Here is a 47263-nt window from a genome sequence, read left to right as displayed (position 1 = left end):
CAGGCCAGCAGCAGATGCGCCTCATAGGCCTTGGTGAAGCGACTGCGCCGGTTGTACCAACTGACCTGCTGCGTGCTGGTGGGACCGTCGTCGCAGTCACAGCGGTAACGCGGGAGGCGAAAACGCAGGTAGACGGGCTTGCCGAGCAGGTCGAGGTGACGCACCGTGAGCCATTCGCTGGAACCATTGGGCTGTGTTGCCCACTTGCCACAGCGGTGGCAGGTGGTTCCGACCTGGGTGCTGACCAGCTTCACTTGAATGTGTCCGTTGCGGTCTTCAAAGGCCTCTTCGACCCGCGTCTGGGGCAAGTCGAGCAATGACTCAAGGGCTTGCCGCAGTGGCTCGTTGTTCGCGCTAATGTTGATCTCCTCGTCGCTCTAACTGGCTGTTACTACAGGATATTGTACCCTACTGAGATCCCGAAGAGCCTTCGAGACGTCGCAGACCCCGCTCACGCTGACCAATCTCGATCAGCGTGCCCGCCAGGTGGAGCGCGAGCTGCACCACGCGCGCAGCACCGCGCAGAACGCGCGCAATGATCTCGCCACCCGGATCGAGCGCCAATTTGGCGCCTTCCGGCGCGGTTGGCCCATGGCGGCCGCCGACCTGGATGAGACCCTGGCCTCGGCGCCCGAGTATCTGCGTCTGCTGACCCGCATCGAGCAGGACGGGCTGCCGCGCTTCGAGGCGCGCTTCGCCGCGCTGCTCAAGGATCAGAGCACCGAGAATCTGGCCGCGCTCGCGCGCCACGTCGACGAGGCCCGCCGGCAGATCCGCGAGCGCATGGCCCTGGTGAACGAGGGTCTCGCCGAGGCCGAATTCAACACCGGCACCCATCTGCAGATCCAGGTCAGCGAACGTCAGCTGCCGGATGTGCTGGTGTTTCGCGAGCAGGTGCGCGAAGTGCTGGAGCACGTCTGGAGTGCCCAGCTCGACGCCGCCGACGCCGAGTCCAGGTTCAAGACGCTGGCCGCCATGGTCGACCGGCTCGCCGGCCAGGAGCCGGACGACAAGCGCTGGCGCCAGCAGGTGCTGGACGTGCGCCTGCATGTGGAGTTCATCGGCCGCGAGCTGGACGTCGACGGCCGCGAAGTGGAGGTCTACCGCTCCGGTGCCGGCAAGTCCGGCGGTCAGCGTGAGAAGCTCGCCACCACCTGCCTCGCCGCCGCCCTGCGCTACCAGCTCGGCGGGCGGGAAGGCGGCCTGCCGCGCTACGCCCCGGTGGTCCTCGACGAGGCCTTCGGCAAGGCCGACAATGAGTTCACCGAGCTGGCCATGCGCATCTTCGAGGGTTTCGGCTTCCAGATGATCGTCGCTACACCGCTGAAATCGGTGATGACCCTGGAGCCCTTCATCGGCGGCGCCTGCTTCGTCGACATCCGCGAGCGCAAGCATTCGACGACCCTGCAGATCGCCTACGACCAAACGCGCAAGCGCCTGGCGCTGCCCGAAGCCGGTGCGCAGGAGGCGGCATCAGCGACGGCGGCGTCGGCCCGGCCCGAGCCCACAGCCGCCTCGTTGCTGTCCACGCCAACCGCCGCTGACTTGCCGTCGGGCACACCGCGGTCGGTGGAGCCCGTCGATGGCCGGCGCTGGTCGCCTTGATCCGGGCGGCGTCGCCGCCCTGCTGCGCCGGCGCTGGAACGGCGGCCGCCGCACCTGGCTGGACGGCGCCGGCAGCTGGCCGCTGAGCATCCTCCTGCACCCGCCGACGGAGCGCGAGGCGGCGCAAGACCTGGCGGGGGTGCGGGATTGGATCGAGGATTGGGCTGCGGTGGGTACCGACCCGCAGCGCCCTGGTGAACTGCTCTGGACTGAGCGCCAATGGCCCGGGCTCGGCCGCCAGCGCCTGCCGGAACGGCTGGTGCTGGCCGAGCCCGCCCAGGTGGCGGCCTGGCTCGGGGAGCAGGCGCCATGGCGGGTCGCCTGGGCGCGTGCGGTGGCCCTGCGCGGGCTGTTGGCACCCGATGGTGATTCCGATCCCCGTGCAGCGGTGAACGGCGGTGCGACGGGCGGACCGGCGCTCCGGGTCGGGCGCCATTACGACTGGCTCGCGGACGCGCAACCCGCGGATTTCGAGCGGCTGCTGGCCGTGCTGGGCTGGCTCATCGCGCACCCCGACTCCGGGCTCTACAGCCGCCAGCTCCCGATTCCGGGCATCGACACCAAGTGGATCGGTGCGCAACGCGCGCGGCTGGTGGATCTGCTCGCCCAGCATCGGCAGTTGTACGGGGCCGGAGCAACGCCGGGGGATGCCGATTTGTACAGCCTCGCCGGCCTGCGCCGCGAGCCGGATCTCATGCGCGTGCGCATCCTGGACCCGGCGCTGCGAGCCATCGTCGGCGGCCTGGGCGATATCACCGCGCCGGTGGAGCAGATCGCCGCGCTGGCACTGGCGCCGGCGCGGGTCTTCATGGTCGAGAACCTGCAGACCGGCCTCGCCTTCGATGACTTGCCGGGCAGCGTCTGCTGCATGGCCCGCGGTTATGCCGTCGAGGTCTTTGCTGCCATCCCCTGGCTGCGCAACCGCCCCTGCCACTACTGGGGCGATCTCGACACCCACGGCTTCGCCATCCTGAGCCGACTGCGCAGCCATCTGCCGGGGGTACGCTCGTTATTGATGGACGCCGAGACGCTGCTGCGGCACCGCGATCTCTGGCAGCGCGAAGACAAGCCCGCCGCCGGGCCGCTGGCACGCCTCACGGCCGACGAGCGCCGGGTCTGCGAGGGGCTGCTGACTCACCGCTGGGGTGAGCGGGTGCGCCTGGAGCAGGAGCGCATCGAGTGGGGCTACGCGTGGCAAGCCATCCGCGCAGCCCGGCATGCCCCCTGAGTCCGCGCCTGGAGCGCCGGCGCCGCCGAAAGCGCCCGAACCGCATCGAGTCTTTCGATACGCCCATCAGCGGGATTTCGATGCGCGGGTGGCGGCGATTTTGTAGGCTTAGGCCCTAACCAGCCTTCTGGCTCCACGGAAGCCCACTCCGGGTGTTCCTCAGGTCAGCGGGCGCCCTGAGCCGAGTCCGATTTCAGTCACGGGGCAGCCGGCACCAGGCCATCGCCTGCGCCATGTCCGCATGCCGCAGCCTGGCAATAGCCTCGCTGAGCGCGGAGCCCGGGTCTCGCAGGTGCAGGCCAGCGATGCAGGCGGTGCCGGTAAGCGGGGATCTGCTCCAGCCCAAGCCCCGGGTGGGTTTTTGACCTGCGCCGCGCAACAGGTATGCCGCCAACGCGTGCCGGGCGCGGCCCAAGCCGACGATCGCTGCGGCGATGCAACACGAAAAGGGGACAGCCATGACCGCGAAGAACGCCTTCTACGCCCAATCCGGCGGTGTGACGGCGGTGATCAACGCCTCCGCCTGCGGCGTCATCGAGACCGCCCGCCAGCACACCGACAGGATCGCCAACGTCTACGCCGGGCGTAACGGCATCATCGGCGCGCTGACGGAGGATCTCATCGACACCGGCCGCGAGTCGGCGGAGAACATCGCCGCGTTGCGCCACACGCCCTCGGGTGCCTTCGGCTCCTGCCGCTACAAGCTGAAAAGCCTGGAAGCCAACCGGCGCGAATACGAGCGCCTGATCGAGGTCTTCAAGGCCCACGACATCGGCTACTTCTTCTACAACGGCGGCGGCGACTCCGCCGACACCTGCTACAAGGTGAGCCAGCTGTCAGAGACGATGGGCTTCCCGGTGCAGGCCATTCACGTGCCCAAGACCGTCGACAACGACCTGCCCATCACCGACAACTGCCCGGGCTTCGGCTCCGTGGCCAAGTACATCGCCACCTCCACCCTGGAGGCGAGCTTCGATGTGCGCTCCATGGCCGCCACCAGCACCAAGCTTTTCGTGCTGGAGGTCATGGGCCGCCACGCCGGCTGGATCGCCGCCGCCGGCGCGCTGGTGGCGGACCAGGGGATTCCGGTGATCACGCTGTTTCCGGAGATCGAGTTCGACCACGATAAGTTCATCGCCGCGGTGGAGGCCAAGGTGCAGACCCACGGCTACTGCACCGTCGTGGTGTCCGAGGGCTGCCATTACCCGGACGGACGCTTCCTGGCCGAGCAGGGCACCCGCGACGCCTTTGGCCATGCCCAGCTCGGCGGCGCCGCGCCGGTGGTGGCCAACATGGTCAAAGCGGCCAAGGGCTACAAGTTCCACTGGGCGGTGGCGGATTATCTCCAGCGCGCCGCCCGCCATCTGGCGTCCAAGTCCGACGTGGAGCAGGCCTATGCGCTGGGCAAGGCCGGCGTGGAATACGCGCTCCAGGGCCACAGTGCCATCATGCCGACGGTGGTGCGCAAGTCCTCGGCCCCCTACGTCTGGGAGGTGGGCGAAGCGCCCCTGTCCGAGGTGGCCAATGTGGAGAAGTTCATGCCCCGGGACTTCATCAGCGAAGACGGCTACGGCATCACCGAGCCCTGCCGCGAGTATCTCTATCCACTCATCTCAGGTGAGGACTACCCGCCCTACGAGAACGGCCTGCCCAAGTACGTGACCCTGGAGAACGTCGCCGTGGAGAAAAAGCTCGGGCCATTCGAGGTCTGACGGCCCGCGTCACGCGGCGCGGGGGCGGAGCAGCGCCGACCCCGTTACGGCGCTGGCCGGCGGGCCGGGCGCGGGACTCGCCGTCGGTGTGTCGGTCCGGGTCACGAAGGCGCAGTGGCATGGTGCAAGGGCGCCATGGGGCGCGATGGCTCAAGTACCGGCAAGGTAACGCCTCGCGGTAAACCGTTAGGCCGGGCAGCTGGGGCTACGCAGGCCAATGGGCGGTGTCAAAAAATGGTTGCTGCAAAGTACAGGGATTTCCGTTAGCGTATTTGCCAACGCCAGTCGTTGCGCTTTCCTTCCACCCAGCGCAATCCCACGGGGGTATCGATGAGCGATTATCGGCTGTATCTGTCGCTGATCCCGGAGGCGCTGATCGCCTCGCAACTGGAGCCCGCGGCTTTCGGCGCCTACTACGCCGTGGGCAGACATCTGCACGCCCATGACCAAGCCATGTTCTTCGAGGTGGATCCGTCCTTCCGCGGCGGTGACTTTCCCTTCCACCTCGCCGACGAGCGCTGCGTCACCCAGCCGAGCGGTGCGCCCAAGTCCTCGGTTTACCTCGGCATCTACACCGCCCTCGCCCGGGTGCCGGTGTCGGCCCTCGGCAACCTCTACCTGGTCACCGACGACGGCCGCACGCTGGAGCTCACCCGCGGTGACTACACCGCAGACAACGCCTATTCGCTGCACCTCTATCAGGAGTTCTGCCCCGTGCGGCCGTTGGTGGCGAGCCGGCTGGAGCCGCGGGATTTCTGCCGCTCCATCACCGATCCACAACACCCGGTCAACGTCCCGCGTATCGCCTTCGCCGAGCTGAAGCTCGGCGCACTCTGGGCCGACCCGGCCAACGGCAACGCCGATGACCTGCCATATCCCGCCATCGGCCATTTGCGGGACGTGCTCCTGGACTTTGAGCACAACACCAAAGACAGCAAGCTCGTCATGCGGCAGGTGAGGCAGGGCATCATCTACCGCATGGTGGAGCGCGGTTTTTATGTCGGCGACCATGCGGACTTTGCCTATTATCCGTTCCCAAGCCACGAGGAGCTTCAGTCCAAGCACTACGACTGGTGGCGCTCGGCACAGGTGACACGCTTCGACTGATCAAGCCGCCACCGGCCGGTATCGCCCGCGCGGGGCGGCATGCGCGCTGCACTCGCGCTGAGGTTTTTGGGCCATCCAGCATCGGGCCGGACGCCCGGTGCCGCCCGGGCGTTGCATGGCGCGCCGGGCGCGCAGGAGCCCGGGTGCCGCCAGCATCCCGGGCACGGCGCTGGTGCCGCCGCGGACGGCGTGCGACCGGCATTCGATTCAGTCCCTCGCCCATCACATCTGCGGTACCGATGACATGACTGAGCCCGTTTTCTGGATCGCCCCGCTCGCCGCCGTCGTCGCCATGATCTTCGCCTGGCGCTTCTACAAGGAAATGCAGGCCGAGGACGAAGGCAACGAGACCATGCGCACCATCGGCGGCCATGTGCGCAATGGCGCCATGGCCTATCTGCGCCAGCAGTACAAGATCATGCTGCTGGTGTTCGCGGTGGTGGCCGGCGTCTTCGCCTATCTCGCCTATGGTCTCGGCATCCAGAACCCCTGGCTGCCGGTGACCTTTGTCTTCGGCGGTTTTTTCTCTGCACTCGCCGGTTATTTCGGCATGCAGACGGCCACCCGCGCCGCCACCCGCACCACGGCCGCGGCGCAGGCCTCACTGGGCAAGGCACTGCGGATCTCGTTCCGCAGCGGCGCGGTGATGGGCTTGGTGGTGGTGGGTCTTGGCCTGGCCAACCTGGTGTTCTGGTTCATTTTGGTGGATCTTTTCACCCCCGGCGACGCCAGCGAGGGGTCGCGACTGGTGCTGGTGACCACCACGGTGCTGACCTTCAGCATGGGGGCGTCGCTGCAGGCGCTGTTCGCCCGCGTCGGTGGCGGCATCTACACCAAGGCCGCCGACGTGGGGGCGGACCTCGTGGGCAAGGTCGAGGCCGGTATCCCGGAAGATGACCCGCGCAACCCGGCGGTCATCGCCGACAACGTCGGCGACAACGTCGGCGACGTCGCCGGCATGGGCGCGGACCTGTTCGAGTCCTATTGCGGCTCCATCCTCGCCGCCTGCGCCCTGGGGGCGGCGGCCTACGTCAGCGAGCCCGCCATGCAGCTCAAAGCGGTGGTGGCGCCGCTCGCCATCGCCGGCATCGGCATCCTGCTGTCGGTGTTGGGTGTCTATCTGGTAAAGACCCGCGAGGGGGCGGACCAGCGCGAGCTGCTGCATGCGCTGTCGCGCGGCATCAATGTCAGCGCCGCTCTCATCGTGGTCGCCGCCGCCGGCGTGCTCTGGCTGCTGGGCATCGAGAACACCTGGGGCATCTGGGCCGCGGTGGTGACGGGGCTGGTGACGGGCATCGTCATCGGCCGCTCCACGGAGTATTTCACCTCGCCCTCTTACCGGCCCACACGCAGCATCGCCCGCGCCGCCGAGGGCGGGGCGGCGACCACGGTCATCGCCGGCATCGGTGTCGGCATGCTCTCCAGCATCCCGCCCGTGGTGGCCGTGGGCGCCGGCACCATGCTGTCATTCCTGTTCGCGGCCGACTTCGACGTGGCGCAGATGGGCCACGGGCTCTACGGTGTGGCCATCGCCGCCGTGGGCATGCTCTCCACCCTCGGCATTACGCTGGCCAGCGATGCCTATGGGCCCATCGCCGACAACGCCGGCGGCAATGCCGAGATGAGCGGCCTGGGACCTGAGGTGCGCGCGCGCACCGACGCCCTGGACTCGCTGGGCAACACCACCGCCGCCACCGGTAAGGGCTTCGCCATCGGCTCGGCGGCGCTGACGGCGCTGGCGCTGATCGCCTCCTACGTGGAGGTAATCCGCATCGACCTCATCGCCGCCGGCATCACCACGCTGGCGCTGCCGGATGGTGCTTCGGTGGCGACGGCAGATGCCAGCCTGCTGCAGTTCATGGCCTACTTCAACGTCACGCTGCTGAATCCAGTGGTGCTGATTGCGCTCTTCCTCGGTGCCATGGTGGCCTTTGCGTTCAGTGGCCTCACGGTGCTGGCGGTGGGCCGCGCCGCGCAGTTGATGGTGGAAGAGGTGCGCCGGCAGTTCCAAGGCAACCCAGACATCCTGCGCGGCCAGGCGGACCCGGACTACGAGCGCTGCGTGGCCATCTCCACCGTCGGCGCCCAGCGCGAGATGATCCTGCCCTCGGTGATCGCCGTTGCGGCCCCCGTGCTGGTGGGTCTGCTGTTCGGCGTCGCCGGCGTGATCGGCCTGCTGGTGGGCGGGCTGGCCACGGGCTTTGCCCTGGCGGTGTTCCTGTCCAACGCCGGCGGCGCCTGGGACAACGCCAAAAAGTACATCGAGGCTGGCCATCATGGCGGCAAGAACTCCACCGCTCACCGCGCCTCGGTCATCGGCGACACCATTGGTGATCCCTTCAAAGACACCTCGGGGCCCAGCCTCAACATCCTCATCAAGCTCATGAGCATCGTCGCCATCGTCATGACCGGCGTGACCGTTTCCTTCGCGTTGCTTTGATGGGCTGCTCTGGTGTGGCGCGTGCTGCCACCGCGCAATGCTGCTGAGGAACTGACAAGACGATGTCCGTATCCTCGGTCTTTGCCATTGTCTGCGCCCTCATCGCCCTGGGCTACGGCATGGCGTCCATCCGCTGGGTGCTGGCCCAGTCCCGAGGCGACGCGCGTATGGCAGAGGTCGCCGGCATCATTCAGCAGGGCGCCGCCACTTACCTGCGCCGACAGTCTCTGGCCATCATCGTCGTGGGCTTGGTGGTGATGGCCGCCCTCTGGCATCTGCTGGGGCCCGCAACCGCCACGGGGTTCCTGCTCGGCGCCCTGTTGTCGGGTACTGCGGGCTACATTGGTATGTCGGTGTCGGTGCGCGCAAATGCCCGTACCGCCCAGGCCGCGCACCATGGTACGAACGCGGCGCTACAGGTCGCCTTCCGCGGCGGTGCGATCACGGGCCTGCTGGTGGTGGGCTTGGCATTACTCGGCGTTGCCGGGTACTACCTCTGGCTGGCGCCGGCGGACCCGATGGATGCACAGGGGCAGCAGGAGGCGCTTTACGCACTGCTCGGGCTCGCCTTCGGCGGCTCGCTGATCTCCCTGTTCGCACGCCTGGGCGGTGGCATCTTCACCAAAGGTGCCGACGTGGGTGCCGATCTCGTCGGCAAGGTGGAGGCCGGCATTCCGGAGGACGACCCCCGGAATCCGGCGGTGATTGCGGATAACGTCGGCGATAACGTGGGCGACTGCGCCGGTATGGCCGCCGACCTGTTCGAGACCTATGCCGTCACCCTGGTGGCCACCATGCTGCTCGGCGGGCTGACTCTCGGCGATCACGGCGCCACCGCCATCGTCTATCCGCTGGCGCTCGGCGGCGCGGCCATTCTGGCCACGGTGATCGGCACTTATTTCGTCAAGGCGGAGGACGACGCCGAGCGCATCATGGCGGTGCTCTACAAGGGCCTCACCGCCGCCAGCATTATTGCCTTGCTGCTGTTCATTCCCATCACCTGGCTGCTGCTGCCGCCGACGCTGCTGCTGCCCGCCACCGGCGAGGTCATCAGCCGCTGGGGCATCCTCGGCGCCGCCGGCGTCGGGCTTGCACTCACCGGTCTCACGGTGATCATCACCGAATACTACACCGGCATGGACTACGGGCCCGTGCGGGCCATCGCCAAGGCGTCCACCATCGGGCATGCCACCAATATCATCGCCGGCCTGGGGGTCGCCATGAAAGCCACGGCGGCGCCGGCGATCGTCATCTGTTTGGCGATTTTGGGCGCCTATGCCATGGCCGGGCTGTACGGCATCGCCATCGCCGCCACGGCCATGCTCAGCATGACGGGCATGATCGTTGCGCTGGATGCCTATGGGCCCATCGCCGACAACGCCGGTGGCATCGCCGAGATGGCGGCGATGGACCAGGAAATCCGTCGCATCACCGACCGTCTGGACGCGGTCGGCAATATCACCGAGGCCGTCACCAAGGGCTACGCCATCAGCTCCGCCGCCCTCGCAGCCTTGGTGCTGTTTGCGGATTTCACGCATACCCTGGCGGCGGCGGGCAAGGCGCTGGCCTTCCGGCTGGATGACCCGGCGGTGCTGATCGGCCTCTTCGTGGGGGCCCTGGTGCCTTATCTGTTCGCGGCGCTGGCGCTGGAGGCCGTCAACCGCGCTGCGGGAGGGGTCGTCACCGAGGTGCGCCGGCAGTTCCGAGCCATGCCCGGCATCATGGATGGCACGCAGCAACCCGACTATTGTCGTGCCGTGGATCTGCTGACGCGCTCGGCCATCAAGGAGATGATCGTACCCTCGCTGCTGCCGCTGCTGGTGCCTGTGGTGGTCGCCTTCGGCATGCGGTGGCTCATGGGCGGCGATGCCGGCGCCCTGGCACTGGGGGGGATGCTGATCGGCACCATCGTCACCGGACTCTTCGTCGCCATCTCCATGACCGCCGGCGGCGGCGCCTGGGACAATGCCAAGAAATTCATCGAGCAGGGCAATTTCGGCGGATCGGGCTCGGAGGCCCACAAGGCCTCGGTCATCGGCGACACCGTCGGCGATCCCTACAAGGACACCGCCGGCCCCGCCGTGAATCCGCTGATCAAAATCATCAACATACTGGCGCTGCTGCTGGTGCCGTTGATCGTCTGACGTCATACGTCGGCGCGCCCCGGACGCAGCGGTGGATGCGTCATCGAAGGCCACCACCGGATGCCCACCATGGCGCCGCCATCGCTACCGCGGTGTTTGTGGGGGCAAGCGCCGGCAGCTTTGCTGCACCTGCGTTACACTCAGGACTTCCCCCGTCCCGACCGCGGTGTCCCCACCGCCGCCGACGGGATGCGATCAGCCAGTCAATCAATCCGGTCGATTACCCCGGTCCGCCACCCCAGCCAATCACCCCAGCCAACCACTGAGGAGCCTCCCCATGGACCTGCAACGCGTCACCCGCGGCGAAAGAGTCCCCAACGAGATCAACGTCATCATCGAGATTCCATCCCACTCCGAGCCCGTCAAGTATGAGATGGACAAAGAGACCGGGGCCATGTTCGTCGATCGCTTCATGTCCACCGCCATGCACTATCCGTGCAATTATGGCTATGTCCCACACACGCTATCCGCCGACGGCGACCCGGTGGACGTCATGGTGGTCACCCCCTACCCGCTGATTCCGGGCTCCGTCATCCAGTGCCGGCCCATCGGTGTGCTGAAGATGACCGACGAGTCCGGCGATGATGCGAAAATCCTGGCGCTGCCCATCGATAAGCTGTTCAAGGGCTATCGCAACATCACTAGCTTCCGTGACATGCCGCCACATTTGCTGGACCAGATCGCCCACTTCTTTGAGCACTACAAAGACCTCGACGAGGGCAAGTGGGTACGCGTCGGCGGCTGGGGCGGGCGCGAAGAGGCCCGGGAAGAGATCATGGCCAGCGTCAGCATGTTCGACGACGCGCCCGAGAAGCCACATTTCTGATCCACACGCCCGGCCGTTTGCATCCGGTGTGCTCGCCCCGCGATCACACGTCCCGGGGCGCGCCGGGGTTGCCGCTCAGGCGGCGTCGCGGATGGCGAGCTTGCGCCCGGCGAGCCACACCAGCAGCAGCACCGGCACGCCGATGAGGGTTGTGAAGATGAAGAAGCCGGGGTAGCCGATGCCGTCGACGATGCCGCCGGAGTAGCCGCCCAGGGTCTTCGGCAGCAGGGTCATCAGCGAACTGAAAATGGCGTACTGCACCGCCGTGAACTGGATATTGGTCAGGCTGGACAGGAAGGCGACGAAGGCGGCGCTGGCCAGCCCCGCGGCGAGGTTGTCGGCGAACACCGTCGCGTACATCAGCGGTACGTTGTGTCCGGCGTAGGCGAGGCCGACAAAGGCGAGGTTGGTGGCGGCTGACAGGATGGCGCCGAGCATCAGGATGCGCATGACGCCAAAGCGCGTGGCCAGCAGGCCGCCGAGGAAACCGCCGATGATGCTGACGATCACGCCGAAGGTGTTCACGGCCTTGGCGATCTGCGGCTTGGTAAAGCCGATGTCCTGGTAGAAGACATTGGCGATGACGCCGAGCACGATGTCTGAAATCCGGTACAGCCCCACCAGCGCCAGCAGCAGCAGCGCCGTGGCCAGCCCGTAGCGCCGGAAGAAATCCAGCACCGGCGCCACCCAGGTCTCAGCGGCCATGGCCCGGTCCACGGCGCCCAGCTTCACCAGCCCCCAGCCCACCAGTCCGGCGAGCCCGATGGCGAGCGCCAGGCGCACCGCCTCCACCAGCAGCGTCGCCAGGGCGCCGCCGCCCGCGGCGTTCTTGAGTGCCGCGAAGGTCCCGCCGCTGAGGAAAAAGGTTCCCGCGAAAGCCGTCGCCGCGCACAAAAACACCAGCACCAGCCGCGCATAGGCCGTGGCCGGATAGGGATAGCTCAGCTGGCGGTTGCGCGCCGGCTCCGCCACCAAAAGCGTTGTGACGATGCCCACCAGCATGGTGCCGGCCATGATGCTGTAGGTCAGGCTCCAGGCCGCAAAGGAATACTGCTCGGCCGAGGACATGAATGCCGCCGCCAGGAACAAGGCCCCGGCGCCGCTGGTGATCATGCCGATCCGGTAGCCGACGATATAGGCCGCCGAGAGCATGCCCTGGAGAGCAGGCGGCGCCGACTCGATGCGGAAGGCGTCGATGCAGATGTCCTGGGTGGCCGCCGAGAAGCCCAGCATCACGGCGGCGAGGGCCATGCGCACCAGGGCATCGGGGCCCCCAGCGGGGTCGATGGACGCCATCAGCGCGATGGCGGTGACGATGGCGATCTGTGCCACCAGCAGCCAGCCGCGGCGGCGCCCCAGCCGTCGGGTGAGCCAGGGCAGCGGCAAACGGTCCACCAGCGGCGCCCAGACGAACTTAAAGGAGTAGCCCAGCGCCGCCCAGCTGAAGAAGGTGACGGCATGACGCTCCACACCCGCCTCCCGCAGCCACAACGACAGCGACGAGAAAATCAGCAGTAGCGGGATGCCCGCCGCAAAGCCGAGGAACAGCATGGTCACCACGCGCCGATCGCGGAAGGCCGCCAGCGCGTCGCGCCAGCGCCGTGTCGCCGCTCCGGTGTTGGTGCTGTCTGCGGCGCCGGCGGAAGCTGGGGCAGCGGTGGCGGAGGCGACTGCCGGGTTGGCCCCCCGGCTGGCCTCCGGCGGGGCAGCCGGAAGGGCATCCGGGACATTGGCGTTCGGCTCTGCGGGCTTGCTCATGCGGCTGCGGCTCTCCTGCGATGACCTGGGCACGGCTCCCATCACCTGCCAATGCGCGCTCGAATCCGAGAACCCGCCGGAATCCGCGCATGCGCAGGGGGAGGGCCAGGGTTTTGGGTGCCAACGCCGAGTAGTCTATCCAAATCAGGCGCGGCCAACGCCAGCTGAATCATCAGGCTGAGCACAGTCCCGGCCTGCACGAGCCGGTTCGACGGGACAGACCGCATGGGGCATTGAGACCCGGCGGATGTCAACAGTCGGCGCAGGCGTCAGCGCGCAGCAACCGAAAACCGGGATGCGGCGGGTATACAAGGGCGGGCACGGCCTAAGGACGCTCGCCCTGTAGGCTCGCCCCCAGACTTTAGCCCCCGCCCTTGATCGCGGCCAGCATGGTGATGGGCATGGCCGGGCGCCAGGCGTCGAAGCGCCCCAGCGGCGCGGCGTCTGCCACCTGTATCCGCGTCAGGGCGCCGCCGATCTGCGCCCGCAGCGCCGCCAATGTCGCCTCGCTCTGTACCGTCACGGCATTGGCCACCAGGCGGCCGCCCGGGCGCAGCGCCGCCCAGCAGCGCGCTGCGACGCCTGCCGTGGTCAGCCCGCCGCCGATGAAGACGGCATCGGGGGCCGGCAGGTCCGCCAGCGCCGCCGGCGCCCGTCCCGCCACCACTAACAGCTCCGGCACGCCCAGGGCTGCGGCATTGCGCACGATGAGCGCCCGCCGCGCGGCGTCGGGCTCGATGGCGATGGCGCGGCAGCCGTCTTCCGCCCGCAGCCACTCGATACCGATACTGCCGCAGCCGGCGCCCACGTCCCACAGCAGCTCGCCGGGGCCGGGCGCAAGCCGGCTCAGGCTCAGGGCCCGCACGTCGCGCTTGGTGAGCTGGCCATCGTGGCTGAAGGCATCATCAGGCAGGGCACACCGGCGCGGGCGCGGCACCCAGTCCGCGGGCGCCCGGCAGTGCACCGCGACGAGGTTGAGCGGGTCCACGTCCGTCGTGCTCCAGTCATCCGCGGTGGCCTCGATGCGCTGCTCCGCCGGGCCGCCCAGGCGCTCGAACACGGTGAGCCGGCTCGCGCCCCAGCCGTCGGCCCGCAACAGGGCCGCCAGCAGCCCTGGGGTGTGTGCATCGGCGGAGAGGATCAACAGCCGGGCGCCGTCGGCCAGATGCAGCCGCACCCGCGTCAGGGCCACCGCCGGCGCCAGCGGTGGGTCGGCGCACACCGGCCGCAGCACGGTGGCGGCCTGCAGTGGCCAGCCGAGCCGCGCCGCCGCCAGCTGCGCCGACGACAGCGCCGGCAGCACCCGATACTCGCCGGGCGCCAGCTGCGCCGCAAGCTTGGCGCCGGCGCCGAACCACAGGGGATCACCGCTGGTGAGCACGCAAACGGGCGTGTTGCGCAACTCCAGAACACGCCCGAATGCGAGGTCAAAGGGCTGCGGCCAGGGCTCACGGCGCTGGTGCGCGCACTGGCCCGGCAACCGCGCCGGCAACAGCGCCAGGTGGCGGCGGGCGCCGAAGACCACCGCAGCCGCGGCGATGGCCCCCTCGGCGGCGGCGCCGAGGCCGCTCAGGCCGTCCTCGCCGATGCCGATAATACTGAGCCAGGGATGACTCGCTGTGGCTGGGGCAAATTGCGCGTTCGTTGACATGCGTCCCATTGTTCTGGGGTTAACCCCCTGGTGGATGGCGGCATCAGCCGGTACAGTTGGATATTTCTGCGCCTACTGGCGGTTTCGGTCTGCGGCCCGAGCCGCCGACTCGCACCGCCGTCCAAGCCCATCGCCGATGCTGCCATACAATCGCGACGCCGACGCCATCTATCGCGAATCCTTCGCCATCATCCGCGCCGAGGCGGATCTGGACCGCATACCGGCGGATCTGGAAGCGCTGGCGGTGCGTGTCGCTCACGCCTGCGGCATGCCGGACGTCGTCGACGACCTGCTGTTCTCCCCCGACGCCGGCCGCGCGGGGCAGCAAGCCCTCGCCGCCGGCGCCGCCATTCTCTGCGATGGGCGCATGTCCGCTGAGGGCATCACCCGCGCGCGGCTGCCGGTGGACAATCCCGTGGTCTGCACCCTGGCCGACCCGCGGGTGCCGGCGCTGGCCCGGGCGCTCGGCAACACCCGCACCGCCGCCGCCATGGAGCTGTGGCGCGATCAGCTCGCCGGCGCCGTGGTGGTCATCGGTAATGCGCCGACGGCGCTGTTCCGGCTGCTGGAGATGCTGGACGACGGCGCACCGCGGCCGGCGCTGATACTTGGCTTCCCGGTGGGCTTCGTCGGCGCCGCCGAGTCCAAGCAGGCACTGGCGGAGGAAAGCCGCGGCGTGCCCTATGTGACCCTGCGCGGGCGCCGCGGCGGCAGCGCTATGGCCGCCGCCGCTGTCAACGCCCTCGGCCGGGAGCCGGCAGCCGCCGGGCCGCACGCCGCATGAGCCCCTTCGATGCCCGTCCCGACGCCCCGCGCCAACACCACGCTGGCGCGCCCGCCGATGCAACCGCCGGTGGCGGCACCCCCGACCAGACCGTCGGCCGGCTGTACGGGATCGGTGTCGGCCCCGGCGACCCGGAACTACTCACGCTCAAAGCGCTGCGGCTGCTGCGCGCGGCGCCGGTGGTGGCCTACTACGCCGGACCCAGAAAACGGGGCAACGCCTACACCACGGTGGCGGAGCATCTGCGCCCGGACCAGATCCTGCTGCCGCTGGTATACCCGGTGACCGGCCGCATCCCGGCGCCGCCCTTCGACTACGAGGGCATCATGCGCCGCTTCTACGACCGCGCCGCTGACCTGGTCGCCGGTCATCTCGCCGCCGGGCGCGATGTGGCGGCGCTGTGTGAGGGTGACCCCTTCTTCTACGGCTCGTTCATGTACCTGCACGACCGCCTGGCCGGGCGCTTTCGGGCCGACGTGGTGCCGGGCGTCTGCTCGGTGGTGGCCAGCGCGGCGGCGCTTGGCACGCCGCTGGTCTATCGCGACCAGAGCATGCTGGTGCTCGCCGGCACCCTGCCGGAGGCGGAGCTGGAGCGCCGCCTGCAGGACGCCGACGCCGCCGCCATCATGAAGCTCGGCAGCAATTTCGAGAAGGTGCGGCGGGTGCTGACGCGCCTGGGTGTTGCTCACCGGGCGCTCTATGTGGAGCGCGCCACCATGGCCGGCGAGCGCATCCTGCCCCTCGCCGAGATCGACCCGGCCTCGGTGCCCTACTTCTCCATGCTGCTGCTGCCGGGCGAGCAGTGGCAGGGCGCGTGAGCGCCGTCGACGCCCACGCCGCCGGCAGTCTCACCGTCGTCGGCCTCGGGCCGGGCAGCGCCGCGCAGCGCACACCGGCGGTCAGCGCCGCGCTGGCCGCTGCTACTGATATCCTCGGCTACCAGACCTATCTGGACCTCGCCGGGCCCTTCGCCGCACACCAGCGCGTGCTCGCCTCGGACAACCGCGAGGAACTGCACCGCGCCCGCCACGCCTTCGGTCTCGCCGCCGGCGGCGCCCGGGTGGCGATGGTCTCCTCCGGCGACCCCGGGGTATTCGCCATGGCCGCCGCCGTGCTCGAGGCCCTGGACCACGCCGATGATCCCGCCTGGCGGCAGGTGCGGCTTGCCATCCTGCCCGGCGTCTCCGCCGCCCAGGCCGCCGCCGCCCTGGCGGGTGCGCCGCTGGGGCACGATTTCTGTGCCCTGTCCCTGTCCGACAATCTCAAGCCCTGGGCCGAGATCGAGCGCCGCCTGGCGCTGGTCTGCGAGGCGGACCTGGTGCTGGCCCTCTACAACCCGCGCTCCAAGGCGCGTCCGGACCAGTTCGCGCAGGCGCTGGCGCTGATCCGCGCGCGGCGCGCGGCGCACACCCCCGTGGTGCTCGGCCGCGACGTGGGCCGCCCCGCGGAGCAGCTTACGGTCACCCGCCTGGCCGCGCTGCGCCCCGAGCAGGTGGACATGCGCACCGTCGTCATCGTCGGCTCGTCGCGCACCCGCCGCATCGAGCGCCCGGACGGCGGCTGCTGGGTCTATACACCGCGCTTTTACTGAACGGCCGGGAACCGCCCGTGTGGCCCGGGTCCCGGGTGCTGCGCGGGCCCGTACGCCGTCCGCCGTGCGCGCTGGCGGACCCGCGTGCCGCGACAGTCGTCCCTTAGCGGGCGTATCCGTAATACACTAAGGCCATTCGCCAGCTGCATTCGGACCGTCATGCAAGCCCACCGCTTTTCGCCGTCCGCCACCCTCCCGCTGCTGCTGCTCATCGCCTGCAGCGGGCTTGGCTTTTGTGCCACGGCCGCCGCCCAGCCCGAGGAGGAGAGCCCCTTCCTGTCGGCGCCGGCGGTGCCCGCACCGCCCGCCCAGGGAGGGCGGGTGGAGCCGGAGGTCACCATCATCGAGACCGACGAGAAGGTCATCTATGAGTACCGGGTCAAGGGGCAGGTGTACATGGTCAAGATCGAGCCCGTCGCAGGTCCGCCCTACTACCTGCTGGACACCGACGGCGACGGCACCCTCGACGTGCAGGAAGACCGCCCGCCGAATCTCGCCCTGCCGCAGTGGCTGTTGTTCAGCTGGTGACGCTGGCATGCGGCGGGGGCAGAGGCGCCCCGGGGGCCGCCGGCCGTAAGCGTTGATGACAGATATGACCGAGGACGCGTCGTTGGCCGTGGGCGGACTCCGGGCGGCACTGCTGCGTCTGGCGACTTGGCTGGACCTGGTGAACGCCTGGATCGGTCGCGTCATCGCCTGGCTCGCGCTGGCCATGGTGCTGGTGACCTTTCTGGTGGTGGTGCTGCGCTATGGGCTCGATCAAGGCTCCATCGCCCTGCAGGAGTCCGTCACCTACATGCACGCCGTGCTGTTCATGCTCGGCGTCGCCTTCACCCTGCAGCGCAACGGCCATGTCCGTGTCGACATCTTCTACCAGCGCTTTCCACCCCGCGCGCGCGCCTGGGTCGATCTGCTGGGCACCCTGGTGCTATTGGCGCCCATCTGTCTGTTCATGCTGGCGTCGTCGTGGGACTACGTCAGCGATTCCTGGGCGGTCAAGGAGGGCTCGCGGGAGGCCGGCGGTCTTCCCTATGTGTATTGGCTCAAGAGCCTGCTGTTAGTGATGCCGGTGCTCTTGCTGCTGCAGGGCGTCGTCTGGGTGCTGCGCAGCGGACTCTTCCTGGCGGGCGTGGCGGCGGCCGCGCCGGCAGCAGCGGTCGGTGGACGTGCCGTGGGCGGCGGCGCACAGGATGCCGGTGCGGGGGCACCGACCGATGGCTGAGCTGATGCCGCTGCTGTTGTTCCTTGCCGTTGGCGCGGTGCTGCTGCTGGGTTATCCCGTGGCGCTGTCGCTGGGCGGCACCGCGCTGGTGTTCGCCTTCATCGGCGAGTGGCTCGGGCTCTTCGATCATGCCTTCATCGCGGCGCTGCCCAATCGGATCTACGGCGTCATGACCAACGAGACGCTCATCGCCGTGCCGCTGTTCGTTTTCATGGGCGTGATGCTGGAGCGCTCCAAGGTGGCCGAGCATCTGCTCGACACCATGGCAGTGCTGTTCGGGCCCATGCGCGGGGGCCTGGGTATCTCGGTCACGGTGGTGGGCATGCTGCTGGCGGCGAGCACCGGCATCGTCGGCGCCACCGTGGTCACCATGGGGCTTTTGTCCCTGCCCACCATGCTTCGGCGCAACTATGCACCCAGTGTGGCCGCCGGCACCATCTGTGCCGCCGGCACCTTGGGGCAGATCATTCCGCCGTCCATCGTGCTGGTGCTGCTGGGGGATGTGTTGTCGGCGGCCTATCAGCAAGCACAGCTCGACCTAGGCATTTTCTCGCCGGACACGGTGTCGGTGGGGGATCTGTTCATCGGCGCCATCATTCCCGGGCTGCTGCTGGTGGCGGCCTACATCGGCTACATGGTGGGCGTGGCCGTGCTCCGGCCCGCCGCGGTGCCGGCCATCCCCGCCGCCGAGCGCCCGCAGCACGACTGGCGCTTCTGGCTGCGGGTGGTCAAGGTGCTGCTGCCGCCGCTGGGGCTCATCGTGGCGGTGCTGGGCTCCATCCTCTACGGTGTGGCCACACCCACGGAGGCCGCCTCGGTGGGGGCGGTGGGTGCCTTGCTGCTGGCGGCCTTCCAGCGTCGGCTGAATCTGCGCACGCTCACGGCGGTTGTGCAACAAACCACCGTGGTCACCAGCATGGTGTTCCTCATTTTCATCGGCGCGGCGGTTTTCTCGCTGGTGTTCCGCGGCTTCGGCGGCGACGAAGTAGTAACGGACTTCCTCACCGCGCTGCCGGGCGGGGTGGTCGGTGCCGTGGCGCTGGTGATGCTGGTGATGTTCCTGCTCGGGTTCATCCTCGACTTCATCGAGATCACCTTCGTCGTCGTCCCCATCGTCGGCCCGGTGCTGCTGGCCATGGGGCTTGACCCGGTGTGGCTCGGCGTGATGATCGCCATCAATTTGCAGACGTCCTTCCTCACCCCGCCCTTCGGCTTCTCGCTGTTCTACCTGCGCGGTGTGGCGCCGGCGGCGGTCACCACGGCGCAGATTTACCGGGGCGTGCTGCCCTTCATTGTGCTGCAATTGCTGATGCTCGGGGCCCTGGCGCTGTTCCCCGGGCTCGCCACCTGGCTGCCGGACGCCGTCTATTCCTAGGGCGTTAAGGGCTCTGACCCCTTTGTCCGCCGGCGAGACAGTCCGCCGACGCTGTGGCACGATAGACGCAGGATATTCAGGGTTAGATCCTGCCCGCAACCGCACCTTTCAACGCTTCCAGAGTATGATGGTACACCTAGAAAATTGGGTCTGGGGTCTGGTCTTCGTACTGGCACTTGTCGTGTTTCTGCATGCCGCCTTCGAGCTGACGCGTCGGCTCCTGGCGCGCTTCGCGCTGCGGGTTTGCCAGATGCGCGAAGCCCGCGACGGCAGCTTCATCTGCGAGCTGAAGCGCAAGCTCGATGGGTTTTCGAGCCGATCACTACTGCCACGCGTGCTGGTGCTGCTCGGCTCCTTCGCCGTGATGACTTTCGTGCTCGTGGAGCACTCGGCAAAACTCTGACACTTCCCCCGCCGCACCGCTGGCAACCACCGGTGGACTGCGCGCTGGCGTGAGCGTGCAGCCACAACAGCACCGCCGAGAGCCCGTCCGACGGCGATAGGCGCCTTCGCGCGACAGCCGCGGGCTGTGCTGTGCCGAACGAGCGATGCCTCGTTCGCGGCACAGCCGCGACCGGCCAGGATGTCGAACAGGTATTCTTTTCATGTCCATTACGATGTCGCAATTCCTGAAGTCGCACGGGCTTCAGCGCAATCCTTTCATCGAGGAGGAGGCGCAGAACGACAAGGTGTTCGAGGATCTCGTCAATGAGTCGGGCTACGCGTTCAATCATCAGGCCTGGGACAAGTTCTTCGGCGAGCCCCCGGGGCGCGGCACCTCCATGATCTTCGGCGTCAAGGGCAGCGGTAAATCCGCCCTGCGCCTGGCGCTCGAGAAGAACATCGCGCATTTCAACCGCGAGCACGCCGAGCGCATCCTGCTCATCAGCTACGACGACTTCAACAGCTTTCTCGAGGCTTTCAAGCGCCGCGCCGAACAAGACCGCAAGCGCGAGACGGCGATCACGCTGAAGGATTTCGGTCTCGCGCAGCACCTCGACGCAATCCTTGTCTGTGGCATGGAGGCCCTGCTGGCGGAGCTCGGCGACGGTAGTATCGCGCTCGATCCGCTGGAAACCTATCAGCGCCACGATCTCATGATGCTGATGGCCTTCTACCTCAGCGGTCCGCCGGATCGGTACAACCGGATCATGCATGATTTGCGGGCGCGACTGTTGCCGCAGCGCCTGATGGGCCGCATGCGCAGGGGCATCAACGGCACCTTCGTCGGATTGTTGACGCTCGGCATCGTACCCCTGGTGCGCCAAGTCTTCTACGCCGGCGTCGCTCGGGCTGCGGCGCGCGAGATCCTGGTGCGCTCACGCAATCCCAAGGATATCAGGCGGGCACTGCGCTCGGTCCCGAGCAGCTACTTGCAGGATCAGGATGTCAAGCGCCGGGGCTGGCGCGATAACGACGACGTCCGACGTTTATTCATGACCAAGTTCATCGATGTCATGATGAGCCTCGGCTATCGGCAGATCGTGGTGGTCATGGACAAGGTCGATGAGCCCTCGCTGATCAACGGCGCCCGCGAGCGCATGGAGGACTTCGTCTGGCCGTTGTGGAACAACCGCATTCTGCAACTGCACCCCAATCTGAGCTTTAAGATGCTGCTGCCACGTCAGCTCTACGAGGCGGTTCGCAAGGCGAGCTCCGAGAAGGCGAACGAAGCGCGCTTCGACAAGCAGAAGATCATCTATCCCTTTCGCTGGGGGGATAAGCAGCTCTACGACATGATGTCCGACCGATTGCGTATCTGTCGCACCGACCCGAGTCAGCCGTATCCGCTGAGCAATCTGTTCGACGAGGAGATGCCGAGGCGGGAGATACTGGCGGCGCTGGATCGGCTTCGACAGCCGCGGTTCGTGCTGAATTATCTCTATCGGCTGATCGCCGAGACCTGCGCCCAAACCGACCAGGTGAACGATCGTCCGGTGCGCATGCCGCGGGAGGTCTTCTACCAGATCACCGCGACCATCGGTGAGGACGTCAAGCAGTACTACCAGACGCTGGGAGAGAGTCCCGAGTGAGCCGAAGCGCGGATGTGGCGCGCACGTTTGCGCTGTTTCGTACACAATATCGGGCGCCTCCCGCGGGCAACGAATCGCCATCGGCTTGATCCCGCACAAACGCGGCCACCTCCACCCGTCACAGCCTATGGTGCAGCGTCGACGGACGTTGCTATACTGTCAGCCACACTTGACATCAGGCTAGGTTGACACGTGACGACGGCCCCTCCGCGCGCTCCTTCCGATTTGCCCGCCCCGACTGTGACGGCGGGCCAGCCGCATGCGATTGTCGTCGGCAGCGGCTTCGGCGGGCTCGCGGCTGCCATCCGCCTCGCATACCGCGGCTATCGGGTCACGGTGCTCGAGAAGCTCGACAAGCCCGGCGGGCGCGCCTACGTGCACGAGCGTGACGGCTTCAGGTTCGACGCCGGTCCCACCATCATCACCGCGCCCTTCCTGCTCGAAGAACTCTGGGAGATGGCCGGTCGGCGCTTTGCCGACGACATCGATCTGCGCCCGATGGACCCCTTCTATCGGATTCGCTTCGACGACGGCACCACCTTCGACACTAACGCCGACGAGGCGGCCATGCGCGCACAGGTGGCCCGGTTTTCGCCGGACGATGTCGCGGGCTACGAGCGCTACCTGGAGGAAAGCCGCAAGATCTTCGAAGTGGGCTTCGTGGAGCTGGGCCACGTGCCCTTCACGCATTGGACGGACATGGCCCGCATCGTGCCAAAGATGCTGAAACTGCAGAGCTACCGCAGCGTCCACGGCATGGTGTCCAAATACGTCAAGGACGAGCGGTTGCGCACGGCCCTGTCCTTCCATCCGCTGCTGATCGGCGGCAATCCATTCTCCGTCAGCTCCATCTATGCGCTCATCTCGTATCTCGAGCGGCACTGGGGTGTGCACTCCGCCATCGGCGGCACCGGCGCCATCGTCGACGGGCTGGCGAGCCTGATCAAGGGGCAGGGCAGCAGCATCCGCTGCAACGCCGAGGTCGCCGAGATCACCACCAGCAACCGCAGAGCGACGGGCGTGCGACTCAAGAGCGGCGAGCAGCTCGCGGCCGACATCGTCGTCGCCAATTCGGACTTTGCCTGGACGCACAAGCACCTGCTGCCGAGCGTGAAGCGCCGTAAGTGGCCGGACTGGCGGCTTGAGGTGTCGCGCTACTCCAGCGGGCTGTTCGTCTGGTACTTCGGCACCAAGCGCCAGTATCCGGACGTGCCGCATCACTCCATCCTGCTCGGGCCCCGCTACCAGGGCCTGCTGTCCGACATCTTCCATAAAAAGACGCTGGCGGACGACTTCAGCCTGTACCTGCATCGGCCGACGGCCACCGACCCGAGCGTGGCGCCCGCCGGCTGTGATGCCTTCTATGTGCTGGCACCGGTGCCGCACCTGGACGGCGACACCGACTGGGCCGAACGCGCCGAGCCCTACCGCCAGGCCGTCGAAGACTATTTGGATCGTACCGTGCTGCCGGGGCTCAGGGATCACCTGGCCACATCGCTGGTGACGACGCCCATCGATTTCCGTGAGCGCCTGCTGTCGTATAAGGGCGCCGGATTCAGCCTCGAGCCCGTGCTCTGGCAGAGCGCCTGGCTGCGTCCGCACAACAAAAGCGAGGAAGTGGAGCACCTCTATTTCGTCGGCGCGGGCACGCATCCCGGCGCCGGCGTTCCCGGGGTCATCTCCACCGCCCGCGTACTCGACAAGGTGGTGCCCGATGCTTCTGTTTTCGCACACTGAGCGTTGTTTCGCGGACCCGGCGGACCTGGCGGCCTGCCGGGCGTTGTTGAGCAACGGCTCCAAGTCGTTCCACGCCGCGTCTTTCTTCCTGCCCAAGGCCGTGCGTCAGCCCGCATCGGCGCTGTATGCCTTCTGCCGCATCGCCGACGACGCCATCGACTGTCGTGATGACCAATGCGCGGCGCTGGCGGAGCTGCACACGCGTCTCGATCGCATTTATGCGGGCGAGCCCGAGGCGCATCCGGTGGACCGTGCCTTCGCCGGCGCCGTCAGACGGTTCCATATACCCCGCGAGCTGCCGGATGCCCTGCTGGACGGCTTTGCCTGGGATGCCGAGGGGCGTAGCTACCACACCATCTCCGGCGTGCTCGACTACTCCGCCCGGGTCGCCGCCGCCGTGGGCGCCATGATGACGGCGCTGATGGGTGTACGCGCACCGGCGGTGCTCGCCCGTGCCTGCGATCTCGGCAGCGCCATGCAGCTCACCAACATCTGTCGCGATGTGGGCGAAGACGCCCGCAATGGGCGCATCTATCTGCCGCTCGACTGGCTGTGCGAGGCGGGCATCGACCCGGAAGAGTTCCTCGCCGAGCCGCGTTTCACCCCGGCCCTGGGCGAGGTCGTCGAGCGCGTGCTGGCGCTGGCCGGGGTGCTGTACCGGCGTGCCGAGACGGGCATCGCCAGGCTGCCCGTCGGCTGCCGGCCCGGCATCTATGCCGCTCGCCTGCTGTATGCCGAAATCGGTCACGAGGTGGCCCGTAATGGCTTCGATGCCGTATCGCAGCGGGCCGTGGTGTCCAAGGCGCGAAAGATGGCGTTATTGAGCCAGGCCATTGCCGTCACGCCCTTCCCGGGCGGAGGCTGTGACGCAGCACCGCTGGAGGAGAACCGCTTCCTGATCGATGCCGTCGCGGCGGCACCCGCCCTACCGGGCCGTGATGCCACGGGCCGCCCGCGTATCGGCCAGAAGGTGGTCTGGTTGCTTGATCTGTTCGAAACCCTGGAGGAGCGTGACCGCATGGGCCAGTCCATGGAGCGGCTCGGCGGCGACATACTCCCCGTGACGCGTACTGGAGGCTGACCCATGCGCTACTACCTCGGAGCCGTCTGCCTGATCATCGGCGTCTGGCTGATCTACATGGCCATCAACCATCGCAAGAAGGTTCTGGCTGCCCGTGAGCGTGCCGCCGTATCCGGCAAAGCGCAGCAGATCGATCCGGCGCTCGCCTCCATGGGCACCGCCATGCTGCCGTTCTACGCCATGTATGGCGCCTTTGCGTCGCTGCTGCTGGTGGGCGGCTATTTCCTCTCCGATCTCAAGCTCTACCTCTCCGTGGTCGATCTCTTCGGCCTCATCGTGCTGGTGGTGGGCTACAGTGTCTTCATGGTCATGAAGACCGCCTACTCGAAGCTCGGCCTGGATCTGTCCCAGCCGGCCTGACGGCGACCTGACGGTGAGCGGGCAGACCGGCCCGCGAGCAGGACGCGGCGCACGAGCAGCGCCGGCAGCCTGAGCGGCTGCCGGCGCTCGGCGTTTTCGGCGCAATGCCGCTGCGCCGGGGCGGCGCGTCCATGGACTCGGTGGCGTCGAGCCGCACGCGGCCGGCGCCGTTCACTGCGAGCTCCTCGCGATGGCGCGACCTTCGGTATCGTGGCGGGCGGTGAGCCGGATCCGACAGGGTTATGCGGCGGGCCCCATGCACACGATCGCTGGCGCCTGACATGCCATGCGCCTGAGCGCTGATTGATCGGAACCTCAGTGATGGCGTCCGTCGGCCGGGTCATCGGTCTCCAGCCAGTCGCGGCCCACGGCGTCGCCGGCGGGCTCAACGATGCGATGGCTCTCCTCCAACCAGTCGCCGAGGTCGATGAGCCGACAGCGCTCACTGCAAAAGGGCCGATACTTCGATTCCGGCACCCAGGGAACCAGTCGCTGGCAGTTGGGACATTTGACGGTGACAGTCATGGGGATCTCTCGGCGGTCTGCTCGCGGCACCTCATCGTTGCTGGTAAGTCTCGATCCGCGGCGCCCATGAAGCAAGCGTTCCCGATAAGGTCGCACCCACACCACGCGCACCCGCCTGGGGGTTGCGGCTGGGAATGGTAGACTTGAGGGCTATCCGACCGCGGTGGGCCGCAGGGCGCCAGCCTGGCGCCGCCGCCGGGTTCCGTTTTGTGCATCCAGTAACAGAGGACACCATGGCCGGACACAGCAAATGGGCCAACATCAAGCACCGCAAGGCGGCGCAGGATAAAAAACGCGGCAAGGTCTGGACCAAGCTGATCCGTGAGGTGACGGTGGCCGCCCGCGAGGGCGGTGGCGACCCCAACGCCAATCCGCGGCTGCGGCTCGCCATGGACAAGGCCTTCGGTGCCAACATGCCCAAGGACACCGTCGACCGCGCCATCAAGCGCGGCGCCGGCGAAGACGGCCTCGAGGACTATCAGGAGATCCGCTACGAAGGCTACGGCCCGGGCGGCGTCGCCATCATGGTCGACTGCATGACCGACAACCGCAACCGCACCGCCGCCGAGGTCCGGCATGCCTTCACCAAGCACGGCGGCAACCTCGGCACCGACGGCTCTGTGGCCTATCTCTTCAGCAAGCAAGGCATCGTCAGCTTCCAGCCCGGTACCGACGAAGACAAGGTGATGGAGGCCGCACTGGAGGCCGGCGCCGAGGATGTCGTTGTCAACGACGATGAATCACTCGACGTCGTCACCTCGCCGGAGGAATTCAGCGCCGTTTGCGAGGGGCTGCAGCGGGCAGGCCTCGACACCAGCGTCTCAGAGGTCACCTATAACGCGGCGACCAACGCCGAGCTAGACCGCAACACCGCCGAAAAGCTGTTGAGGCTGGTGGATATGCTCGAAGACCTGGATGATGTGCAGGAGGTCTACCACAACGCTGATATCGCCGATGAGCTCATGGCCGAGCTCGAGTGAGTGGGCATAACCCATCGCGCGCCACGGAGGCCGGCCGTCGTTGCTGCAACGATCCATGGGACGGATCCGCCGGCAAGTTTCAGCTGGACCTGCAGCCCTGCTTGCTCAATCCAAGGCGATGCGATCGCCTAAGCGGCTGGCGTCTGTACCGAGATGCTCCGCAGGTGCCGCAGTTACGCTCAAAGCCGGCAGGTCCTGCGATCACGGGTACGATGACGCGGGTGCTGCGCTACCGAGGCCGCCGTTGCGCCAGCAAGGCCTCGAGCTCGGCAACCCGCGCCTCGGCTGCTTCGCGCTGAAGTCGCTCTCGCGCGACCTGCGCCCGGGCCTGCTCAGCCTGCGCCCGGGCCTGCTCAGCCTGCACCCGCGCCTGCTCGGCAATCGCGCGGGCCTGCTCGGCGACGGCCTCGGCCTGCTGCCACTCGGGATGAATGAAATCGGCGTAGATCGGATCGGCGCGCAAATCGGTGGTGCTGGGGCGGCGCTGGAGATCGGCGCGGCGGAAGCGAAATCCCGGGAAGACCCGCGAATGGATCACCCCGTCCTGGGGGGGGGATGGGCACATAGACGCCGCCGGCGGTGGTGGTGTAGAAGGCCAGATGCTCGGGGTCGTGATGCAGGATGTAGTACTCGCGCACCCCAACGGCCGCATATTCGCCCTTCTTGATCACCTCATCGCGACGACGGTTGGCGGCGGTGCTGTCGGATAATGCCTCGATGACCAGATCGGGGATACCGAGGTAGCGGTTGTCGGTCTCGGCGCGCTGGATCGGGTTATCCCGATGGATGAAGCCCAGATCCGGCTTGCGGATACTCACCCTGCCGTCGGGCAAGGCCAGGCGAAAGCCGGTTTCCAGGCCAAGGATCTGAGCGACCGGATGACGTCGCAGATAGTGCAGCAGCAGCTCCAACAGCCAGTAGTAGACCTGGGTCGTGAGCAGATCGGACACCGGCACCTCCTCCAGTCGCCCGTCGTTCCATTCGAGGTTGACGTCTGGGTGCTCATACCAAGTCTCCCAGTACGCCTGCTCGGAGACGACGGCTGGCAGGGGCGCCGGCGTGTCGGGCCAACGGTTTGCGAGGCTTGACATCGGCGTGGGCTGAGTGGGCGAGATCGACGGGTACACTGAAGCCTAGCATAGGTCCGCGGGGGCTGGGCACCGCACCTGCAGATGCTCGGGGATGCGCGTGTCGATGTTTCCCGTCTGTCAGTGTGTCGTAGCCCGCGGGCTTGCGCATCCGGTCGCTGAGCCAGGCGGCATTGCGATCGCGGCCGCTGCTTTGCAAGGGTGCTCGCCGTTGACGTTGGCCTCTGGGGACGCGTCGGCCGCAAATGGCTCGCCGATCGGTTGCGAACCCTGGGAAGACGTCCTACCTTTCGCCCTTCCAGCGGTGTGTGATGCCACTGCGATGGGCTTTGGAGACGGGCGGCGACGGGCTGCGCACGGGATCTTTCCCTGGCCGGCAGCGCCAGGCGGTGCATCCGAGCGTCGTGCGGCAGGAGCGCCAGCTGTGGACCCGATTTTCGCGCTGGAGACCCTCTCGATGGCACCTTCGCTCCGCCACCGCATCCTCGGCGTCGACCCCGGCTCGCGCAACACCGGCTATGGCGTCATCGACAGCGACGGTCGTCACAGCCGTGTCGTCGCCAGCGGCTGCATCCGGGTCGGGGAGCAGCCCTGGCCGGATCGGCTCGGACGCATCTTCGACCAGGTAGCAGCCCTGGCCAATGAGCACCAGCCCCATGAGATGGCCGTCGAACAGCTGATTTTCGCCCGCGACCCCACCGCCGCGCTCAAGCTTGGCCAGGCCCGTGGTGCTATTTTGTGCGCCGGGCTCAAGGCGGGCGTGACCGTGCATGAATACAGCCCGAAGTCCGTCAAGCTCGCCGTCGTCGGTAGCGGCGGCGCCGACAAGGCCCAGGTCCAGCATATGGTGCGCATCCTGTTGGGTCTGACGCAGCCCCCCGGCGAAGACGAGGCCGACGCCCTGGCGATTGCCCTGTGCCATGCCCACTCCATGGGCATTCCGCAGCGCAAGCGGGCCGCTGCCAGCTGGCGGGATTTCCGGCCCTGAGCACGGCGGCTCAACGCCGGCGCCAACCGGGTGCGTCCGCCGCAAGACGCCCATCATCCAATGGCGCAAGGCGCCCGGCGTCGAGCCATCGAGCGCCTGGTATCGACCGGATCTAAGGGGATCCAGCTATGATTGGACGGCTACGGGGCCAGATCCTCGCCAAGCATCCGCCGCAGGTGCTGGTGGACGTCGGCGGCGTCGGCTACGAGGTCGAGGCGCCCATGAGCACCTTCTACGATCTGCCGGCGGTGGGCGAGCCGGTGACGCTGATCATCCATCTGGTGGTGCGCGAGGATGCCCATGTGCTCTACGGGTTTCTGCACGAGCGCGACCGTGCGCTGTTCCGGGACCTGCTCAGGGTGACGGGCGTCGGCGCCAAGATGGCGCTGGCGATCTTATCGGGTATGGATGCCCAGCGCTTCGCCGGCTGTATCGAGCAGGAGGACATCACCGCCCTGAGCCGCCTGCCGGGCATCGGCAAGAAGACCGCGCAGCGGTTGGTGATGGAAATGAAGGACCGGGTCGCCGGGCTCGGCGGCGGTGCCACCGGCCCGATGCCGGCGCGCGAGCGCGCCGCGGGCGTGGCGGCGGACGCCCCGCTGACGGATGCGGTGAGCGCGCTGGTGGCGCTGGGCTACAAGCCCGCGGATGCCAACCGCATGGCCCGCGCCGTCGCCGAGGACGGCAAAACCTCGGAAGCGATCATCCGCGCGGCGCTCAAGTCCGCCGGCGCGGGCTGATCGTCGCCGCGCAGCCGCCCGCGCCTTGGGTACAATCGTCGGTCGCATGCCATCCCTGAGCCCGCCAGACGACACCATGAGCCCAGACGCCAACTCCCCAGCGCCGCAGCCCGTCCCGGACTGGCAGGCCCCCGAGGACGTGTGCTACGAGGACATCCTCTACCACCGCGCCGAGGGCATCGCCCGCATCACCATCAACCGTCCTCAGGTGCGCAACGCCTTCCGCCCGGAAACGGTGATGGAGTTGCTCGACGCCTTCCATCGGGCCCACCTGGACCCGGAAGTCGGCGTGGTCATCCTCACCGGCCAGGGCGAGCTGGCCTTTTGCTCCGGCGGTGATCAACGCGTGCGCGGTGACGGCGGCTACCGCGACGCCGCCGGCACCGAGCACCTGAACGTGCTGGAGCTGCAGCGGCGCATCCGCAGCCTGCCGAAGCCGGTGGTGGCCATGGTGGCGGGCTATGCCATCGGCGGTGGTCATGTGCTGCATCTGGTCTGTGATCTCAGCATCGCCGCCGACAACGCCCGCTTCGGCCAGACCGGCCCGAGGGTGGGCAGCTTCGACGCCGGCTATGGCGCCGGCCTCATGGCCCGTACCGTCGGTCTCAAGAAGGCCAAGGAGATCTGGTTCCTGTGCCGGCAATACGACGCGCAAGAGGCGCTGGTCATGGGGCTGGTGAACACCGTTGTGCCGCTGGCGGGGCTGGAAGCCACCACCGTCGACTGGTGCCGGCGCATGCTACAGCTCTCGCCGACGGCGCTGCGCTGCCTGAAGGCCGCTTTCAATGCCGATGCCGACGGTCTCGCCGGCATCCAGGAGCTCGCCGGCAACGCCACCGGGCTCTTCTACCAGACCGAGGAAGCGCAGGAGGGCCGTAATGCCTTTCTGGAAAAACGCCCGCCGGACTTCTCTGCCTACCGGCGGCGGCCCTGAGGATGGCCGGGCGTGCGCGCAACGCCGCCGCCGCGGCCAGCCAGCCTGCGACCCGGCGCCAGCAGGCCCTGCGCTGGCTGAGCGCGGCCCGTCCGCGCACGCTGCCGTTGGCGGTGACGCCCGTGCTCGGCGCGCTGCTGCTGGCGATGGCGGATAGCGGCGGCCTGGCGCCGCTGACGGCGTTGGCGACGCTGCTCGCCGCAGCCGCGATTCAGGTGGGTACCAATCTGCACAACGACGCCGCCGACTTCGAGCGCGGCACCGACACCGGCGAGCGCCTGGGACCACCGCGGGCATCGGCGCAGGGATGGTTCACCAGCGTCCAGGTCAAGCGCGCCGCGCACATGGCGTTCCTGGTCAGCTTCGTCCTCGGTCTGCTGTTGGTGGTGCGCGGCGGCTGGCCAATCCTGCTGCTCGGACTCACCGCCATCGCCGCCGGCTATGCCTACACCGGCGGCCCCAGGCCCATCGCCTATGGACCCTATGGCGAGCTCTATGTGCTCTGTTTCTTCGGCATCGCCGCGGTGGCCGGCAGCTATTATCTGCAGACCCTGAGCTTGAGCGCGGGCGCCATCAGTCTGGGCATCGCGCTCGGCCTGCCGGCGGCGGCGGTGCTGCTGCTGAACAACTACCGCGACTTCGACACCGACCGCGCCGCCGGTCGCCGGACCCTCTGTCACGTGCTGGGCCGCTCCGCCGCGCGCAAGGTCTACGCCGGGCTGCTGCTGGCACCGCTGCCGCTGCTGCTGTGGGGCGGTCTGCCGGGCTGGACCTGGCCCGTGCTTTTGGCGCTGCCGAGGGCACTGACGCTGATCCTGCAGCTCCATGGGAGCGACGGGCGGGCGCTGAACGACCTGCTCGGGCGCACGGCGCAGTACCAAATGCTGTTGGTGGGGCTCTACGGCTTCGGTCTGGTGTTGGCCGGGCTCTGGGGGTGACCCGCCCGAACCCCGCCTTGGATATGTGCCAAGTCACCGCGGCCCGCCGGGCGCCCGTCTCCGGCCAGGGCCATTGCTCGTGACGGATCTGCGCCTCGACATCCAGCCCTACACCCTGGCGCTGCGCCGGCCCTGGCGCACCGCCCGCGGCGTGCTGAGCGCCCGGTGCGGCTGGCTCGTGCGTGCGGCGAGCGATGGCGCCGTCGGTTGCGGGGACTGTGCACCGCTCCCGGTAGCGGGCACCGAGACCGCCGCACGTGCGGTGCAGCGGCTTCGGCACTGGTGCGCGCGCGCCGGCGAGGGCAGCGCTGGCTTGCTGGCGGCGCTGGAGGCCGAACTCGCCTTAGGCGCCGCCTTCGCCCCCGCCGCGGATTGCGCCCTGGAGACGGCGCTGTTGGACCTGAGGGCACGCCGCGAAGGGGTGCCGCTGCGTCGGCTCCTGGGCCCCGCGGCACTGGACCGCCCGGCGGTCAATGCCATGCTCGGCGCCGCCGCGACACTGGAGCACGCCACCCTTCAGGCGGCCCTCGCGGCGGGCTTTCGGGTGCTGAAGCTCAAGGTCGGCACCGCCCCGCCGGCGCAGGAGCTGCAGCGGCTCCAAGCCGTCGCCGCCCGGCTGCCGGCGGGCACGACCTTACGGCTCGATGCCAACGGCGCTTGGGATGCGGCCACCGCCGCCCGCGTCATCGAGCAGCTCGCCGGGCTGCCCATCGACTGTCTGGAGGAGCCATTGGCGATCGCGGACGACGATGCCCTCAGGTGCTTGCAGCGCGCGGCGCCCTTCAGTCTGGCGCTGGATGAGTCTCTGATCGGGCGCATGGACTCGCATCTGAGCCGTTTGCCCGTGCGGCGGCTGGTCTTGAAGCCGGCGGCCGTCGGCGGTCTGCGCCGCACCTGCCGCTTCGCCGAGCGCGCCGCGGCCGCCGGCCGTGAGGTGGTGGTCACCAGCCTGGTGGAATCCGCCGCCGGACTCTGGGCGACCGCGCAGCTCGCGGCGGCCATCGGCGGCGAGCTGGCCCATGGTCTGGGGACCGCCGATTGGCTGGCGGCGGACCTCGGCCCGCCGCCGCCCATCGTCCGCGGCCGAGCCCATTTGTCCGACGCCGCCGGCAGCGGCTTCGTGCCCTTCGCCGACCAGCAACCGGGGCCGGGCGCATGAGCGAGGCGGTGCGCACCGACCTGTTGCCCGGCTATGCCTGCCGGCGGTTTGGCGATCCGGCGCGGTTGCCCACCACGCTGCTCCTGCATGGTTTTACCGGCACGGGCGCCGACTGGGGGCTCTGGCCCGATACGGCGGCGGCGGCGCTGGCGCCGGATTTACCCGGGCACGGCGGCAGCCCCGACCCGAGCGGCGACTTCCCGGCCGAAATCCAGCGCCTGCTGGCCGCGCTGCCCGCGAGCGTCGATCGCCTGGTGGGCTATTCCCTGGGCGGGCGCCTTGCGCTCTGCCTGCTGGCGGCGGCCCCGGCACGCTTCACCGCGGCCAGCATCGTCTCCGCGCATCCCGGGCTCTTCAATGCCGCCCAGCGCCACGGCCGCCGGGCACTGGACCGGCGCTGGATCGAGCGCTTGCACGCGGGCGGCATCGACGCCTTCGTGGCGGCCTGGGAAAGCCAGGCGCTGTTCGCGACCCAGGCCGGGCTGTCCGCGGCTGTGCTGGCGACGCAACGCCGCCGCCGGCTCGCGCAGCGCGCCGAGGGCCTCGCCGCCAGCCTCGCCTGCTTCGGCCTCGCCGAGATGCCCGACACCTGGGATGCCCTGGCCCGCTGGCCGGGACGGCTCATTTGGCTCGCCGGGGCCGGCGACGACAAATTCGTCGCCATCGCCAGGCGCGTCGGCCGCCAGCGCCCGGCGACCGACGTGCGCCTGGTGCCGAACGCCGGCCACAATCTGCTGTTGGAGGCGCCGGAGGCGGTGCTCGCCGCCATCCCCGGCGCTTGAGCACCGCCGCCTGCGGCGTGCTGCCCGCCCTTTGCCCGGGCGCGCGACAGCGCTAAAGTCGCGGCCATGAGCAACGCCAGCTTCGAGCACCCATTCCGCGTCGCCCTGCACGACACCGACGCCGCCGGCGTGCTCTTTTTCGCCCACCTCTTCCGCCACGCCCATGACGCCTACGAGGCCTGGATGGCCCAGCTCGGCTTTCCGCTGCACGCCATGCTCCGCGACGGCGTCCTGCGGCTGCCGCTGGTGCACGCCGAGGCGGACTACCGCCGCCCGCTGCGCCACGGTGCCGTTGTCACCGTGCAGCTCACGCCCACAGCCGTCGGCGCCGGCAGCTTCACCGTCGACTACCGCTTCCACACCGCCGACGGTGACCTCGCGGCCACCGCCCGCACCGTCCATGCGGCCGTCGATGGCAGCAGCCGCGGCGGCCTCCCCCCCGCACTCCGGGAAGCCCTGCGAGCGCAGCTGCCAGCATGATCAGCGAGCTACTTCGTCAGCGACGTGCGCCCAACAACCAATAACCAACAACCAATAACCCCTAACACCCACCCCCCCGATCAGGCGCAGTCGGACGAGGCGCAAGCCGGTAGACGATGGTACCCAGCACCGCCCAGCCAATGAGGATCAAGTACTCCTGCGGCCAGGCCAGCGACAGGCCCGTGCCGGGCAGCACGATGGCGACGATGATGGCCAGCGCTGCGATGCCGCCGACGGCGGGCAGCCAGCCCGGGCGCACGCGGTAGGGCGCTGGCGCATCGGGCTGCAGCCGGCGGATGCGGTAGAGACTCGCCACGGCGATGACCCAGGCGAGGCCGATGTAGACGCCGCCGGTGTCCAGAAACCAGAGCAGGGCGCCCTTGCCGAGCCAGCCGAGACCGAGTGTCAGCGCCAGTGTGAACAGCAGCGCGTTCATGGGTCGCCCCGCCGGGTCGAGCCGGGCCAGCGCCGGCGGGAAGAGACCGATGCGGGCCAACCCCAGCAGCACCCGTGAGGCCGCCGAGAACAGGGCGAGGAAGCTGGTGAGCAGCCCGAGCACCGAGATGCCGTAGGCGCCCCAGCCGAGTGCCGGGAAGCCCGCATGGCGGAAGGCGTCGATGACGCCCTCATCCAGGGTCGCCGTGGTCTGCCAGGGAATCAGCCAGGCCGTTGCCAGCAGCACGATGCAGTAGAACGCGGTGGCGGTGAGCACCGTCGCGAGCACCGCCACGGCGATGCGCCGCGGCGGCAGGGCCGCGTCCTCCGCCAGCACGGAGACCAGGCTGAAGCCCGTGAGGAAGGTCATGGCCGGCAGCACGAAGCGCAGCGTGCTCGCCACCGGCGCCGCATCGGGTGCGAAGGCGGGCCAGAAATGCTCGATGCTGCCGGTGCCGAAGCCGGTCACCGCCAGCGCCAGGCCGATGAGCAGCATGGCACCGAAGAGCGCCAGCTGCACCCGTCCGGCGAGCCCCATGCCCCTGGCCGTGAACATCAATACGGCCAACGCCAACCCCACCCCCACCAGCAGCACCGGCAGGTGCACCGTGGTGTCGGCGATGCGGTAGAGCGGCCAGGACTCGAGCCCCGGCAGCACCACCGCCAGCAGCATGCCCGACGCCGTCACATAGAAGGCCAGCGAGCTGACATAGGCCCCCACCAGCAGCCAGCCGGCGACGAAGGCGAGCCGTCGGCCGAAGGCGGCATGGGCGAAGACCACCTCGCCGCCGGCGCGCGGGAAGCGTGCCGCCAGTTCCGCATAGGCCAGCGCCACACAGGCCGCGAGCAGTCCGGCCAGGGCGAGCCCGAAGATCTCGCCGCCGGCGCCGCGGGCGGCGAAGAAGTCGCTCGCGGTGTAGACCCAGCTGGTGCCGAGGATGCCGGCGGCGCCGAGGGCCACCAGCATCGGCAGGCTCAGGGTCTTGCGCAGATCGCGCGGGCTCGGTGGCACGCTTGGCATGTGTCACTCCGATCGCGGGTCGTGGCTCAATCGGCCCCGGGCGCCCCGGCATCGGCGGTGTCCGGCCCGGCGACGAGCCGTCGTAAGGCCGCCCGATCCGGCTTGCCCGAGGCGAGCAGGGGCAGCGCGCGGAGTTGGCGGAACAGGCGCGGGCGCTCGCGTTTGGGCAGTTCCCTGCGGCACCAGGTCTCCAGGGCCGATGGTATCGCCGGCCCGCGCCAGCAGGCCGCCAGTGTCGCCCCCCAGTGGGGATGACCCACCGCCACCACGGCCACCTCCGCCACTCCCGGCGCCGCCGCGAGCCGGGCCTCCACGGCGCCGGGCGATACCTGCTCACCGCCGATGACCACCAGATCATCGGCGCGCCCGAAGACGCGCAGCGTGCCGTCCGCTTCCAGCCGACACAGGTCGTCGGTGCTGAGCCAGCCATCGCTGAGGCCGAGGCCCGGCCCGCGGCGCTGGTCCGCATAGCCCGTCATGACCATGGGGCCGCGCAGGCGCAGCCGGGAGGGCGCCTCGCCGGGGCCCGCACACCGGGCTGCCACATCCGGGAGCAGGGGCCCGACGAGGGTGCCCGGGGCCGTGTCATCGCGCCAGCGCCCGATGGCGACCATGGAGCCGGTCTCGGACAGGCCGTAGCTCACATACAGGGGCCAGCCCGCCGCCACCGCCCGCCGCGCCAGCGCCGGGTGCAGCGCCTGGCCACCCGACAGCAGCACCCGCAGGTGCGGCGGCGGCGCCGGCATGACCGCCAGCAAACGGGCCAGCATGGCCGGTACCACAGACAAGTGGGTGACGGGGTGGTGGCGCAGCGCCGCCGCCACGGTCTCGGCGTCGAAGTCCGGGCGGACTGTGGCCGCAGCGCACGGTCGCCCCCGGGCGCGCGCGGCCTCCGGCGCCGGCAGTCTTAGCGTTGCCCCTGCCAGCGCGCAGCGCCAGCTGATGGCGAGGCCGCCGATATGATGCAGAGGCAGCACGCAGAGCCACTCATTGCGCGGCTGCAAATCCAGGGCCGCGTTTACACGCGCGGCGGACGCCATGAGCTGCGCCGCGCTCAGCATCACCACTTTCGGCGTACCGGCGCTGCCGCTGGTGCGGATCAGCAGGGTTGGGACGCCCGTGTCTTGCCGGTCCCCGGTGGGCGTGGCTCCTGTGTCCACCAGTCCATCCTGGACCCAGCGCCACTCCGCGCCGATGGCGGCGGCGAGTGCATCGACCGCCGCCGCCGGTAGCGCCGCCGGATAGGGCAGCAGCCCGGCACCGGTGCGCGCCAGCGCCTGGTGCAACAGCAGTAGGTGTCGCGGATCATCCACCGCGCGCAGCACCACCTGTGCGGCTCGCAGCCCCTGTGCCCTGAGGTCTCGTGTCAGATGCAGGATGGCTGTTTCGCAGGACGCCTGCGACCAGTGTATCTCGCCGACCGCCAGCGCAGACGCGGGCGGCAACCTCATGTCTCCCCGCGCCGGCGGCGCGGCGGTGACGGGTGGTGGTGTCGGCGTCGGTGCACCCATGGCGGAGACGATCTATGGCAACGTCGGCATGATGCCATGAGCGCTTGATCGCCGCAGTAGAGGACGGGCCTCTGCCCGGCGTGAGCCAGCGATGGCACAATCGCAGGTACTACGATTGGAGCAGCCGCATCCGCCGGAGCCCGCCTTTGTCTACCCCACCGACGACATCCGACCACCCGGCCGACAACGTCGAGCGCCTGAGCGTGCGCAACGCCACGCCCGCCGATGTGCCCGCCATCCGCGCCCTGTTCGAGCGTGCCTATGCCGGCGCCGGCATCGGCGGCTACACGGCGGCGATGATCCGCGGACAAATCAATAAGTTTCCCGAGGGACAGTTCGTCGCCGAGGCCGACGGCGAGCTGATCGGCTTCTGCTCCAGCTTCGTGATCTCGGGTCGCGTGGCGCTCGAGCCGCATGACTGGACCTGGATCACCGGCGGCGGCTATGCGAGCCGCCACGATCCCAACGGCGATTACCTCTACGGCATGGAGGTCTGCGTGGATCCGGACTACCGGGGCCTGCGCATCGGCCAACGGCTCTATGACGAGCGCAAGAAGCTGGCGCAGGCCTGGGCGCTCAAGGGCATCGTCTACGGCGGCCGACTGCCCACGCTGCGCACCGCGCTGACCCGCGACGGACATCGCTACGCCACGCCGGAGGCTTACGTCGAGGCCGTCGAGGCCGGTCGGGAGCACGACCCGGTGCTGACTTTTCAGCTACGCAACGATTTCAAGGTCATTGGCCTGATGCCCGGCTACTGGACCGAAGACAGCCAGTCCATGGGCTATGGTGTGCATCTGCTTTGGCGCAACCCGCAGGTCTCCGACGAGGCCGAAGAGGCGCGTCAGAAGGACTACGGCGGGCGCATCATGGACACGGTGCGGGTGGCCACCGTGCAATATCAGCAGCGGCGGGTGAAGTCCTTCGACGAATTCCTCAGCATGGTGCGCTACTTCGTCGACGTCACCTCCGACTATCGGGCCGACTTCTGCGTCTTCCCGGAGCTGTTCTCGTTGCAGCTCTTGTCCATGGAGGATCAGGAATTGTCACCGGCCGAGGCCATCGACGCGCTGACGCGCTGGACCGATCCCATCAAGGAAGCGCTGCGGGACATGGCCGTGCGCTACAACATCAACATCATCGGCGGCTCGCACCCGACGAAAATGCCAAACGGCCGGGTGGAGAACATCTGCTACATCTGCCTGCGCGACGGCGAGGTGCACGAGCAGCCGAAGATCCATCCAACCCCCAACGAGGTGTACTGGTGGAACATCGAGGGCGGCCATGAGCTGGCGGCCATCAACACCGACTGCGGCCCCATCGGCGTGCTCATCTGCTACGACGCCGAGTTTCCGGAACTGGCCCGCCACCTGGCCGATCAGGGCGCCAACATCATCTTTGTGCCCTTCTGCACCGACGAGCGTCAGTCTTACCTGCGGGTGCGCTACTGCGGCCAGGCCCGCGCGGTGGAGAACCAGTGCTATGTCGTCATGTCCGGCAACTGCGGCAACCTGCCGAACGTCGCCAACATGGACATCCAATACGCCCAAAGCTGCATCCTCACGCCCTGCGACTTCCCCTTCGCCCGCGACGGCATCGCCGCCGACACCACCCCCAACGTGGAGACCGTCGCGTTCGCCGACTTAGGTCTCAAGGCCCTGCGTGAGGCCCGTTACGAGGGCACGGTGCAGAACCTGAAGGATCGGCGCCATGATCTGTACACCACCGTTTGGCGTGAGCGGTGAGCGGGGCACCGCCGAGGGGGCCTGCAGCCCCGTTCGCCGGGCCGGATGCCGCGTCCCGGTGTTCAGGGCAGCTCGCGACTGTCTGCGTGATCCGTGTCACCGATCGCCCGACGCTTCAGCAATGCTCGCGAGACCTTGCCCGAGGTGGTGCGCGGCAGTCCCGTCATGAAGTGGATTTGCTTGGGGATCTTGAACTTGGGCAGAAGCAGGCGACAATGGTGGACGACATCGCGTCGGGTCAGCGCCACTGAAGGTTGGGGGACGACCAGGGCGCGGATGGCTTGTCCAAACATCTCGTCATCGACGCCGATGACGGCGACCTCCTTGACGCCGTCGATGTTTGCGATCACCTCTTCGATTTCTTCCGGACAAATGCGGTGGGCACCCGACTTGATGATTTCGCTGGCCCGTCCGCGCAGGAACAGGAAGCCGTCTTCGTCCATGTAGCCGATGTCACCCGTTCGCAGCCAGCCGTCGCGGAGCACTCCGCGGCTGAGTGTCTCGTCCTTCCAGTAACCCAGCATGACATTCGGTCCGTGCGCCCAGACCTCTCCCAGCGCTCCGCTCGGCACGCGCTGACCCGCCGTGTTGCGCACCTCGATCCGAACGCCGGGAATGGGAATGCCGACGGAGCCTTGCTTCGCCTCCCATTGAGCGGGCGGTAGATAGGTCAACCGGGCGGTCGCCTCGGTTTGTCCGTACATGACGAAAAACTCCGCGTGCGGCGCCGCTCGGCGGATACGCTCGATCATCGCCGGTTTCATCGCGCCGCCGGCTTGGGAGAAATAGCGCAGGCTGCTCAAATCGCAGCGGTCGGGGTCGACCCGATCCAGGAGCAGGGCGTAGGCTGCGGGGACGCCGGAGAAGCCCGTGACGGCGTGGCGCGCAATGGCCTCGGCCCACAGGGCTGGGTAAGCAGGTGCGTTGACGAGCACCAGACTGGCGCCGGCGACGACGTGCGTGTGCAGCAGCGAACTGCCGAAGGCGTAGTGGAATGGCAGAATGCACAGCGTGCGATCGTCGTGTGCGAGCCGCAGGTAGTCATTGATCGCCAGGGCGTTGCTGACGAGGTTTCGGTGGCTGTGCATCACGCCCTTGGGCTTTGCGGTGGTCCCCGACGTGTACATCAGCACCGCCCAGTCGGTGGCGGCGGCCCGGATGGGCGTGTGTCCGGGCGCGGCATTCGAAACGAAGCACCCGCGGGCTGGATCCGGCGACGGCCCGAGCGGCGGCACTTCATCGATTGCCAGGAAGCGCAGGCGCGGATGTGATTGACGGCGAATACTCGCGAGCGCCGGATGGTCCGGGGGCGTGATCAGCCAGTGCGCCTGCGCATGTGTCAGGCGATGCAGCAGTTCCGGGGCCTTGGCGGCGCATGCCATGGGAACCACGACGGCGCCCGCCCAGAGCGCGCCGAAATAGGCCGTCGCATAATCCGGCGAGTTGTCCAGCAGCAACGCCACCCGGCTGCCCGGCTCGAGGCCTTCGCCGATGAGGAAATTCGCCAGCGCTTCAGCGCCTGAGCACAATTCGTGATAGCAGGTCACATGATGGTCCTGCAAGAATACGGGCGCCATGGGATCAGCCAAGGCCCGCGCCCGAAGTGCGTGAGCCAGCGTCGGTGGTGGATCGGACTCGGTGTGCAGCACTTGCGCTTTCCTCGACTGGGCCGACCCGCAGACCATCAGCGGAGCAGGCAGTAAGAGCCTGGAGCCTAGGCAATGACCGTGGCACTGACGATCGGGACGATGGCCGTGATTGGGATACGGAAATGCCCGATGGCTCACCGCGATGGCCTAAGGATGTCGCCCCGGCATGAGCCTTATCGCCGTAACCGACATGCGGTGTGTGCCGATCATGCGGTTGCCGGCGTCACGCAAGTGCGCCGGCGGTTGTGGCGCTGGCGCACTGGATCAACGTGGCACAGTCGGCCTGTGGCCTGCGCACGGCCGAAACGGCGAGACTTGCATTGTGCTGCACCCACGGGACCATCGCCGAGCGGGGCGAGCCGCGGGATTCACGGTACCATTGTGGCGCATGAGCCCCGCCACCCCGCCCTCGCCGAAACGCCGCCGTGGCCTGCCAAGTGCGCAGTCGGCCATCGGCGGTGGCGTGCTCGGCTGGCTGGCGGGCATTGGGCTGGCGGCGCGCACGCTGCTGGAGTGCCTGGCGCTGTACGGCAGCATCATCCTGGGCCGGGGGCGCCTGGACCTGCCCGCTTTCACCGCCGCGTTGCGCCAGGCCGGACTCTCCATCCTGCCGGCGGTCACGCTGGTGGCGGCGGCACTCGGGGTGATCCTCGGCCGGCAGGCGGTGAGTGTGCTGCAGAATCTGAACCTTCCCGGCGTGCTGCTGTACACCATGACCTACGCGGTGGTGCTGGAGCTGGTGCCGATCCTGGTGGGCGTGCTGGTGGCCGGACGCGCCGGCGTGGCGCTGGCGGTGCGCCATGCGACGCTGGTGGTGACGGGGCAGATGGACGGTCTGCTGGTGAGCGGCATCAACCCCATTCGCTATGTGACGGGTCCCGTGCTGCTGGCGATGCTCCTGATGTCCTTTGCTTTTCTGGTGTGGGGTAGTCTGGTGACGGTGGGCACGGCGTATCTATGGCTGTTCTTGTTCTCGGATGTGCCGCCATATCAGCTGCTGGACGCGGTGCGTAACACCCTCGGCGCCAACGAGCTGCGGGAGGCCATCGCCAAGCCGCTGGTGTTCGCGGCGGTGATTGCGCTCATCGCCACGGTCAACGGCACCATCGCCGGCCGCGATCCGGAGCTCATCGGCGCAGCAGCCACCCGCACCATGATCGCGGCGGTCACCAGTATCCTGCTCATCGACCTGTTGTTCGTGCTGTGGCCGGAGGCGTGATCCATGAGCCATGTGGCAGCGGCGCCGGCCTCCGAGCCAGCACCGATGACTGGGCCCACGACTGGGCCGACGGGGGAGCCGCCGGCGTTGGATATCAGCGACGTTTTCCAGCACGTGGCCGGGCATGCGGTGCTGAACGGCGTCTCGCTGACGGTGTGCCGGGGCGAAAGCGTGCTCCTCATCGGCCGCAATGGCGCCGGCAAGAGCCTGCTCATGCGCCTGGTGCTGGGGCTGGATCTGCCCTCGGCCGGGCGGGTGCGGCTGTTCGGCCAGGAGTTGTGTCAGTTGCGCGGCGCCAGGGCTTCAGCGTTGCGTCGGCGCGTGGGGGCCGTCCTGCAGCGCGGTTCCCTGCTCGACGGGCTGACGGTGCAAGAGAACCTGCTCCTGCCCTTGCTCCCCACACGCTTGTCAGGACCCGAGATGGCGCGGGCCGCGCGCCTGGCCATCACCCAGCTCCAGCTCGACGGCATGGAGAACCACCTGCCGCGGGCGCTTTCCGTCGGCCAGCGCCGACGCGTGGAGCTGGCGCGGGCGCTCGTCCACCAGCCGGACCTGCTCATCTGGGACGGGCTCACGGACGGTCTGGACCTGCCGGCCGTGCGGGAGATCTTCGAGCTGTTGCGCAACCAGAGGTCGCTGCGCGGCCTCACGGTCATCGGCACCGACAATCTGGCGCTGGAGGCGGTGGGCCCGCAGGACCGAGTGGTGGTGCTGGAGCGCGGGCATCTCTTGTTCGACGGCAGCCGCAGCGCGCTGGAGGCCGAGACGCCAGCGCGACTGGAGCTGCGTTATCTGCTGCACGGGCGGTGGTGATGGGTGCGGTTCGAGTCTCGAGACGCGAGGTGCGCAGTGCACAACATCATGCTGCGCGCGCACATCGATCCCCCCGTGCTCTCAGCGCCTAGCTCCTCGTCGCCATGTCCTTGGAACGCCTTTACCAACCCCCGGAGATCGGCGCCCCCGGCATTCGCCGCGGTCGTCGGCAGCGGCGGGATTTGGCGTTGGCGGGGCTGTTCGTGCTCACCATGGCGGCGGTGGTGGCGGGCGTGATGCTGCTGAACCTGCCGGCGCTCCTGGGCGGCTATCCCCTCAGGGCTTACTTTCCGGAAGCGGCCGGCCTGGATCGTGGCCTGGACGTGGTGCAGGAGGGCTTCACCATCGGTCACGTGGGTGCGGTGGAACCGGTGTTCGCGGGCGCTCCGGACCGCGCCCAATGCCCTGCCACCGATGCGCCCCGCTCGGCGGAACTGCCGTGCTTTCGCGCCACCCTGCGTATTCAGCGCGACTGGCCGGTGCCGGCTGGCAGCCGGGCGCAGTTGGCGCCGGCGGGCTTCCTCGGCGGCAATCAGATCCGTATTCAGCCCGGGCTCGCGGATCGGCGGCTGGCCGCCGACGCCGTCATCCCGACGCTGCCGCGGCAGCCTGACCTGCCGACCCAGGCGGCATTGGCACTCACCCGCCTGCAATCGGCCATCGACGAGACCATTCGCCCGGCGCTGGCGGACCTGCAGGCCCGCATTCAGGGCCTCATCGGCGCCCTCGGCGCCGGCGAGGACGGCGCGGCGGGGCCGGCTGGCGCCGCCGGCGAGGGCCTGGCGGAGGTCTTCAACAATCTACGCCAGCTCTCCGCCGACATCGAGCAGACGGTGGACCCCGAGCGCATCGGCGCCATTCTGGCATCCGTTGACACGATCAGTGCCAACCTCGCCACGGCCTCGTCGGGCCTCGAGGCCCGCAGCGCGAACGTCGGTGCCGCGGTGGCGCAATACACGGCGCTCGGCGCCGACCTGCGGCGCGTCGTCAACCAAGCACAGCCGGCCGTGACGGATTCCCTGGACGACGTGCAATACCTGCTGCAGGAACTCTCCGCGGCCCTCGCCCCGATTCTCGCCAATATCGAGACCGCCTCCCGCAATCTTTCGGCACTGACCGGCGACCTGCGCGAGGACCCCAAATCGCTCTTGTTCAAGCGCACGGAGCAGGAGCCCACCCCGTGGCTGCAACGCTGAAGCGGCGCTTGGCGCCCGTGCTCGTCGGATGTCTGGCGGGCATCCTGATGGTCGGTTGCGGTGGCGGCGAGCGCGTGCGTGACCTCTTCTTCAGCCTGCGCCCGGACGTGGCCGTGACGCCGAGTCCCCGGTCGATCCCGGGCACTCTGCGGGTGACGCCGATGTCGGCCCGCGGCTTCCTCGCCGGCAGCCGCATCGTCTATCGGACCGCCGCCGAGCCGCTGCAGGTGCAGCGTTACGCGCAACTGCTCTGGGAAGAGGTGCCGGCGCGCGCCCTCGCCGACGCGCTGACGGCGACGCTGCGTGCGGCGGGTGTCTTCGAGCACGTGATCACCGCCGGCGATCCGGCGCGGGCGGATTTCCTGCTGACCGGCGAGCTGGAACACTTCGAGCACAGGCCGACGGACGCAACACCGCATGTCCTCGGCCAGCTGAGCCTGACCCTGGTGCGGGGCCAGGGCAGGCAGGTGCTGGTGGCCAGGACCTACCGCGCTGAAGTACCGGTGGCGGTGGGGCCGCAGGGCCGCACCACACCGGGGGCGATCATCGCCGCGTTCAACCAGCTCGCCGGGCGCCTGATCGAACAGGTGGTGGCGGATGCTCAGGCCATGGGCGGGCGCTTGCCGTGATGGCGACAACGCCCAGGCCGATGGTGATCGGATGTCAAGGCCAAACAAGACCGTCGGGTCACAGAGACCGGGGTGGCGCATGAGCGAAACACGCCGCAATCAGTTGGCGGAGCCCGCGCCGGCGCCGCCGCGCGGCGATCCCTTCGCGGCACTGCTCCCGGCGGCGGCGTGGCGCATGCCGGTGCTCTGGAACCGGCTGCGGGTGCCCGGACCCCCTGCGAACTTTACCCTCAGTGGCGCAGAGCTGACCGCGGCGACGCCACTCGGGCGCTTCCACCGCCGCATCGTCACACTGCTGGACTGCGCCGCGGACGGCGGCGACCGACTCGCGCTGGTGGATAAGGCAATCCCCCATGCCCACTTCGACCTGATGCTGAGCGAGGCCTCCGAGCGGGACAAGCCGAGCCCCGGGGATGTGGCCCCGCTCACCGGCCGCGTCCTCTGGCGCACCGGGCTCGAGTTCGTGCGCTTCGTGTCGGATCCGCAGATCATGGCCGCCTATGGCCTGGCGGACGGCGCGTTGCAGCTGGCGCTCAACTGCGATCCCGATACCCGGGATCGGGAGAGTGTGCAGGCGGCTAAGCAGTTCCACCTGCACCTGTTGTACTGGAGCGCCGGCGAGCTGGCGCAGCTGGCGGGCGCCGCCGAGACGCCGCTGCACTACGATGCGTACACCCGCCGGCAGCTGCTGGATCCGTTTGGCTTCGTCGGCGCCCGGCTGGTGACGGCGCTGCTGCGGACGCTGGACCTTGGGCTGGTCGGCGCCGAGGTGCTCGCTTGCGATGAGGACGCCGTCGCAGCCGGCCACCGGCCGCCGGGCGCCCTGCTGCGGCTGCCGGGCTGGGCGGTGCTGGCCGAGCCCGCGTTCGAGCAGCTGATTCGTCGGCTGCACCGGCGGCTCACCGCCCTGGCGCGCCTGTTGCTTGCGGCCTTCACCGGACGGGGTGATGTGCCGGTCCCCTGGCAGCGGCACACCCTGCGCGACCGGGACGGCATCGCGACTGCGCTGGCGGCACTGGATCTGCCGGCGGAATCGGCCGCGGCGCTGGAGGCACTCGCGGCGGCCCTGCGGGACCTGCCGCCGACGGTGCTCGCGCGTCTGCGCTGCGGCTCACCGGCGTTGCGCAAGCATCTCATGACGCTGAACCCGCCGAGCTATGCACTGAATCTGTTCGCGCCCGGGCGTAATCGCCCGTCGGCGCCGACGGCGGCGGCGAGCGCGGTCTATCTGAGCGTACAGCCCAAGCTCTTCTCCGGCACCGGCGGCGCCGGATTGCTGGCCCTCGATGGGCTGCCGAGCGTGCGGGTGTGCCGCGGCGCCGGCCATTTCAGCGTGGCCCAGTGGCATCGCCGGGCGGCGTTGCAACGGGCCTTTGCGCTCCACAATGCCGAGCGCTTGCGGGGGCTCATCGGCGGCGGTTGTGGGCGGGTGCGGCGTTTTGTGGACTGCGAGCGCGGCTGGGTCTGAGACTCACGCCGACGCTTCGCTGACGCGCTGCCGCCGCCGACTGCGACTGACGGAGTACCCACGGCCAGGTCCTGCTGCCTTATGGATGTCGCTGCCTTCGCCCCCTTCTGGATCGTCTTTTCGCTGCTGTCGGCGTTCTTTCACGCCTCGCGACTCGCGGTCACCAAGCATTTGTCCTTCAGCTTTTCGGCGCGGGCGCTGACGCTGTACGTGAATTTGGCGAGCCTGGTGGTGACCGCGCCACTGATCATCTGGCATCACGACTTTCCCTTTCACCAACCGGTCTACACCGCGGTGGTGCTGCTCGGCGGCGTCGTCTCCGGGCTCGGCGGCTGGGCGCTCAATGCGGCCATTCACCGCAGCGATGTCTCCCTGGTGGGGCCGGTGATGACGCTGACCCCGGGCTTCGTCGTGGTGATCGAGTGGATGGTGATCGGCGATCTGCCGGGACAGCTCGGCTTTGTGGGCCTGGCGCTGCTCATCGCCGGCGGCTACGTCTTGAGCGTGGAAAAAGCGCAGGCCAGCCTGCTCTCGCCGCTGCACCGGCTGGTGACGGACCCCGGCAGCGCGCTCACCCTGGCGGCGGCCTTCTGTTTCGCGGCGGCGTCGACCCTGGGACGGGTCGGCATCCAGATGAGCGACCCCCTGTCCTTCGCGGTGGTGGTGGCGGTGGTGAATCCCATCGTGCTGTTTCTGATGTTCAGCTTGCAGGATCATCGCTTCTATCGCGAGGCATTTCCCCAGCACCTGCGCCGGGAGGTGCGGCCGCTGCTGCTGCTGGGACTGCTGTTCGCGCTGATGCGCATCGCCGATCAGATCGCCCTCAGCCTGACGCTGGCCTCCTACGCCATGGCCGTCAAGCGCACAGCGGGGCTGTTTTCGGTCGCGCTCGGCCACTGGTATTACGGCGAGGGCCATGTCACCGCCCGACTCGCCGGCAGTGCGCTGATGCTGCTGGGATTGTTCGTACTGACGCAGTCCTGAGCCCGCCGCCTCGATGCCGTTGTGCCAGCGCCCCCCGAAAGCGGCTGACCCCCGAAAGCCGCTGATCCGATGCTCGAGCTGATGAAGCCAGCGCGGACCAGCGCTGCGAGCGGCCGGTCATGACCGGTGTGCTGTCACGCGCCCAAGACCCCGCGCGGAGCCGCCCCTATGCGCTGCGCTGGCGCTGCTGCAGCCAGACGTCGAGCCCCTGGGCGTTCAGCTCCAGGTCCACGGCCAGCAGCTCGCGGATGCGTGCATCCTCCAGTGTGCAGCCGTGCCTGCGGGCGTCGGCGAGCAGGTGGCTGGTCAGGGCGGCCTTGATGCGGTCTTTGCGCTCGGGCGCGGGCTGGTCGGCCTGCTGCAGCGCGATGGCGGCGAGGTCCTGAATGCTGCGTCGCAGTTGGTGCACGTGCCTTGCCGGCTCGTCGAGGCGGCAGTAGTGGGTCAGGAAGGCGGCGTTGGGCGCCAGCGCCAGCATGCGCTCCAGGCTCCGCTGCCAGGCGTCCGGGTCGAAGGCGACCGGCGTGGTGGGTGCGAAGAGCCAGGGACCGGCGGCGGTGTCCAGCTCCCGATAGGAAATGCCGAAGGTATCGCCGGTGAACAGGCCGTTGGAGCCGGCGTCATGGATGCAGCCATGGTGGTTGGCATGGCCCGGCGTGTGGATGAAGGTCAGCCCGCGGCCGGCGAGGTCGAAGCGCTGGCCGTCCGCGGCGGCGACGACGCGGGATGCGGGGATGGGCGTCAGCTCGCCGAAGTCCCGGGCGAAGGCCGCCTCGCCGTAGACCGCCGTGGCGCCGGCGGTGAGCTTGGCCGGGTCGATCAGGTGCGGGGCGCCTTTGGGGTGCGCGAGGAGCATGGCGTTGGGGCAGGCGGCCATGAGAGCGCCGGCGCCGCCGGCATGATCGAGGTGCACATGGGTGGGGATGACGTAGTCCACGTGCTGCGGTGTCAGGCCCAGCGCCTGCACCACCGCCAGCAGGTCGGGTACCGTGTGGGCGGTGCCGGTGTTGACGAAGGCGAGCCGATCCCGCTGGCGGATGAGGTAACAGGCGGCGAGGCCGTCGCGGTAGAGGCCGGTTTCGATGCAAAGGACGCCGTCGGCGACGGCTTGGTAGCGGGGGGTAGGCATGGGCGGTGGATCGAGGCGCTGCGGATGGAGTCGGGGACACGCTGTTGTGGCACTTGCGGTTACCGGACAAGGAACGTGTTGCGGTCGCTGCCGACCGCCGAGGATGTGACCCTAGGAGCCTGTCCGACTTATCGGGCCGCAGGCCGGGTACAATAGGTCCGGGTTCACGCAGACGCGAGTGTGCAGCATGGCGGTC

The 47263-nt window shown here is 68.7% G+C and carries 42 protein-coding genes; 33 read left to right on the top strand and 9 right to left on the bottom strand.

What is annotated here, in order from left to right; genetic code table 11:
* Window positions 1-308 (bottom strand): transposase family protein (locus tag QZ588_RS10225; protein ID WP_295542360.1); only part of this gene is annotated, 308 nt, incomplete at its 3' end.
* A gap of 178 nt (window positions 309-486) precedes the next feature.
* Between QZ588_RS10225 and QZ588_RS10220 the strand changes: the two genes are divergently transcribed.
* The 7 genes from QZ588_RS10220 to ppa all read left to right on the top strand — a co-directional run bounded on the left by QZ588_RS10220 (window position 487) and on the right by ppa (window position 11062).
* Window positions 487-1605 carry an SbcC/MukB-like Walker B domain-containing protein gene (locus tag QZ588_RS10220; RefSeq protein WP_295542358.1) on the top strand — a complete coding sequence of 373 codons (1119 nt, stop codon included), beginning with the start codon at window positions 487-489 and terminating at the stop codon, window positions 1603-1605.
* Window positions 1583-2833 (top strand): DUF3322 and DUF2220 domain-containing protein, encoded by a 1251-nt coding sequence (locus tag QZ588_RS10215; protein ID WP_295542357.1) that lies wholly within the window; start codon window positions 1583-1585, stop codon window positions 2831-2833. Before QZ588_RS10220 ends, QZ588_RS10215 begins: the two co-directional genes overlap by 23 nt.
* 458 nt (window positions 2834-3291) lie before the next feature.
* Window positions 3292-4545, top strand: a complete 1254-nt coding sequence (locus tag QZ588_RS10210) for a 6-phosphofructokinase (protein ID WP_295542355.1) — start codon at window positions 3292-3294, stop codon at window positions 4543-4545.
* Between the two features lie 330 nt (window positions 4546-4875).
* Window positions 4876-5652: a hypothetical protein gene (locus QZ588_RS10205; protein ID WP_295542353.1), complete on the top strand. Its 777-nt coding sequence runs from the start codon at window positions 4876-4878 to the stop codon at window positions 5650-5652.
* Window positions 5653-5896: 244 nt separating this feature from the next.
* Window positions 5897-8092: a sodium-translocating pyrophosphatase gene (locus tag QZ588_RS10200; protein ID WP_295542351.1), complete on the top strand. Its 2196-nt coding sequence runs from the start codon at window positions 5897-5899 to the stop codon at window positions 8090-8092.
* 62 nt (window positions 8093-8154) lie between these two features.
* Window positions 8155-10236, top strand: coding sequence for a sodium-translocating pyrophosphatase (locus tag QZ588_RS10195; RefSeq protein WP_295542349.1), 2082 nt, complete (start codon window positions 8155-8157; stop codon window positions 10234-10236).
* A 277-nt stretch (window positions 10237-10513) separates the two neighbouring features.
* Window positions 10514-11062, top strand: coding sequence for an inorganic diphosphatase (ppa, locus tag QZ588_RS10190; RefSeq protein WP_295542347.1), 549 nt, complete (start codon window positions 10514-10516; stop codon window positions 11060-11062).
* A gap of 75 nt (window positions 11063-11137) precedes the next feature.
* Here ppa and QZ588_RS10185 read toward each other — a convergent pair whose 3' ends face one another.
* Both QZ588_RS10185 and cbiE read right to left on the bottom strand, forming a co-directional pair.
* The gene (locus tag QZ588_RS10185) at window positions 11138-12820 is read right to left on the bottom strand and encodes an MFS transporter (RefSeq protein WP_295542345.1); all 1683 of its coding nucleotides are present in this window, start codon (window positions 12818-12820) and stop codon (window positions 11138-11140) included.
* 361 nt (window positions 12821-13181) lie between these two features.
* Window positions 13182-14471, bottom strand: coding sequence for a precorrin-6y C5,15-methyltransferase (decarboxylating) subunit CbiE (gene cbiE / locus QZ588_RS10180; RefSeq protein ID WP_295542343.1), 1290 nt, complete (start codon window positions 14469-14471; stop codon window positions 13182-13184).
* Window positions 14472-14607: 136 nt separating this feature from the next.
* Between cbiE and QZ588_RS10175 the strand changes: the two genes are divergently transcribed.
* The 11 genes from QZ588_RS10175 (at window position 14608) to QZ588_RS10125 (ending at window position 24654) form a co-directional block, all read left to right on the top strand.
* Complete coding sequence (locus tag QZ588_RS10175; protein ID WP_295542341.1) at window positions 14608-15255, top strand: precorrin-8X methylmutase; 648 nt, start codon at window positions 14608-14610, stop codon at window positions 15253-15255.
* Window positions 15252-16073, top strand: a complete 822-nt coding sequence (locus QZ588_RS10170; RefSeq protein WP_295542339.1) for a precorrin-2 C(20)-methyltransferase — start codon at window positions 15252-15254, stop codon at window positions 16071-16073. Before QZ588_RS10175 ends, QZ588_RS10170 begins: the two co-directional genes overlap by 4 nt.
* Complete coding sequence (gene cobJ / locus QZ588_RS10165; protein WP_295542337.1) at window positions 16070-16846, top strand: precorrin-3B C(17)-methyltransferase; 777 nt, start codon at window positions 16070-16072, stop codon at window positions 16844-16846. The genes QZ588_RS10170 and cobJ overlap by 4 nt, the downstream gene beginning before the upstream one ends.
* A gap of 159 nt (window positions 16847-17005) precedes the next feature.
* Window positions 17006-17374 carry a DUF2782 domain-containing protein gene (locus QZ588_RS10160; RefSeq protein WP_295542335.1) on the top strand — a complete coding sequence of 123 codons (369 nt, stop codon included), beginning with the start codon at window positions 17006-17008 and terminating at the stop codon, window positions 17372-17374.
* 55 nt (window positions 17375-17429) lie between these two features.
* The gene (locus QZ588_RS10155; RefSeq protein ID WP_295542333.1) at window positions 17430-18068 is read left to right on the top strand and encodes a TRAP transporter small permease subunit; all 639 of its coding nucleotides are present in this window, start codon (window positions 17430-17432) and stop codon (window positions 18066-18068) included.
* Window positions 18061-19443 carry a TRAP transporter large permease subunit gene (locus QZ588_RS10150; protein ID WP_295542331.1) on the top strand — a complete coding sequence of 461 codons (1383 nt, stop codon included), beginning with the start codon at window positions 18061-18063 and terminating at the stop codon, window positions 19441-19443. Before QZ588_RS10155 ends, QZ588_RS10150 begins: the two co-directional genes overlap by 8 nt.
* Before the next feature lie 124 nt (window positions 19444-19567).
* A complete protein-coding gene (locus tag QZ588_RS10145) occupies window positions 19568-19846 on the top strand; it encodes a hypothetical protein (RefSeq protein WP_295542329.1) in 279 nt (92 codons plus the stop codon).
* A gap of 202 nt (window positions 19847-20048) precedes the next feature.
* Complete coding sequence (locus QZ588_RS10140) at window positions 20049-21476, top strand: hypothetical protein (RefSeq protein ID WP_295542327.1); 1428 nt, start codon at window positions 20049-20051, stop codon at window positions 21474-21476.
* Window positions 21477-21701: 225 nt separating this feature from the next.
* On the top strand, window positions 21702-23213 hold the full coding sequence (locus tag QZ588_RS10135) for a phytoene desaturase (protein ID WP_295542324.1): 1512 nt from the start codon (window positions 21702-21704) through the stop codon (window positions 23211-23213).
* Window positions 23191-24294, top strand: coding sequence for a phytoene/squalene synthase family protein (locus QZ588_RS10130; protein ID WP_295542322.1), 1104 nt, complete (start codon window positions 23191-23193; stop codon window positions 24292-24294). The genes QZ588_RS10135 and QZ588_RS10130 overlap by 23 nt, the downstream gene beginning before the upstream one ends.
* A 3-nt stretch (window positions 24295-24297) precedes the next feature.
* Window positions 24298-24654 (top strand): hypothetical protein, encoded by a 357-nt coding sequence (locus tag QZ588_RS10125; RefSeq protein WP_295542320.1) that lies wholly within the window; start codon window positions 24298-24300, stop codon window positions 24652-24654.
* 315 nt (window positions 24655-24969) lie between these two features.
* On the opposite strand, the gene QZ588_RS10120 is transcribed toward QZ588_RS10125, so the two are convergent.
* Window positions 24970-25179, bottom strand: a complete 210-nt coding sequence (locus QZ588_RS10120) for a DNA gyrase inhibitor YacG (RefSeq protein ID WP_295542318.1) — start codon at window positions 25177-25179, stop codon at window positions 24970-24972.
* 233 nt (window positions 25180-25412) lie between these two features.
* Between QZ588_RS10120 and QZ588_RS10115 the strand changes: the two genes are divergently transcribed.
* The gene (locus tag QZ588_RS10115; protein WP_295542316.1) at window positions 25413-26159 is read left to right on the top strand and encodes a YebC/PmpR family DNA-binding transcriptional regulator; all 747 of its coding nucleotides are present in this window, start codon (window positions 25413-25415) and stop codon (window positions 26157-26159) included.
* 353 nt (window positions 26160-26512) lie between these two features.
* On the opposite strand, the gene QZ588_RS10110 is transcribed toward QZ588_RS10115, so the two are convergent.
* Window positions 26513-27250 (bottom strand): Uma2 family endonuclease, encoded by a 738-nt coding sequence (locus QZ588_RS10110; protein ID WP_295542314.1) that lies wholly within the window; start codon window positions 27248-27250, stop codon window positions 26513-26515.
* A 454-nt stretch (window positions 27251-27704) separates the two neighbouring features.
* Here QZ588_RS10110 and ruvC point away from each other — a divergent pair, with 454 nt between their 5' ends.
* From ruvC to QZ588_RS10075, 7 genes are all read left to right on the top strand, one after another.
* Complete coding sequence (ruvC, locus tag QZ588_RS10105) at window positions 27705-28235, top strand: crossover junction endodeoxyribonuclease RuvC (RefSeq protein WP_295542362.1); 531 nt, start codon at window positions 27705-27707, stop codon at window positions 28233-28235.
* A gap of 128 nt (window positions 28236-28363) precedes the next feature.
* The gene (ruvA, locus tag QZ588_RS10100) at window positions 28364-28975 is read left to right on the top strand and encodes a Holliday junction branch migration protein RuvA (RefSeq protein WP_295542312.1); all 612 of its coding nucleotides are present in this window, start codon (window positions 28364-28366) and stop codon (window positions 28973-28975) included.
* Window positions 28976-29051: 76 nt separating this feature from the next.
* Window positions 29052-29909, top strand: a complete 858-nt coding sequence (gene menB, locus QZ588_RS10095; protein WP_295542310.1) for a 1,4-dihydroxy-2-naphthoyl-CoA synthase — start codon at window positions 29052-29054, stop codon at window positions 29907-29909.
* A 2-nt stretch (window positions 29910-29911) separates the two neighbouring features.
* Complete coding sequence (gene menA / locus QZ588_RS10090) at window positions 29912-30847, top strand: 1,4-dihydroxy-2-naphthoate octaprenyltransferase (protein WP_295542308.1); 936 nt, start codon at window positions 29912-29914, stop codon at window positions 30845-30847.
* Window positions 30848-30926: 79 nt separating this feature from the next.
* Window positions 30927-32006, top strand: a complete 1080-nt coding sequence (menC, locus tag QZ588_RS10085; RefSeq protein ID WP_295542306.1) for an o-succinylbenzoate synthase — start codon at window positions 30927-30929, stop codon at window positions 32004-32006.
* On the top strand, window positions 32003-32788 hold the full coding sequence (locus tag QZ588_RS10080) for an alpha/beta fold hydrolase (protein ID WP_295542304.1): 786 nt from the start codon (window positions 32003-32005) through the stop codon (window positions 32786-32788). Before menC ends, QZ588_RS10080 begins: the two co-directional genes overlap by 4 nt.
* Window positions 32789-32854: 66 nt before the next feature.
* Window positions 32855-33268, top strand: a complete 414-nt coding sequence (locus QZ588_RS10075) for a thioesterase family protein (RefSeq protein WP_295542303.1) — start codon at window positions 32855-32857, stop codon at window positions 33266-33268.
* Between the two features lie 61 nt (window positions 33269-33329).
* Here the strand turns inward: QZ588_RS10075 and QZ588_RS10070 are convergent, their stop codons facing one another.
* Window positions 33330-34724, bottom strand: coding sequence for an APC family permease (locus QZ588_RS10070; RefSeq protein WP_295542302.1), 1395 nt, complete (start codon window positions 34722-34724; stop codon window positions 33330-33332).
* Window positions 34725-34750: 26 nt separating this feature from the next.
* Complete coding sequence (locus QZ588_RS10065; RefSeq protein ID WP_295542299.1) at window positions 34751-36175, bottom strand: AMP-binding protein; 1425 nt, start codon at window positions 36173-36175, stop codon at window positions 34751-34753.
* A gap of 206 nt (window positions 36176-36381) precedes the next feature.
* Between QZ588_RS10065 and QZ588_RS10060 the strand changes: the two genes are divergently transcribed.
* Window positions 36382-37980 (top strand): bifunctional GNAT family N-acetyltransferase/carbon-nitrogen hydrolase family protein, encoded by a 1599-nt coding sequence (locus tag QZ588_RS10060; protein ID WP_295542297.1) that lies wholly within the window; start codon window positions 36382-36384, stop codon window positions 37978-37980.
* Window positions 37981-38042: 62 nt separating this feature from the next.
* Here QZ588_RS10060 and QZ588_RS10055 read toward each other — a convergent pair whose 3' ends face one another.
* Entirely contained in the window at window positions 38043-39665 is a 1623-nt protein-coding gene (locus QZ588_RS10055; protein ID WP_366929554.1) for a class I adenylate-forming enzyme family protein, read from the bottom strand.
* Between the two features lie 352 nt (window positions 39666-40017).
* Between QZ588_RS10055 and QZ588_RS10050 the strand changes: the two genes are divergently transcribed.
* The 6 genes from QZ588_RS10050 to QZ588_RS10025 all read left to right on the top strand — a co-directional run bounded on the left by QZ588_RS10050 (window position 40018) and on the right by QZ588_RS10025 (window position 45938).
* Window positions 40018-40848, top strand: a complete 831-nt coding sequence (locus QZ588_RS10050) for an ABC transporter permease (RefSeq protein WP_295542294.1) — start codon at window positions 40018-40020, stop codon at window positions 40846-40848.
* 45 nt (window positions 40849-40893) lie between these two features.
* Window positions 40894-41661 (top strand): ABC transporter ATP-binding protein, encoded by a 768-nt coding sequence (locus QZ588_RS10045; protein WP_295542292.1) that lies wholly within the window; start codon window positions 40894-40896, stop codon window positions 41659-41661.
* 104 nt (window positions 41662-41765) lie between these two features.
* Window positions 41766-42857 carry an MlaD family protein gene (locus QZ588_RS10040; RefSeq protein ID WP_295542291.1) on the top strand — a complete coding sequence of 364 codons (1092 nt, stop codon included), beginning with the start codon at window positions 41766-41768 and terminating at the stop codon, window positions 42855-42857.
* Entirely contained in the window at window positions 42842-43486 is a 645-nt protein-coding gene (locus QZ588_RS10035) for an ABC-type transport auxiliary lipoprotein family protein (RefSeq protein ID WP_295542288.1), read from the top strand. The genes QZ588_RS10040 and QZ588_RS10035 overlap by 16 nt, the downstream gene beginning before the upstream one ends.
* A gap of 79 nt (window positions 43487-43565) precedes the next feature.
* Window positions 43566-44954, top strand: coding sequence for a hypothetical protein (locus QZ588_RS10030; RefSeq protein WP_295542286.1), 1389 nt, complete (start codon window positions 43566-43568; stop codon window positions 44952-44954).
* Between the two features lie 81 nt (window positions 44955-45035).
* A complete protein-coding gene (locus QZ588_RS10025) occupies window positions 45036-45938 on the top strand; it encodes an EamA family transporter (protein ID WP_295542284.1) in 903 nt (300 codons plus the stop codon).
* A 166-nt stretch (window positions 45939-46104) separates the two neighbouring features.
* Here the strand turns inward: QZ588_RS10025 and QZ588_RS10020 are convergent, their stop codons facing one another.
* Window positions 46105-47067 (bottom strand): MBL fold metallo-hydrolase, encoded by a 963-nt coding sequence (locus QZ588_RS10020; RefSeq protein WP_295542282.1) that lies wholly within the window; start codon window positions 47065-47067, stop codon window positions 46105-46107.
* Between the last annotated feature and the right edge of the window lie 196 nt (window positions 47068-47263).

It is taken from the genome of uncultured Thiohalocapsa sp. (assembly GCF_913062725.1).
Taxonomy (GTDB): Bacteria; Pseudomonadota; Gammaproteobacteria; order Chromatiales; family Chromatiaceae; genus Thiohalocapsa.
This window is presented reverse-complemented; position numbering and strand designations above follow the sequence as displayed.

Coding starts and splice junctions, on each gene's coding strand:
- QZ588_RS10140 (WP_295542327.1), top strand. CDS start 20,049: ATGTCCATTACGATGTCGCAATTCCTGAAGTCGCACGGGCTTCAGCGC.
- QZ588_RS10185 (WP_295542345.1), bottom strand. CDS start 12,820: ATGAGCAAGCCCGCAGAGCCGAACGCCAATGTCCCGGATGCCCTTCCG.
- QZ588_RS10130 (WP_295542322.1), top strand. CDS start 23,191: ATGCTTCTGTTTTCGCACACTGAGCGTTGTTTCGCGGACCCGGCGGAC.
- QZ588_RS10045 (WP_295542292.1), top strand. CDS start 40,894: ATGACTGGGCCCACGACTGGGCCGACGGGGGAGCCGCCGGCGTTGGAT.
- QZ588_RS10040 (WP_295542291.1), top strand. CDS start 41,766: ATGTCCTTGGAACGCCTTTACCAACCCCCGGAGATCGGCGCCCCCGGC.
- QZ588_RS10055 (WP_366929554.1), bottom strand. CDS start 39,665: ATGGTCTGCGGGTCGGCCCAGTCGAGGAAAGCGCAAGTGCTGCACACC.
- QZ588_RS10155 (WP_295542333.1), top strand. CDS start 17,430: ATGACAGATATGACCGAGGACGCGTCGTTGGCCGTGGGCGGACTCCGG.
- QZ588_RS10205 (WP_295542353.1), top strand. CDS start 4,876: ATGAGCGATTATCGGCTGTATCTGTCGCTGATCCCGGAGGCGCTGATC.
- QZ588_RS10210 (WP_295542355.1), top strand. CDS start 3,292: ATGACCGCGAAGAACGCCTTCTACGCCCAATCCGGCGGTGTGACGGCG.
- QZ588_RS10030 (WP_295542286.1), top strand. CDS start 43,566: ATGAGCGAAACACGCCGCAATCAGTTGGCGGAGCCCGCGCCGGCGCCG.
- QZ588_RS10175 (WP_295542341.1), top strand. CDS start 14,608: ATGCTGCCATACAATCGCGACGCCGACGCCATCTATCGCGAATCCTTC.
- QZ588_RS10150 (WP_295542331.1), top strand. CDS start 18,061: ATGGCTGAGCTGATGCCGCTGCTGTTGTTCCTTGCCGTTGGCGCGGTG.
- QZ588_RS10115 (WP_295542316.1), top strand. CDS start 25,413: ATGGCCGGACACAGCAAATGGGCCAACATCAAGCACCGCAAGGCGGCG.
- QZ588_RS10200 (WP_295542351.1), top strand. CDS start 5,897: ATGACTGAGCCCGTTTTCTGGATCGCCCCGCTCGCCGCCGTCGTCGCC.
- QZ588_RS10025 (WP_295542284.1), top strand. CDS start 45,036: ATGGATGTCGCTGCCTTCGCCCCCTTCTGGATCGTCTTTTCGCTGCTG.
- QZ588_RS10160 (WP_295542335.1), top strand. CDS start 17,006: ATGCAAGCCCACCGCTTTTCGCCGTCCGCCACCCTCCCGCTGCTGCTG.
- QZ588_RS10070 (WP_295542302.1), bottom strand. CDS start 34,724: ATGCCAAGCGTGCCACCGAGCCCGCGCGATCTGCGCAAGACCCTGAGC.
- QZ588_RS10215 (WP_295542357.1), top strand. CDS start 1,583: ATGGCCGGCGCTGGTCGCCTTGATCCGGGCGGCGTCGCCGCCCTGCTG.
- menA (WP_295542308.1), top strand. CDS start 29,912: ATGGCCGGGCGTGCGCGCAACGCCGCCGCCGCGGCCAGCCAGCCTGCG.
- QZ588_RS10065 (WP_295542299.1), bottom strand. CDS start 36,175: ATGAGGTTGCCGCCCGCGTCTGCGCTGGCGGTCGGCGAGATACACTGG.
- QZ588_RS10075 (WP_295542303.1), top strand. CDS start 32,855: ATGAGCAACGCCAGCTTCGAGCACCCATTCCGCGTCGCCCTGCACGAC.
- QZ588_RS10170 (WP_295542339.1), top strand. CDS start 15,252: ATGAGCCCCTTCGATGCCCGTCCCGACGCCCCGCGCCAACACCACGCT.
- QZ588_RS10145 (WP_295542329.1), top strand. CDS start 19,568: ATGATGGTACACCTAGAAAATTGGGTCTGGGGTCTGGTCTTCGTACTG.
- QZ588_RS10080 (WP_295542304.1), top strand. CDS start 32,003: ATGAGCGAGGCGGTGCGCACCGACCTGTTGCCCGGCTATGCCTGCCGG.
- QZ588_RS10120 (WP_295542318.1), bottom strand. CDS start 25,179: ATGACTGTCACCGTCAAATGTCCCAACTGCCAGCGACTGGTTCCCTGG.
- QZ588_RS10125 (WP_295542320.1), top strand. CDS start 24,298: ATGCGCTACTACCTCGGAGCCGTCTGCCTGATCATCGGCGTCTGGCTG.
- cbiE (WP_295542343.1), bottom strand. CDS start 14,471: ATGTCAACGAACGCGCAATTTGCCCCAGCCACAGCGAGTCATCCCTGG.
- ruvC (WP_295542362.1), top strand. CDS start 27,705: ATGGCACCTTCGCTCCGCCACCGCATCCTCGGCGTCGACCCCGGCTCG.
- QZ588_RS10020 (WP_295542282.1), bottom strand. CDS start 47,067: ATGCCTACCCCCCGCTACCAAGCCGTCGCCGACGGCGTCCTTTGCATC.
- QZ588_RS10050 (WP_295542294.1), top strand. CDS start 40,018: ATGAGCCCCGCCACCCCGCCCTCGCCGAAACGCCGCCGTGGCCTGCCA.
- ruvA (WP_295542312.1), top strand. CDS start 28,364: ATGATTGGACGGCTACGGGGCCAGATCCTCGCCAAGCATCCGCCGCAG.
- ppa (WP_295542347.1), top strand. CDS start 10,514: ATGGACCTGCAACGCGTCACCCGCGGCGAAAGAGTCCCCAACGAGATC.
- QZ588_RS10195 (WP_295542349.1), top strand. CDS start 8,155: ATGTCCGTATCCTCGGTCTTTGCCATTGTCTGCGCCCTCATCGCCCTG.
- menB (WP_295542310.1), top strand. CDS start 29,052: ATGAGCCCAGACGCCAACTCCCCAGCGCCGCAGCCCGTCCCGGACTGG.
- QZ588_RS10110 (WP_295542314.1), bottom strand. CDS start 27,250: ATGTCAAGCCTCGCAAACCGTTGGCCCGACACGCCGGCGCCCCTGCCA.